Annotated in this window: 50 protein-coding genes, 1 tRNA gene and 1 pseudogene (1 of these 52 cut by a window edge); 27 read left to right on the top strand and 25 right to left on the bottom strand. The window is 69.0% G+C overall.

The genetic code is table 11. The features are described 5' to 3' along the window. From ACWEF2_RS27560 to ACWEF2_RS27550, 3 genes are all read left to right on the top strand, one after another. Window positions 1–555: the 3' portion of a HEAT repeat domain-containing protein gene (locus ACWEF2_RS27560; protein ID WP_453819243.1), read on the top strand. The gene continues 114 nt to the left of window position 1, outside the view; the window shows 555 of its 669 coding nt (coding positions 115–669); the start codon falls outside the window, past its left edge; its stop codon occupies window positions 553–555. A 6-nt stretch (window positions 556–561) separates the two neighbouring features. Next, window positions 562–1,566, top strand: coding sequence for a HEAT repeat domain-containing protein (locus tag ACWEF2_RS27555; protein WP_453819242.1), 1,005 nt, complete (start codon window positions 562–564; stop codon window positions 1,564–1,566). A 404-nt stretch (window positions 1,567–1,970) separates the two neighbouring features. Next, window positions 1,971–2,690, top strand: a complete 720-nt coding sequence (locus ACWEF2_RS27550; RefSeq protein WP_453819241.1) for a VOC family protein — start codon at window positions 1,971–1,973, stop codon at window positions 2,688–2,690. A gap of 303 nt (window positions 2,691–2,993) precedes the next feature. Here ACWEF2_RS27550 and ACWEF2_RS27545 read toward each other — a convergent pair whose 3' ends face one another. Then, on the bottom strand, window positions 2,994–4,421 hold the full coding sequence (locus ACWEF2_RS27545; RefSeq protein ID WP_453819240.1) for a short-chain fatty acyl-CoA regulator family protein: 1,428 nt from the start codon (window positions 4,419–4,421) through the stop codon (window positions 2,994–2,996). 170 nt (window positions 4,422–4,591) lie between these two features. On the opposite strand from ACWEF2_RS27545, the gene ACWEF2_RS27540 reads away from it, so the two are divergent. The 3 genes from ACWEF2_RS27540 to ACWEF2_RS27530 are packed head-to-tail and all read left to right on the top strand — an operon-like array spanning window position 4,592 to window position 8,162. Then, window positions 4,592–6,100, top strand: a complete 1,509-nt coding sequence (locus ACWEF2_RS27540; protein WP_453819239.1) for an MmgE/PrpD family protein — start codon at window positions 4,592–4,594, stop codon at window positions 6,098–6,100. Further along, complete coding sequence (prpB, locus tag ACWEF2_RS27535) at window positions 6,101–7,006, top strand: methylisocitrate lyase (protein ID WP_453819238.1); 906 nt, start codon at window positions 6,101–6,103, stop codon at window positions 7,004–7,006. It abuts the gene before it with no gap. Between the two features lie 13 nt (window positions 7,007–7,019). Continuing rightward, window positions 7,020–8,162, top strand: coding sequence for a bifunctional 2-methylcitrate synthase/citrate synthase (locus tag ACWEF2_RS27530; protein ID WP_453819237.1), 1,143 nt, complete (start codon window positions 7,020–7,022; stop codon window positions 8,160–8,162). Window positions 8,163–8,273: 111 nt separating this feature from the next. Here ACWEF2_RS27530 and ACWEF2_RS27525 read toward each other — a convergent pair whose 3' ends face one another. The 6 genes from ACWEF2_RS27525 to ACWEF2_RS27500 all read right to left on the bottom strand — a co-directional run bounded on the left by ACWEF2_RS27525 (window position 8,274) and on the right by ACWEF2_RS27500 (window position 15,898). Beyond that, window positions 8,274–9,290, bottom strand: coding sequence for an ABC transporter ATP-binding protein (locus ACWEF2_RS27525; protein WP_453819236.1), 1,017 nt, complete (start codon window positions 9,288–9,290; stop codon window positions 8,274–8,276). Next, complete coding sequence (locus ACWEF2_RS27520) at window positions 9,274–10,266, bottom strand: ABC transporter ATP-binding protein (protein ID WP_453819235.1); 993 nt, start codon at window positions 10,264–10,266, stop codon at window positions 9,274–9,276. Before ACWEF2_RS27520 ends, ACWEF2_RS27525 begins: the two co-directional genes overlap by 17 nt. Before the next feature lie 10 nt (window positions 10,267–10,276). Continuing rightward, window positions 10,277–11,221 (bottom strand): ABC transporter permease, encoded by a 945-nt coding sequence (locus tag ACWEF2_RS27515; protein ID WP_453819234.1) that lies wholly within the window; start codon window positions 11,219–11,221, stop codon window positions 10,277–10,279. Further along, the gene (locus tag ACWEF2_RS27510) at window positions 11,214–12,143 is read right to left on the bottom strand and encodes an ABC transporter permease (RefSeq protein ID WP_453819233.1); all 930 of its coding nucleotides are present in this window, start codon (window positions 12,141–12,143) and stop codon (window positions 11,214–11,216) included. Before ACWEF2_RS27510 ends, ACWEF2_RS27515 begins: the two co-directional genes overlap by 8 nt. Window positions 12,144–12,212: 69 nt before the next feature. After that, window positions 12,213–13,832 carry a peptide ABC transporter substrate-binding protein gene (locus tag ACWEF2_RS27505; protein WP_453819232.1) on the bottom strand — a complete coding sequence of 540 codons (1,620 nt, stop codon included), beginning with the start codon at window positions 13,830–13,832 and terminating at the stop codon, window positions 12,213–12,215. Next, window positions 13,829–15,898: a prolyl oligopeptidase family serine peptidase gene (locus ACWEF2_RS27500; RefSeq protein WP_453819231.1), complete on the bottom strand. Its 2,070-nt coding sequence runs from the start codon at window positions 15,896–15,898 to the stop codon at window positions 13,829–13,831. The genes ACWEF2_RS27505 and ACWEF2_RS27500 overlap by 4 nt, the downstream gene beginning before the upstream one ends. A gap of 121 nt (window positions 15,899–16,019) precedes the next feature. Between ACWEF2_RS27500 and ACWEF2_RS27495 the strand changes: the two genes are divergently transcribed. Next, the gene (locus ACWEF2_RS27495; protein ID WP_453819230.1) at window positions 16,020–16,520 is read left to right on the top strand and encodes a GbsR/MarR family transcriptional regulator; all 501 of its coding nucleotides are present in this window, start codon (window positions 16,020–16,022) and stop codon (window positions 16,518–16,520) included. Between the two features lie 360 nt (window positions 16,521–16,880). On the opposite strand, the gene ACWEF2_RS27490 is transcribed toward ACWEF2_RS27495, so the two are convergent. The 4 genes from ACWEF2_RS27490 to folE form a co-directional block, all read right to left on the bottom strand. After that, window positions 16,881–17,462, bottom strand: a complete 582-nt coding sequence (locus ACWEF2_RS27490; RefSeq protein ID WP_453819229.1) for a DUF5313 family protein — start codon at window positions 17,460–17,462, stop codon at window positions 16,881–16,883. Then, window positions 17,462–17,788, bottom strand: a complete 327-nt coding sequence (locus ACWEF2_RS27485; RefSeq protein ID WP_453819228.1) for a PadR family transcriptional regulator — start codon at window positions 17,786–17,788, stop codon at window positions 17,462–17,464. Before ACWEF2_RS27485 ends, ACWEF2_RS27490 begins: the two co-directional genes overlap by 1 nt. 399 nt (window positions 17,789–18,187) lie before the next feature. After that, window positions 18,188–18,550, bottom strand: a complete 363-nt coding sequence (locus tag ACWEF2_RS27480; protein WP_453819227.1) for an arsenate reductase family protein — start codon at window positions 18,548–18,550, stop codon at window positions 18,188–18,190. A 12-nt stretch (window positions 18,551–18,562) separates the two neighbouring features. Beyond that, on the bottom strand, window positions 18,563–19,183 hold the full coding sequence (gene folE, locus ACWEF2_RS27475; protein WP_453819226.1) for a GTP cyclohydrolase I FolE: 621 nt from the start codon (window positions 19,181–19,183) through the stop codon (window positions 18,563–18,565). 163 nt (window positions 19,184–19,346) lie between these two features. On the opposite strand from folE, the gene ACWEF2_RS27470 reads away from it, so the two are divergent. After that, window positions 19,347–20,069, top strand: a complete 723-nt coding sequence (locus ACWEF2_RS27470) for a helix-turn-helix transcriptional regulator (RefSeq protein ID WP_453819225.1) — start codon at window positions 19,347–19,349, stop codon at window positions 20,067–20,069. 4 nt (window positions 20,070–20,073) lie between these two features. Next, window positions 20,074–21,315 (top strand): NAD(P)/FAD-dependent oxidoreductase, encoded by a 1,242-nt coding sequence (locus ACWEF2_RS27465; RefSeq protein WP_453819224.1) that lies wholly within the window; start codon window positions 20,074–20,076, stop codon window positions 21,313–21,315. A gap of 124 nt (window positions 21,316–21,439) precedes the next feature. Here the strand turns inward: ACWEF2_RS27465 and ACWEF2_RS27460 are convergent, their stop codons facing one another. The 5 genes from ACWEF2_RS27460 to ACWEF2_RS27440 all read right to left on the bottom strand — a co-directional run bounded on the left by ACWEF2_RS27460 (window position 21,440) and on the right by ACWEF2_RS27440 (window position 30,060). Further along, window positions 21,440–22,219 (bottom strand): hypothetical protein, encoded by a 780-nt coding sequence (locus ACWEF2_RS27460; protein WP_453819223.1) that lies wholly within the window; start codon window positions 22,217–22,219, stop codon window positions 21,440–21,442. Between the two features lie 465 nt (window positions 22,220–22,684). Next, window positions 22,685–24,934 (bottom strand): family 2 encapsulin nanocompartment cargo protein terpene cyclase, encoded by a 2,250-nt coding sequence (locus tag ACWEF2_RS27455; protein WP_453819222.1) that lies wholly within the window; start codon window positions 24,932–24,934, stop codon window positions 22,685–22,687. Window positions 24,935–25,016: 82 nt separating this feature from the next. Further along, window positions 25,017–27,608, bottom strand: coding sequence for an outer membrane protein assembly factor BamB family protein (locus tag ACWEF2_RS27450; protein WP_453819221.1), 2,592 nt, complete (start codon window positions 27,606–27,608; stop codon window positions 25,017–25,019). Further along, window positions 27,599–28,435, bottom strand: a complete 837-nt coding sequence (locus ACWEF2_RS27445) for a hypothetical protein (RefSeq protein ID WP_453819220.1) — start codon at window positions 28,433–28,435, stop codon at window positions 27,599–27,601. The genes ACWEF2_RS27450 and ACWEF2_RS27445 overlap by 10 nt, the downstream gene beginning before the upstream one ends. Next, complete coding sequence (locus ACWEF2_RS27440; protein ID WP_453819219.1) at window positions 28,432–30,060, bottom strand: outer membrane protein assembly factor BamB family protein; 1,629 nt, start codon at window positions 30,058–30,060, stop codon at window positions 28,432–28,434. Before ACWEF2_RS27440 ends, ACWEF2_RS27445 begins: the two co-directional genes overlap by 4 nt. Before the next feature lie 392 nt (window positions 30,061–30,452). Here ACWEF2_RS27440 and ACWEF2_RS27435 point away from each other — a divergent pair, with 392 nt between their 5' ends. Next, window positions 30,453–31,352 (top strand): slipin family protein, encoded by a 900-nt coding sequence (locus ACWEF2_RS27435; RefSeq protein WP_453819218.1) that lies wholly within the window; start codon window positions 30,453–30,455, stop codon window positions 31,350–31,352. A 17-nt stretch (window positions 31,353–31,369) separates the two neighbouring features. Here ACWEF2_RS27435 and ACWEF2_RS27430 read toward each other — a convergent pair whose 3' ends face one another. Continuing rightward, window positions 31,370–33,229, bottom strand: coding sequence for an APC family permease (locus tag ACWEF2_RS27430; RefSeq protein ID WP_453819217.1), 1,860 nt, complete (start codon window positions 33,227–33,229; stop codon window positions 31,370–31,372). Between the two features lie 393 nt (window positions 33,230–33,622). Here ACWEF2_RS27430 and ACWEF2_RS27425 point away from each other — a divergent pair, with 393 nt between their 5' ends. The 4 genes from ACWEF2_RS27425 (at window position 33,623) to ACWEF2_RS27410 (ending at window position 38,746) form a co-directional block, all read left to right on the top strand. Beyond that, window positions 33,623–34,264, top strand: coding sequence for a class I SAM-dependent methyltransferase (locus ACWEF2_RS27425; protein WP_453819216.1), 642 nt, complete (start codon window positions 33,623–33,625; stop codon window positions 34,262–34,264). Between the two features lie 203 nt (window positions 34,265–34,467). Continuing rightward, entirely contained in the window at window positions 34,468–35,118 is a 651-nt protein-coding gene (locus ACWEF2_RS27420) for a class I SAM-dependent methyltransferase (RefSeq protein WP_453819215.1), read from the top strand. Window positions 35,119–36,058: 940 nt separating this feature from the next. Next, a complete protein-coding gene (locus ACWEF2_RS27415) occupies window positions 36,059–36,994 on the top strand; it encodes an isopeptide-forming domain-containing fimbrial protein (RefSeq protein WP_453819259.1) in 936 nt (311 codons plus the stop codon). Between the two features lie 186 nt (window positions 36,995–37,180). After that, the gene (locus tag ACWEF2_RS27410; RefSeq protein ID WP_453819214.1) at window positions 37,181–38,746 is read left to right on the top strand and encodes an NAD(P)-binding domain-containing protein; all 1,566 of its coding nucleotides are present in this window, start codon (window positions 37,181–37,183) and stop codon (window positions 38,744–38,746) included. 7 nt (window positions 38,747–38,753) lie between these two features. Here ACWEF2_RS27410 and ACWEF2_RS27405 read toward each other — a convergent pair whose 3' ends face one another. Both ACWEF2_RS27405 and ACWEF2_RS27400 read right to left on the bottom strand, forming a co-directional pair. After that, the gene (locus ACWEF2_RS27405) at window positions 38,754–39,416 is read right to left on the bottom strand and encodes a nitroreductase family protein (protein ID WP_453819213.1); all 663 of its coding nucleotides are present in this window, start codon (window positions 39,414–39,416) and stop codon (window positions 38,754–38,756) included. Beyond that, window positions 39,413–40,657 carry a carboxylate-amine ligase gene (locus tag ACWEF2_RS27400; RefSeq protein ID WP_453819212.1) on the bottom strand — a complete coding sequence of 415 codons (1,245 nt, stop codon included), beginning with the start codon at window positions 40,655–40,657 and terminating at the stop codon, window positions 39,413–39,415. The genes ACWEF2_RS27405 and ACWEF2_RS27400 overlap by 4 nt, the downstream gene beginning before the upstream one ends. 101 nt (window positions 40,658–40,758) lie before the next feature. Between ACWEF2_RS27400 and ACWEF2_RS27395 the strand changes: the two genes are divergently transcribed. Next, window positions 40,759–41,970, top strand: coding sequence for an RNA-guided endonuclease InsQ/TnpB family protein (locus tag ACWEF2_RS27395; RefSeq protein ID WP_453819211.1), 1,212 nt, complete (start codon window positions 40,759–40,761; stop codon window positions 41,968–41,970). A 141-nt stretch (window positions 41,971–42,111) separates the two neighbouring features. Here ACWEF2_RS27395 and ACWEF2_RS27390 read toward each other — a convergent pair whose 3' ends face one another. Then, window positions 42,112–43,242, bottom strand: coding sequence for a M20 family metallopeptidase (locus tag ACWEF2_RS27390; RefSeq protein WP_453819210.1), 1,131 nt, complete (start codon window positions 43,240–43,242; stop codon window positions 42,112–42,114). Window positions 43,243–43,622: 380 nt separating this feature from the next. Between ACWEF2_RS27390 and ACWEF2_RS27385 the strand changes: the two genes are divergently transcribed. The 4 genes from ACWEF2_RS27385 (at window position 43,623) to ACWEF2_RS27370 (ending at window position 47,703) form a co-directional block, all read left to right on the top strand. Next, entirely contained in the window at window positions 43,623–44,873 is a 1,251-nt protein-coding gene (locus ACWEF2_RS27385; RefSeq protein ID WP_453819209.1) for an MFS transporter, read from the top strand. Between the two features lie 251 nt (window positions 44,874–45,124). Continuing rightward, window positions 45,125–46,231: a ferritin-like domain-containing protein gene (locus ACWEF2_RS27380; protein ID WP_453819208.1), complete on the top strand. Its 1,107-nt coding sequence runs from the start codon at window positions 45,125–45,127 to the stop codon at window positions 46,229–46,231. Window positions 46,232–46,373: 142 nt separating this feature from the next. Next, window positions 46,374–47,066 carry an HAD family hydrolase gene (locus tag ACWEF2_RS27375; RefSeq protein ID WP_453819207.1) on the top strand — a complete coding sequence of 231 codons (693 nt, stop codon included), beginning with the start codon at window positions 46,374–46,376 and terminating at the stop codon, window positions 47,064–47,066. A gap of 106 nt (window positions 47,067–47,172) precedes the next feature. Further along, window positions 47,173–47,703, top strand: coding sequence for an NUDIX domain-containing protein (locus tag ACWEF2_RS27370; RefSeq protein ID WP_453819206.1), 531 nt, complete (start codon window positions 47,173–47,175; stop codon window positions 47,701–47,703). Window positions 47,704–48,004: 301 nt separating this feature from the next. On the opposite strand, the gene ACWEF2_RS27365 is transcribed toward ACWEF2_RS27370, so the two are convergent. Continuing rightward, window positions 48,005–49,081 carry a polysaccharide deacetylase family protein gene (locus ACWEF2_RS27365; RefSeq protein ID WP_453819205.1) on the bottom strand — a complete coding sequence of 359 codons (1,077 nt, stop codon included), beginning with the start codon at window positions 49,079–49,081 and terminating at the stop codon, window positions 48,005–48,007. A gap of 268 nt (window positions 49,082–49,349) precedes the next feature. Between ACWEF2_RS27365 and ACWEF2_RS27360 the strand changes: the two genes are divergently transcribed. From ACWEF2_RS27360 to ACWEF2_RS27345, 4 genes are all read left to right on the top strand, one after another. Then, entirely contained in the window at window positions 49,350–49,634 is a 285-nt protein-coding gene (locus tag ACWEF2_RS27360) for a GNAT family N-acetyltransferase (protein ID WP_453819204.1), read from the top strand. A gap of 443 nt (window positions 49,635–50,077) precedes the next feature. Beyond that, the gene (locus tag ACWEF2_RS27355; RefSeq protein ID WP_013130296.1) at window positions 50,078–50,197 is read left to right on the top strand and encodes a DLW-39 family protein; all 120 of its coding nucleotides are present in this window, start codon (window positions 50,078–50,080) and stop codon (window positions 50,195–50,197) included. Between the two features lie 29 nt (window positions 50,198–50,226). Continuing rightward, window positions 50,227–50,967, top strand: coding sequence for an HAD hydrolase-like protein (locus tag ACWEF2_RS27350; protein WP_453819203.1), 741 nt, complete (start codon window positions 50,227–50,229; stop codon window positions 50,965–50,967). Between the two features lie 633 nt (window positions 50,968–51,600). Next, window positions 51,601–51,673, top strand: a tRNA-Ala gene (locus tag ACWEF2_RS27345). Window positions 51,674–51,735: 62 nt separating this feature from the next. On the opposite strand, the gene ACWEF2_RS27340 is transcribed toward ACWEF2_RS27345, so the two are convergent. The 3 genes and pseudogenes from ACWEF2_RS27340 to ACWEF2_RS27330 all read right to left on the bottom strand — a co-directional run. Continuing rightward, a complete protein-coding gene (locus ACWEF2_RS27340; RefSeq protein ID WP_453819202.1) occupies window positions 51,736–52,311 on the bottom strand; it encodes a site-specific integrase in 576 nt (191 codons plus the stop codon). Beyond that, window positions 52,274–53,074, bottom strand: a complete 801-nt coding sequence (locus ACWEF2_RS27335; protein WP_453819201.1) for a tyrosine-type recombinase/integrase — start codon at window positions 53,072–53,074, stop codon at window positions 52,274–52,276. The genes ACWEF2_RS27340 and ACWEF2_RS27335 overlap by 38 nt, the downstream gene beginning before the upstream one ends. A gap of 73 nt (window positions 53,075–53,147) precedes the next feature. Next, window positions 53,148–53,360, bottom strand: a pseudogene (locus ACWEF2_RS27330) (transposase); the annotation flags it as partial. Window positions 53,361–53,629: 269 nt separating this feature from the next. Between ACWEF2_RS27330 and ACWEF2_RS27325 the strand changes: the two are divergent. From ACWEF2_RS27325 to ACWEF2_RS27310, 4 genes are all read left to right on the top strand, one after another. Then, a complete protein-coding gene (locus ACWEF2_RS27325) occupies window positions 53,630–54,172 on the top strand; it encodes a DUF6232 family protein (protein WP_453819200.1) in 543 nt (180 codons plus the stop codon). Continuing rightward, complete coding sequence (locus ACWEF2_RS27320) at window positions 54,172–54,513, top strand: hypothetical protein (RefSeq protein ID WP_453819199.1); 342 nt, start codon at window positions 54,172–54,174, stop codon at window positions 54,511–54,513. Before ACWEF2_RS27325 ends, ACWEF2_RS27320 begins: the two co-directional genes overlap by 1 nt. 262 nt (window positions 54,514–54,775) lie before the next feature. Beyond that, the gene (locus ACWEF2_RS27315) at window positions 54,776–55,108 is read left to right on the top strand and encodes a DUF6247 family protein (RefSeq protein WP_355599439.1); all 333 of its coding nucleotides are present in this window, start codon (window positions 54,776–54,778) and stop codon (window positions 55,106–55,108) included. Then, entirely contained in the window at window positions 55,109–55,354 is a 246-nt protein-coding gene (locus tag ACWEF2_RS27310) for a hypothetical protein (protein WP_355599438.1), read from the top strand. A 340-nt stretch (window positions 55,355–55,694) separates the two neighbouring features. Here ACWEF2_RS27310 and ACWEF2_RS27305 read toward each other — a convergent pair whose 3' ends face one another. Continuing rightward, window positions 55,695–56,084 carry a tyrosine-type recombinase/integrase gene (locus ACWEF2_RS27305; RefSeq protein WP_453819198.1) on the bottom strand — a complete coding sequence of 130 codons (390 nt, stop codon included), beginning with the start codon at window positions 56,082–56,084 and terminating at the stop codon, window positions 55,695–55,697. Window positions 56,085–56,302: the final 218 nt, after the last annotated feature.

Genomic DNA, 56,302 nt, shown 5'->3' with positions numbered 1-56,302 from the left:
CGGTTCGTCGACAAGCTCATCGAACGATGCGCGATCGAACCCGAGTTCTACGTGCGCGACATGCTGACGTGGGCGCTCACCCGCCACTCGGCATCAATGACGGTCCCGGAGCTTCTCAAGGAACTCCGCTCGGAGCGTGCGCAGGCACGGAGCCAGGCGTTGCACACGCTGTCCAAGATCGGGGATCGGCAGGCGTGGCCGGCGATCACACGGGCGCTTCTGTCCGACACCGACGACGAGGTGGCGCGGAGCGCTTGGCGGGCAGCGGTCGTGCTCGTGCCCGAAGGCGAAGAGCCCGAGTTGGCCGCAGTGTTGTCGACACAGCTCGGGCGCGGCGAACGTGAGATGCAGCTGAGCCTCAGCCGGGCGCTGATCGCGCTCGGTGAGGTGATTTCGCCGACTCTGCGCGCTGCCATGACGGATCTCGACCCTCGCGTGCGCGCGCACGCGATCGCCACGGAACGGCTGTTGCGCGACCCGGATGCCGGATTCGAGTTCGCGATCGAGGAGGCGAAGCGCGTCGTAGCCCTTGGCGGGACCAGCCGGGAGGGGTGACAGGCGGTGTTGATCGGTGAGGTGGCGCGACGGTCCGGGGTCAGCGCCCGCATGCTCAGGCATTACGACTCGCTCGGCCTGGTGCGGCCAACGGGTCGTACCGACGCCGGCTATCGAGAGTACTCCAGCGAGGACGTCCGGCGGATCTTCCATATCGAGAGCCTGCGGTCATTGGGGCTGTCGCTGCGTGAAGTCGGGCGCGCGCTCGATGATCCCGGCTTCACGCCCTCAGAGCTCGTCGACGACCTCATCCGCCAGACGCGAGAACGCATTGCGGATGAGACGGAGCTGCTCACGCGACTCAGCCGGGTCGATGCCGCGGAACCCGCCGGCTGGGAGGACGTCCTCCAGATCGTCGCACTCCTCCAGGCGCTGGGGTCAAAGAGCGCCGGCCAGCGGCAGCGCGCGGCCCTGTCCTCAGTCGAAGAGGTTCCGGTGCCGGTGGAAGCACTGGTCGAGGCGGTGCTGAGCGAGACGGACCCGAACGTCGCCGGAGCCCTTCGATGGGCGTTGGCGCAATTGGGCGATGGCGGATTGGCGCTGCTGGCGGAGGGCCTCGGCTCACCGGTGGCCGAGGTGCGGAAACGTGCCGTCCAGTCCATCGCTGAGATTCCGAACGGTAAGGCGACCGCACTGCTGCGGGACGCCCTCGCGAACCCCGACATCGTGGTCCGCAGGTATGCGGCTCTGGCGCTCGGGGCACGTGGAGGAGCCGACGTGGTCCCGACGCTCATCGATATGGTCGTCGAGGGGGCGAATGACGTCGATGCGGCCGATGCGCTGGGCGCGCTGGCGAGTCGTCCCACGTTGGCGGATCAGATCGCCACCGGGCTCGTTGATCGCCTCGCCCACGGCGCCGTTGAATCGTCTGCACGTCGACGGCTGACGCAGGCGCTCGCGGATATCCCGGGAATCACAGCGTCACGGGCCCTCGCAGATCTGTCACATGACGAAGACCGTGCCGTCGCGCTTACTGCGGCATACATTCTCGGGATACGCAACGCACGATAACGGATCTTTCCTGGGGTGCTGTGTGCGTGGGGCCCGGTTGTTGCCGGTCACCTCCGGCAGGGCCACGGCATCGCCGAGGACCCCGGTTGTACCGCGCTTCACCGCCGCGCGGTACAGCCGGGGTCCTCCCTCATTTCAACAACTCCGAAGATCGTGTCACCGCGTACTCCACCTTTGTGGTCAGGACACCCAGTGGCGTCGGCGGGGTGGAGCGAGGTTGTTCGGTGACGGCGGCGATGAGTCAACCGTCCGCTGTCCTGATCGCGGGTCGTGCGCCGGAAGCGCTGTCTTCTGATTTATATGCGTTGGCGCCGCAGTCCCCGAGCGGGCTAGCGTTGCCTTCGTCATGCGCCAGGAGGACGTGCCCTGTCTGCGCCTGTGCGTCAGCGGATTGGAGATCCGGGATGACTTCTCAGCTCGTCGCGCTCTGCTTCGGTGCGAACGACCCGCTCCGTCTCGCGCGTTTCTGGGCCGGCGTCCTGGGCTGGGAGATGGCCGACGACCCCCACGATGGCATCACGCTCCTGCCGAGCGATGACACCGGGTTCCGGATCCGATGTCTTCCGAACCGGGAGAAGAAGGCCGGACAGAACCAGATGCACTTCGATCTGACGAGCACGTCCCTTGAGGACCAGCAGCGGACGGTGGCGAGGTCGCTCGAACTCGGTGCGCGGCACATCGACGTCGGGCAACGCCCGGAGGAGGGTCATGTGGTGCTCGCCGACCCCGAGGGCAACGAGTTCTGCGTCATCGCGCCGGGCAACAACTTCCTCGCCGACTGCGGGTTCGTCGGAGCGCTCGCGTGCGACGGTTCGCAGGAGGTCGGGTACTTCTGGAGCGAAGCGCTGGGCTGGCCGTTGGTCTGGGACCAGAACCAGGAGACCGCCATCCGCTCGCCGCACGGCGGTCCGAAGATCACGTGGGGCGGTCCGCCGGTGGCGCCGAAGACAGGGAGGAACAGGCTGTACTTCGACCTCGCTCCATCTACGCACGGTGATCAGCAAGCGGAGGTCGACCGTCTCGTCTCCCTCGGGGCGACTCGAATCGACACCGGCCGGCGTGGGGGCGGTCGGGTGATGATGGCCGATCCCGATGGCAATGAGTTCTGTGTGCTGACCCCCTGACAGTGTGACCAGACCCGGGGGCGGCGCGCCACGGCTTGCCGATCCTGCCGTTGGAGTGCCGGTCGCTGTGGGTGGTGGTGAACTCGGACCTGTGGATGCCGCCGTCGCCGGTGGGGAGAGACCGAACACGGCTGAACCTCCTCGCCCGGAACTCCGTGTCCCCGGCGAGGGAGGCGTGGACGAGCTTGACCGCGACCCGAGCACCACCCGGGCCGGCCCCGGCGTACACGACCCCCACACCGCCCGCGCCTGTGCCTGTTCACGTCGTTTCCGCCTCACGTCGGCAACGGCCGCTCACCGCCGTCAACCGTCGGTGTCGGTCTCCCGCCTGAGGACCGGATAGGGAACGTAGGTGCGGCGGTTCTCGTCGATCGACAGCCGTCCCCCCGCCGGGGGCCGGGCCCGCTGCACGCAGTCGCGCCGCTCACAGATGCGGCAGCCGAGGCCGATGGGCACGGCGGCTTCCGGGTCGTCGAGCGCGATGCCCTCGGAGTAGACCAGGCGGTGAGCGTGGCGCAGCTCGCAGCCGAGGGCGACCGCGAACGCGGCACGCGGGGCCCGGTGGCCGTAGCCGCCGCGGGTGACGGTACGGGCGGCCCAGAAGTACTTCTTGCCGTCGGGCATCTCGGCGACCTGGGTGAGGATCCGTCCCGGAGCGGAGAACGCCTCGTACACCGTCCACAGCGGGCAGGTGCCGCCCAGGCGGGAGAAGTGGAAGTCGGTCGCCGACTGACGCTTGGAGATGTTGCCCGCCCGGTCCACCCGCAGGAAGGAGAACGGCACGCCGCGCAGCCCGGGCCGTTGCAGGGTGCTGAGCCGGTGGCAGATCGTCTCGAAGCCGACGCCGTAGCGGACCTGCAGCAGCTCGACGTCGTAGCGCAGTTCCTCGGCCGCCGCGTGGAAGCCGGTGTACGGCATGAGCAGCGCGCCGGCGTAGTAGCTGGTCAGTCCGATACGCGCCAGGGAGACCGCGGTGGCCGAGCTCAGTGTCGAGTCCTCGGCCAGTGCCGTCAGCAGGTCGCCGTGTTCGAGCACGGCGAGCTGGGCCGCCATCTGGAAGGCCCGCTGCCCGTCAGTCAGCCAGGGCGACAGAGACAGCAGCCCGGAGCCGGCGTCGAACCGGCGGGCGTCACCGGCCTGTGTCACACGGGGCGAGGCCCGCACCACTTTCACGCCGTGGTCGGACGCCAGCCGGGCGGAGATCGTCTCGGCGGCCCGGCCGGGCACCAGGCCGAACCGCTCGGCGGTTCGCTCCGCCGCCGCGTCGAGTTCGGCGAAGTGGTTGTGACGGCTGTAGAAGAAGTCCCTGACCTCGTCATGGGGGTCGGCGACCGGATAGCCGCCGGGGCTGCCGAGCGCCGCGACCTGCTCGGCGGCGTCACGGTAGCGCCGGTGCAGGGCGACCAGCGCCCGTGCCACACCGGGGTGGTCGCGGGTCACCTCCATCAGATCCTCGGCCGGCAGCGTCTGGCCGCACACCTCGTCCTGCAGGGCCTCACGCAGATCCGCGGCCAGCCGTTCCTCGCCGGCTGCGGAGAAGAACTCCGGGTCGACGCCGAAGACCTCGGTGATCCGCAGCAGCACCGGCACCGTCAGCGGGCGCTGGCTGTGCTCGATCTGGTTGAGGTAGCTGGCGGAGATCCCCAGTCTCCTGGCCAGTTCCACCTGGCTCAGGTCGTGCTCGCGGCGCAGGCGGCGCAGTCGGGCATGAGCGTAAACCTTATTCTCCACAGCCGGCCTCCCTTCGACGCCACTTGCGAAGATAGCATCCGCAAAATTTGCAACATTCGCATCTTCCCTGCTTTCGCATGTACATACTTCGCGAATTCCGGCCATCGACTTCGGTTCCCTCTCGGGTGATCCTGGTACGGCCCACGCCAAGACGCCCTCCAAGGAGCTCCGTGATCGACCACCACCTGCGGGTCCACTCCAGTGCCGACACCCCGCCCCGGACAGAGCAACTGGCCTGGAAGCTGGCCGAGATCTCCGAGGCCACCGGCGTGGTCGACGCCGACGTCGCGGCGATGGCGGTCAACCGGATCATCGACAACGCCGCGGTCGCCGTTGCCTCCCTGCGCCGTCGCCCCGTGGCCGTGGCACGGGCTCAGGCCCTGCCGCACACCGCCGTGCCGGGCGCCTCGGTGTTCGGGGCCGATCCCGGCGTGCGGGTCTCGCCGGAGTGGGCGGCCTGGGCCAACGGCACCGCCGTGCGGGAACTCGACTTCCACGACACCTTCCTGGCCGCCGACTACTCCCACCCCGGCGACAACATCCCGCCGCTGCTGGCCGTCGCCCAGCACACCGGCCGCGGCGGGGCCGACCTGCTGCGCGGCATCGTCGTGGCCTACGAGGTGCACGTCGCACTGGTAAAGGCCATCTGCCTGCACAAGCACCGCATCGACCACGTCGCGCACCTGAGCGCCGCGGCGGCCTGCGGGCTGGGGGCCCTGCTCGGTCTGCCGGTCGAGGTCACCTACCAGGCGGTCCAGCAGGCCGTGCACACCACGACCGCCACCCGCCAGTCCCGTAAGGGCGAGATCTCCAGTTGGAAGGCCTTCGCCCCCGCCTTCGCCGGCAAGGCCGCCGTCGAGGCGGTCGACCGGGCGATGCGCGGTGAGAACGCGCCCTCACCCGTCTACGAGGGCGAGGACGGCTTCGTCGCCTGGATGCTCGACGGCCCCGCCGCCGCCTACACCGTCTCGCTCCCGGAGTCCGGCGAGCCCTTGCGGGCGATCCTGCAGACCTACACCAAGGAGCACTCCGCCGAGTACCAGGCCCAGGCCGTCATCGACCTGGCCCGCAGGCTCCGCGACAAGATCGGCTCCTCGGCCGTGGAGAAGATCGTCCTGCACACCAGCCACCACACCCACCACGTGATCGGTTCAGGCTCCGGCGACCCGCAGAAGTACGATCCGGCCGCCAGCCGGGAGACGCTCGACCACTCGGTGCCCTACATCCTGGCCGTGGCCCTGCAGGACGGGACCTGGCACCACGAGCGTTCCTACGCGCCCGAGCGCGCCGGCCGCCCGGACACCGTGGAGCTGTGGCGCAGGATCAGCACGGTCGAGGACCCGGAGTGGACCCGCCGCTATCACGACCCCGATCCGAGCAGGAAGGCCTTCGGCGGGCGGGCCGTCATCACCCTGGCCGACGGCGCCGTCGTCGAGGACGAGCTGGCCGTCGCCGACGCCCACCCCCAAGGCGCCCGGCCGTTCGACCGCGACGGCTACACCGGCAAGTTCCGCACCCTCGCCGACGGCGTCGTCACCCCGGCCGGCCAGGACCGCTTCCTGGCCACCACCGAACGGCTGGCCGACCTCGCCGCCGCCGACCTCGCCGACCTGTTCCCCGCCGTCGACCACCTCGCCCTGCTCACGGCCGACGCGGCACTTCCGAAGGGCCTGTTCTAGATGCTGCACACCCGCGCCACCCCCGCCGCTCGGCGGCGGGCCCTACGCGAAGGACTGGCCTCGGGCCGTCTGCTGAGGATGCCGGGAGCGCTCAACCCCCTGTCGGCCATGCTCATCCAGGAGATCGGCTTCGACGGCGTCTACGTCTCCGGCGCTGTCATGTCGGCCGAGCTGGCACTGCCCGACATCGGCCTGACCAGCGTCACCGAGGTCGCCGAACGGGCCGGGCAGATCGCCCGCGTCACCGGCCTGCCCACCCTGGCCGACGCCGACACCGGCTTCGGCCAGGCGCTGAACGCGGCCCGCACCGTCCAGCTCCTGGAGGACGCGGGACTGGCCGGCTGCCACCTGGAAGACCAGGTCAACCCCAAACGCTGCGGACACCTGGACGGAAAGACGATCGCCCCGGCCGACGAGATGGTCCGAAGGATCAAGGCCGCAGTCGACGCCCGCCGCGACCCCGGCTTCGTACTGTGCGCCCGCACCGACGCCCGCACCGTCGAGGGCCTGGACGCCGCGATCCACCGCGCCCGGACCTACGTCGACGCGGGAGCCGACGTGATCTTCCCCGAGGCCCTGGCCGACGAACGGGAGTTCGAGGCATTCCGCGCCGCCGTGGACGTGCCGCTCATCGCCAACATGACGGAGTTCGGCAAGAGCCCGCTGCTGGACACGACCGCCCTCACCTCCCTCGGCTACAACATCGTGATCTACCCCGTCACCCTGCTGCGCCTCGCCATGGGCGCCGTGGAGAACGGCCTGCGCGCCATCGCCGCCGACGGCACCCAGGCCTCGCTCGTCGAGAACATGCAGACCCGCTCACGGCTGTACGAGCTGCTCGACTACTCCGGCTACACCACCTTCGACACCGACGTTCACTCCTTTTCACTCCCGCCGGGCGTCTGAGAGGAAGATCTGCATGAACCAGATCCACCGCGGCCTGGCCGGTGTCGTGGTCGACACCACCGGCATCTCCACCGTCGTGACCGAGACCAACTCCCTGACCTACCGCGGCTACCCCGTCCAGGACCTGGCCGCGTACCGCTCCTTCGAGGAAGTCGCCTACCTGCTGTGGTACGGCGAGCTTCCCGACCCCGCGCAGTCGCGCGACTTCCAGGCCCGCGAACGGGCCCTGCGCCCGCTGGACCGGGCCACCACAGAGATCGTCACCCGCCTCCCCGGCACCTGTCACCCCATGGACGTACTGCGTACCGCGGTCAGCTATCTCGGCACCCAGGACCCCACCGAAGACGACGGCACGCCGGCGGCCAACCGCGCCAAGTCGCTGGCTCTGCTGGCCAGGCTTCCCGCCGTCGTGGCCGCCGACCAGCGCCGCCGCCGCGGCCTGGACCCCATCCAGCCCGACCCGTCGCTGAGCCTGGCCGAGAACTTCTTCCACATGTGCTTCGGCGCCGTACCCGCACCGGAGGTCGTGCGCTGTTTTGAGATCTCCCTGATCCTCTACGCCGAGCACAGCTTCAACGCCTCGACCTTCACCGCCCGCGTCGTCACCTCAACCCTGTCCGACCTCTACAGCGCCGTCACCGCCGCCATCGGAGCCCTCAAGGGGCCGCTGCACGGCGGAGCCAACGAGGCCGTGATGCACATGCTGCAGGAGATCGGCGAGCCCGAGCAGGCCGAGGTCTGGCTGGATCGGGCGCTGGCCGGCAGAAGAAAGATCATGGGATTCGGGCACCGGGTCTACAAACACGGCGACTCCCGCGTTCCCATCATGCGCCAAGCCCTCGACGGGCTGATCGCCGTCAGCGACGACCCACAGGTGAAACGGCTCGCCCGGCTCCACTCCGCCCTCGAACAGGCCATGATCGACCGAAAGGGCATCCACCCGAACCTGGACTACCCCGCCGGACTCGCCTACCACCTCATGGGCTTCGACATCCCCGTCTTCACTCCCATTTTCGTCATGAGCCGCATCATCGGCTGGACCGCCCACATCGCCGAGCAGCTCCAGGCCAACGTGCTCATCCGGCCGCTCGGCACCTACACCGGGCCGGGCCAGCGGCCCCTGCCCCTCACCAGGCGGGCGGACTCTCCCGTGTGAGGCGATTCCTCGTCACCGGCATCGGCGCGGGTGATCCCGACCACTTCACCCTCCAGGCGGTCAAGATGATCGGCGAACGCCGCCGGCCCGCGTCATCAGGTCGGCAGAGGCTCAACGCGGATCCTCCCGGGTGGGTTGTGAGGTGTCACCGAGCCGTAGACACGCGGCTTCGTGGCCGTGGGAAACGGGATCGAGGACCGGGATCGTGGTCGCGCACTCGTCAATCGCGAGCCAGCAGCGGGTGCGGAAGGCGCAGCCGCTTGGCGGGTTCGCGGGACTTGGAACCTCCCCGGTCAGGACGATCCGCTCGCGTGTCTCACGGACGGCCGGGTCGGTGACCGGAGCCGAGGAGAGCAGGGCCCGGGTGTACGGGTGCTGCGGTCGCTCGTAGATCTCCTCGGTCGGACCCTGCTCGACGATCCGGCCCAGATACATGACGGCGACGCGATCGGCGATGCTGCGTACGACGGCGAGGTCGTGCGAGATGAAGACGTAGGACAGGCCGAGCCGCTCACGCAGGTCGCGGAAGAGCTCAAGGATCTGGCCCTGGACCGACACGTCGAGGGCCGACAGCGGCTCGTCGCAGACGAGGACCCGCGGGGTGACCGCGAGCGCTCTCGCGATGCAGATGCGCTGGCGTTGGCCGCCGGAGAACTCGTGCGGGTAGCGGTGGCGGTGCGAGTCGTTCAGACCGACCATCTCCAGCAGTTCGGTCACCCGCCTGGAGTGGTCGCGTGCCGGAACAAGGTCTGAATGGATCCGGAGCGGTTCGGTGAGGAGCTGCTCGACGGTCATCCTCGGGTTGAGGGCCGAGTACGGGTCCTGAAGGACGATCTGGATCTGCCGGCGGATCTGCCGATCGGTGCGACGGTTCTGTCCCCAGCTGAAGCCGTTCACCTCGATCGAACCGTCCGTCGTCGGCTCAAGATGGGTGAGCAGGGATGCGAGCGTGCTCTTGCCGCATCCGGACTCGCCGACGAGTGCGAGGCACTCCCCGCGGACGAGGTGCAGGTCGACACCGTCGACCGCCTTGATCGCGCCCTTCGCGCCGAGAAGCCCCGACTCCCGGATCGGGTAGTGCTTGACGAGACCGGTGCCTCGGACGAGGACGTCACTGGGCGAGGACATGCTGCACCTCCGTGATGCGCAGGCAGGCCGCCGCGCGGCCCGGCTCCAGGGACTCAAGTGCCGGCCGGGTGGCCGTGCAGTCGGCTGTCGCCAGCGGACAGCGCGGGGCGAAGAGACACCCCGTGGGACGGTCCGCCGGATCGGGCAGGCCGCCCGGGATCGGCCTGCGGGCACCGGGCTGCTCGATCCGCGGCACCGACGCGAGCAGCGCCCGGGTGTACGGGTGGTGGGGGCCGGCCAGCACCTCGCGGGCCGGCCCGGTCTCCATGACGGAGCCGGCGTACATGACGACGATGTGGTCGGCGATCTCCGCGGCGACGCCGATGTCGTGGGTGATGAAGACGAGCCCCGCGCCCGCGTCGGTGAGCACCCTGAACAGGTCGAGAATCCCCTTCTGGACCGTCACGTCGAGTGCGGTCGTCGGCTCGTCCGCGATGAGCAGCCTCGGCTCCAGCGTGATCGCCATCGCGATGACGATCCGCTGGCGCATCCCGCCCGAGATCTGGTGTGGGTAGCTGCGGGCTCGGCGCTCCGGATCCGGGATGGCGACCTGACGCATCAACTCGATCGCCCGCGCGCGTGCCTCCGCCTTGGAGAGCCCCTTGTGGACGCGGAACATCTCGGCGATCTGATCACCAACCCGCTGGACCGGGTTGAGGGCGCTCAGCGAGTCCTGGAAGACCATCGCCACGTCGCGGCCGCGGGCCGCGCGCATCGCGGCCGGGTCGGCGAGCAGGTCGACGCCGCCGAGCCGGATCGACCCGGCCGTCGTCCGCGCGGTCCCTTCGAGCAGGCCCATGACCGCCTTGGCCGTGACGCTCTTGCCCGAGCCCGACTCGCCGAGGACGACGACGCACTCTCCCGCTCGGGCGGTCAGGGACAGGTCCTGCACGGCCTGGACGGGCTCGCCGCGGCGGGCCCGGAACTCGACCGAGAGCCCCCGGATCTCAAGGAGCGGGGTCTCGGACGCTGGCATCGTCATCACGTCACCGGCTCTTCGGGTCGAGGATGTCGCGGACGGCGTCGCCGACGAGGACGAAGCTGAGGACCGTGACGCACAGGAACAAGGACGGGTAGATCAGCAGGCTCGGGTTGCTGTTGAAGTAGCTCTGCGCGGTGTTGAGCTGGACGCCCCACGAGATCGTGGGGGCCCGAAGGCCCACCCCGAGGTACGTCAGGCTCGCCTCGCCGGCGATGATCCCGCCGACCGTGAGGCTCGCGAGGACGAGGACCGGGGCGAAGGCGTTCGGCAGGATGTGCCGCACCATGATCCGCAGGTCCGACGCGCCGAGCGCCCGCGCGGCCTTGACGTAGTCGAGTTTCCTCGTCGCCAGGACGCTCGCGCGCATGACCCTGGTCATCGTCGGCCAGCAGAAGGCGGCCATCGTTCCCGACACCGCCCAGATGCCGTGCGAACCGAGCGCCGTGAGGATGACGATCGCCGCGAGCATGAAGGGGAAGCCGTAGAAGACGTCGATGCCGCGCCCGAGGATGGTGTCGATGATGCCGCCGTAGTAGCCGGCGACGAGACCGAGCGCCATCGCGACGAGCGTCGACGTCACCGTGACGACGACCGCGATCGTGATCGAGGGCCGTGCCCCGTAGATGACCTGGGCGTAGAGGTCGCACCCTTGGATGTCGAACCCGAAGGGGTGACCCTCCCCGGCCGGCAGGCCGCTCCGGTTGAGATCGCAGGCGAGCGGGTCGCCGTGACCGAAGAACCCCGCGATCGGACCCGGGAACGCCGCGATGACGGCGAGGAGCAGGACGAGGGTCCCGGGCACGGCGAACCGCGGCCGGGTCACGAGGTCCAGGAGCATCTGCCGGGTCGGGGACACCGACCCGCGGGACGGACGGCCGGACCCCGCACCCGCCGGAGGGCCCGGCTCCGGGGTACGTTCGGAGGCCATCGTCGTGGTCGGGTCACTCATAGCGGATCCTTGGGTCGAGCACGCCGTAGATGACGTCCACGACGAGGTTGGCGGCGAGGAAGATCAGGACGAGCAGGGTCGAGATCCCGACGACGACAGGCCCGTTCTGCTGCTTGATGCCCTCGAAGATCTGGAAGCCGAGGCCGGGGATGTTGAAGATCCCCTCAATGATGACGGCCCCGCCGAGCAGGCCCCCGAGGTCGATCGCGAGGTAGGTGACGACGGGGATGAGAGAGTTGCGCATCGCGTGGTTGACGATGACCCGCCGCCGCGGCAGCCCCTTGGCGATCGCCGTCCGGATGAAGTCGGCCGACAGCGTCTCGACGAGGCTCGTCCGCATGAGCCGGGCCGTCGTGGCGAGACCGAGGATGCCGAGGACGAGCGCGGGGAGTATGTACGAGGTCGGCCAGCCCTCCTCGGTGCCGGCGACGGGGAACCAGCCGAGGTTGATCCCGAACAGGATCTGAGCCGTGTAGCCGATGACGAAGATCGGGACCGCGAAGGCGAGGATCGTCCCGCCGAGGACGGCGTAGTCGACCGGCCGGCCCTTGCGCAGACCCGCCCACAGCCCGAGCGGGATGCCGACCACGATCTCCAGGGCGAAGGCCGTCAGCCCGAGCTTGGCCGTGGTCGGCCAGCTCTCCGCGATGATCGCCGACACCGAGCGGCCGGTGAAGTCCTCCCCGAGATCACCCTGGAGCAGCCCGCCCATGTACTTGAGGTACTGCACCGGCAGGCTGTCGTTGAGGTGGTAGCGCTCTCGCAGCGCCGCTTCCACCGACGCCGACATGACGTGCTGGCCACCGGTCAGCGCCTGGATCGGGTCGCCGGGCAGGGCGAAGACGACGAGGAAGATGAGGAACGTCGCGCCGAGCGCGACCGAGAGCGCGAGCAGCACTCTGAGCAGGATGTATCGGGTCATGTGATTCCCTACGGTGGGGCCGCGCCGGGCGCCTGTCGCCCCACCGTCTCCGGTAGTGGGATCAGATCGTCAGTTCGAGGCGACGGTGACCTGGGTGAGGTCGCCGAGGCCGTTGACGCCGACCTGAACGTCCTGCACCTTCTTCGTCCAGACAGCGGTGTAACGACCGAAGTAGAGCGGAGCGATCGGCGTGTCCTTCCACATCTCCTTCTCCGCCTCGGCGTAGATCGGGAGGCCGTTCTCAAGGGAGGACGCGTCCGCCTTCGAGACGAGGTCCTCGACGACGGGGTTGGAGTACTCCGTCTCGTTGGCGATCCCGGCCTTCGTCACGAGCGGGGAGATGAAGTTGCCGATGTGCGGGAAGTAGGCGCCCCAGTAGTAGAGGAACGGTCCTTCGGCCTTCTTGCCCTTGACCGTCTCGGTCAGCTGGGCGTAGGGCAGGGTCTCGAAGGAGATGTCGGTGATCCCGAGGTTCGCCCGCAGCTGGTTGGCGACGGCCTGGAGGGTCTGGTCGTTCGTCCCGTACTGGCTCGCGTAAAGCTTGAGCGGGCCGCTCCAGCCGCCGGCCTGCGCGAGGCGCTCCTTGGCCTTGGCCGGGTCGTAGACACACGCGGTGCAGGTGTCCGCGGTCGCGCCGACGGCCGAGGAGGGGGCGATGCTGCGGGCCGGGTCGCCCGAGCCCTTGAGGATCGACTTGGTCAGCGCGTCCCTGTCGATCGCCATGGAGATCGCCTCGCGGACCCGAACGTCCTTGAACCGCTTGTCCCACGAGGGGAACGCGAAGTAGTTGAGGTTCGGGATCGTCGCGACCGCGAGGCGGTCCTTGAGCCGGGTCTCGGCGTCGGAGAGCCGGTCGGGCGGCACCGGGTAGACGATGTCGGTGTTGCCGGCGAGCAGGTCGTTGTAGGCCGTGGCGTAGGACGTGTACGGCTTGAAGACGATCGAGTCCGCCTTGCCCGCCGGGCCTCCGTAGTTCTCGTTGCGCACCACGGTCAGCGGCTTGTTCGCCTCGTACTTGCCCTGCACCTTGTAGGGGCCGTTGCCGACGGGGGCGGCGTCGAAGCCCTTCGGGTCGTCGAAGGCGGCCTTGGGCAGCGGCGCGAAGTTGTAGCTCGCGATGACATAGGGGAACAGGCCGTACGGCTTGGTCAGCGTCACCTCAAGCGTGTTCTCGTCGACGACCTTGACGCCGGAGAGCTCCTTGGTCTTCGGCTTGCCCGACGCCGGGTTGAGCGCGTCGTAGCCCTTGAAGAGGGCGAAGTTCGAGTTCTGCACCCAGGCGTTGGGGCCGAACGCGGTCGCGTTCCACGCGTCCGCGAAGTTCTGCGCCGTGATCGGGTCTCCGTTGGAGAACTTCTGCCCCGGCTTCAGCTTGATCGTCCACACCTTCTGGTCCGAGGACGTGACCGACTCGGCGGCGCCGGGGCGGATCTCCCCCGACTTGGCGTCGATCTTCAGAGGGCCGGTGAACAACATGGACCCGGTATAGAAGGACCACGTGTTGCCGGGGGTCAGGTGTGTCGGGTCGGTTCCCGCGACCGAGAAGGTGCCCCCCGAGGCACCCGTGGTCGCGCCACCGCTGCTCTTGGGGGCGGTGGTGGATCCGCCGTCCCCGCAGGACGCGAGGAGAAGCGCCGCCAGGGTCGCACCGACGGTGAGACCTAGCCGGGGTATGGCCGTACGAGTCATGCTGGTTCCTTGTCGTTGTTCCAGATGCTGAGGTCCGCGGGCATCGGTAGCGCCAGCGCGGCGGCGGCGAAGGCCAGGACGGCCGTCCGCTCGTCGATCCGTTCGGCCAGGGTGCGGCCGGCTGCGTGTCCGGCGTTGTGCGCGACGCGCATGAGTACCTCGCCGCTCCCGGACTGGGCGTCCTGCAGGGCGGCGGTGAACTTGTACGAGTGCGGGCCGGGTGGGACGCGATCATCCCGATCCGCGGTCAGTACGAGAGTGGGGGAGTACGCCGTGTCCTCGACGATGCGGTGCAGCGGCGAGTGCGCCTCCAACGCCGACCGCTCCTCCGGGACGTTCACGTCGCCGAACTCGCACACCCACGCGTGACCGACGGTGAACAGGTGGAAGCGGAGCAGGTCGAAGACGCCGACCTCGGGGATCGCGGCGCCGAGCAGGTCCGGTCGCTGGGTCAGGACCGTGCCGACCATGAGGCCGCCGTTGGACATTCCGTTGAGGGCGACCTGCCGAGGCTCCGACCAGCCCTGCCGCTCGAACCACTCGGCACATGCGATGAGGTCGTCGATCCCCCTCTGCTTGTTGGTCTTCTGGGCCGCGACGTGCCACTCCTCGCCGTACTCGCCACCGCCGCGGATACCCGCGTAGGCGAGGACGCCGCCGGCGTCGAGCCAGGCCCGGTGCCAGCCGGCGTAGCCGGTCGTGAGGAAGGGGACCGAGTATCCGCCGTACACCGAGAGGAAGACCTTCGCGGTCCCCTGCGGGCGTGGGCCGGCCGGGCGGATGATCCGCATCGGGACCTGTGTGCCGTCGGCACTCGTGACGTGGACCGTCTCGACGACGACGTCGCCGCGCGAGGGCAGGGCACTGTGGTGGAGGACGCTTGACTCCCCTGTGGTCACGTTGTGACGCAGGATGCCGGTGCCCGGCTCGGAGTCGCAGCGCTCGACGTGAAGGTAGACCGCCTGCTCGTCCTCGGCGACCGACAGGTCTCGGACGGTGGCCTGCTCCGGGATGGGCACCTCGCGGCCGGGGCCCCCGTCGAGCGGGGTGACCGTGACCTGGCTACCCCGCTCGGTGTGCCGGACGGTTACCACCCAGTCCGGGCCCAGCTCGGCGGAGCCCAGGTCGATCGACCTCGCGGACTCGTCCACGATCACGCGCTCGCTCCCGTCGCGCCGGTCGATCGCCACGACGCGGCCGTTCACGGCCTCGCGGAGGTCGTGGCAGATCAGCTCGTCGCCGACCATCCCGAGGAAGTGGATCGGTCCAAGGCCGTCGACGACCGTCCGCCACGGCTCGTCCGATCCGACCGGACGGACGAGAAGACGGGCCGGCACGACCCCGATCTGCTCCTGGACGACGAGCCAGCGCCCGTCCCGGGAGACATGGGGCAGGGCCCAGTCCGCGCCGGCCGACTCATGGATCACCTCGTCGTCCGTCTGCGCGGTGCCGAAGCGGTGGAGCTTGATTCGCGGGGCGAGGTTGAGCGAGAGGAGGTCCTCGCCGGCGCCGGGATCGGCGAAGGCGGGGTAGGCGAGAGCGTCGCCGCCGAGCCAGCCGAAACGTGGCCACTTGATGCCGGTCAGGACATCCGGCAGGTCCGCGCCCGTTCGGGTGTCCCGGAAGCGAACCGTCAGCCAGTCGGCGCCGCCTCTGGCCGTCCCCCAGGCCAGGATGGTGCCGTCGGGTGAGAGGGAGTATGCCGCGATGGCCGCGGTCGGATCACCAAGCGAGGTGGACGCGACGATGCGGCGCTCCCCACGGGCGTCGGTGATCCACAGTGACGGGCGCTCGTCCCCGGCCTCCTGGCGGGAGTCGACCATGACCCCTTGGCGGACCTGCGGTATCCAGCGGGCGGGAACCGTGAGGAGCTGTCGGAGCCGGGCCTTGAGCGGGGCCGACCCGGGCATCGAATCGAGACGCTTCCTGCAGTGCTCGTCCTGCTCACGAGCCCAGGCGACCACGGCGGGCGTGTGCTGAGCCTCCAGCCACTCGTAGCGTGACACGTGGTCGCCCTCAGGGTGCGCGACGGGCCGCTCAAGTACGCGGCCGCCGGATTCGTCCATGGATCCTCCTTGGTTGCGCATCAGTATTGTTATCACTGAGATTTCGGTCAATACCGAAATCTCGGAAAGACGGTAGCATTTGAGAACTTGGCGACCAGGGGAAGGAGGGACGGAGGACCAGATGGCCACGGAACGTGACGACGCCGCCGCTCGCGACTTCGTCGAAGAACTCGGGCTGCTCGTCGAAAGCGCGGGCTGGATGCCGCGGATCGCCGGCCGCACCCTCGGATGGCTCCTGCTCGCACCCGAACCACAGAGCCAGGCCGACCTGCGCGAGGCCCTTCAAGCGAGCGGAGCGGCGATCTCTACTGCGGCTCGACTGCTCATCGCACAGGGGTTGGTGCAGAAGGTGTCCATACCTGGCCGCCGGCAGACGTACATGAAGGTCCCGCCGGACATCTGGTACATCATGGAGAGCGAGGGGCTACGGACGGTGCGGCGCTATCGGGCCCTCGCCGAGGGTGCCCTGGCAGTGCTTGGTGAGGGTGACTCCGCCGCCGAGGAGAACCTCGCCCGCATGAGTTCGTACTTCGGCATCGTCGAGAAGCGGATCCAAGCGGTCCTCGCCCAACTCGACGAACAGCTTGTGAGCCGGCCCGACGGGAGCCGGGAGACCCTCTAACCCTCCAGCCGCAGGGCGCGATCCTCACGTTCCGTATTCGGCGTGCCGTCGGCAGCGGCCGAGCGGAGCGCGGGCCCGGTGTCGCCGCCGCCGGTGTGACAGGCCCAGAAGGTCGGTGGTGATGAGCGGGACGCCGCCGGTCAGGCGTGTGAACAGGCGCCGGACCTTACCGAGGGCCAGGCGCGTCGGCCGGAGGCCGATGGGCGGCGGTCCTGTTCGGCCGCGGTCGCCACGGTGAGGAGGGCGTGGGCCGGCACGGCCAGGTCCGCTTTGAGTTGATCCCTATGGACCCGCTCACGTTGCCCGGCGCAGGACGGCTCAACACGAGTGTGGTCCTGGTGGAAGGTGGCGTCGAGCGCGTTATCGGCCTGGCCATCCCATTCTCCGGACATGGTCCGGCCGGGGCGCATAAACCTCGTCGTCGGGGTGGAGGCCCGGTGGACGTGGAACGTAAGAGGTGCCGTCGGGGTGGAACTCGTGCTTGGCGAGAAATAAACGTCTACGCCGATCCTTAGCTGTAAGGGAGAGCAGGTAGGTAAGTGTGATCACCCCCGGCAGAACCCAATACGGCATAGGCAACCGAACCAACACTGAATACAGATCCCAGAGCAGCACGTTGAAGATGAACCGGCGCTCCAGGAAGAACCGCCCTTGGATGTCGTCTCTGGCCCACCAGCGATATCGCCAGGGCAGTCGAGAGCCGAGCATCCGGTAGAGCAGCCAGCGCCACAGGGGCGGGTGCTCTCGCAGTCGCAGGACGAGCCCGCCGCGGAGTACGTCCAGGCGGTCGCGCAACGTCGGACTGCTCTGCCCCGGTTCGGCCAGATCCATCAGGGTGCCCAGGAGCTCGGCGCCGCGGAACTCCCGGAAACGGGGCGGATAGGCCAGACGCATCAGCGATCGGCAGCGGCGCTCGTATGCAGAGGTGACGTCGGAGGTCATCACATCCCCATTCCGGGCTGGAGGTTCAGACGGCGTTGGGCGGTGGCGGCCAGACGCGCCAGGCGGGAGGTCTCCTCGGCCAGCACCCGACGTCCGTGGTCGGTGAGGTCGTAGTAACGGCGGTGGCGGCCGGAGACGACCTCCTCCTTGACCACGATCACCAGTCCGTCGCCCGCCAGCCGGTCCAGGGCGCCGTAGAGGGTGCCCGCGCCGAGCCGTACGCGCTCTTCGGACAGCTCCCGAATCGCTTTGATCACCCCGTATCCGTGTAGCGGGCCTGGGGACAGGGCCAGCAGGATCAGGTAGCTCTGCTCGCGTAGCGCCATATCTGATATATATCAGCATTCGTACTATTGCTTCAAGGGCGGTGGGCGCTCCGCCCCGCCGGGCGCCCACCGCCCCGGTGCGCGCCGCCGCTCGGGCACCCCGCTGCCACGCAGGTCGGCCGGGCTCCTGCCGTGTCGCCTTGAGATCACGGCTCAACACTCGGGGGCGGGATGAGACGGAGCCTGCGGTAGGTGAATCTCATCGCCTTGCGATTCGGCTCCATGATCGAGTCAAGCGGGAGAACGCGTTATATCTGAAGGCGGTGGAAAGTGCTCTTCCTGCCGGGAACCGCGTGACCGTCAGCGAGCACCCCGTGCCTCCCCGGCGGGCCGATGCCGACGTCACCGTACTCGCGGCAGGGCCCGCCGACCGCCGGTTCGGTCGGAAGGGGGCATTTCTCACCGGCGTGGCAGTAGCGAGCGGACGGCCTCCTCGGTCCGGGCGACGACGGCCGGTCCGTCTTCGGCGGTGATGATGGGGCGCTGGATGAGGATCGGATGGGCGGCCAGTGCCCGGATCCAGCGGTCACGGCTCGCGGGGTCGCGGGGCCAGTCGGCCAGGCCCAGTTCGGCGGCCGAGGTCTCGCCGGTCCGGGTGATGTCCCAGGGTTCGAGGCCCAGCCTGGTCAGCACGTCGCGGATCTCCCGCTCGTCGGGCGGGTCGTCCAGGTAACGGCGGACGGTGTAGGCGGCGTTCTCGGCGTCCAGAACGGAGAGCGCGGAACGGCATTTGGAGCAGTCGGGGTTGATCCAGATCTCCATGTGGTCTTCCCTTCACGGGTTGGAGCGGCGGGTGAGGGCGAAGAACTCGCTGCGGGAACGCGCGTCGTCGCGGAGCGTGCCCAGCAGGGTGGAGGTGACGGTGCAGGACCCGGGGGCCTGGACGCCGCGCAGGGTCATGCAGGTGTGGTCGGCTTCGATGACGACACCGACGCCTTTGGGATCCAGCTGGTCCTCCAGCCAGTCGGCGATCTGTTTGGTGAGGCGTTCCTGCACCTGGGGCCGGCAGGCGAAGTACTCCACGATCCGGGCGAGTTTCGACAGGCCCACGATGCGCCGGCCGGGCAGGTAGCCGACGTGGGCGATGCCCACGAAGGGCAGCAGGTGGTGCTCGCATACCGACCGGACGGGGATGGCGCGGACCAGGACGAGCTCGTCGTACTCCTCGTCGTTGGGGAAGGTGGTCAGCTCGAAGGGGCGCGGGCTGAACAGCTCGGCGTAGGCGCGGGCCATCCGGCGGGGCGTTCCGCGCAGGCTCTCGGTGTCGGTGGGAATACCGAGAGCGTGCAGGAACAGCTCGGCGGCGTGTTCGGCCGCGACCAGGTTCACCCCGTTGCCGGGGTGGACCACTCGCACGGCGGTGCGGGCCGAAGGGTGGGCGTGGTGCTGGCTCACGTCGACAGCCTTTCGGTGTGGGGCGACCGGACTGGACATGCCCTACCTCCTATTTCGCCAACAAGTGTTAGTCATACTCACCTGACACGTCAATGACCCTTGAAAAATGAGTGAGTTCTTCTATTTAACCAATGAGAGTAGGTGTTACCCTGACGGGGTGACCATGGAGGAGCCCACCCGTGCGGCCGTCGCCGTGCTCAGCGACGATCTGCGGCGGCGCATGTACGACTTCGTCCGGCGGTCGGACCGTCCGGTGACCCGGGACGAGGCCGCCGAAAGCGTCGGGATCTCCCGGAAGCTCGCGGCCTTCCACTTGGACAAGCTGGTCGCCGTGGGGCTGCTGTCAGCCGCGTACGCCCAGCCGGGCGGACCGCACCGGGTGGGCCGTATGCCCAAGGTGTACGAGCCCACCGATCTCGACCTTCAGATCAGCATCCCCCGGCGTGAACACGGCCTGCTCGCCGACATCCTGCTCGACTCCGTCCGCGGCCGGCGGCCTGAGGAGAGCGGGCGGGAGGCCGCGCTACGCGTGGCCCGAGACCGGGGCCGTGAACTCGGCGAGGCCGAGCGCGACGAGACGAAGCCGGGACGGCTGGGCGCCGAGCGCGCCCTCACCCTCGCCGGTCGGACGCTGGAACGCCACGGCTTCGAACCCGCGCGTGTCACCCCGACCCTGGTGCGACTGCGGAACTGCCCGTTCCACCCGCTGGCGGCCAAGGACCCCGACCTGGTCTGCGCGATCAACCATGCCTTTCTCGCCGGATTCCTCGACGGCCTCGGTGCCACCACCCTCAACGCCGCCCTGGTTCCCCGGCCGGGCGCGTGCTGCGTCGAACTCGGCGCGGCCGTACCGCCCCCGCCCACCACGAACCTGACAGGAGCATGACGTCATGTCCGGACCCACCACATTCGTGATCGCCGGCGGCGGCCTCGCCGCGGCCAAAGCCGCCGAGACCCTGCGCGAGCAGGGCGCCGACGGCCGGATCCTGTTGATCGGCGACGAACCTGATCTGCCGTACGAGCGACCGGCGCTCTCCAAGGACTATCTGCAGGGAAAGTCGGCGAGAGAGAAGATCTTCGTCCATGACGGCGCCTGGTACCGCGATCACGCCATCGAGTTTCGCTCGGGCACCGCGGTGACCGGCATCGACCGCGGTGGCCGCCGGGTCACCCTGTCCGACGGCGAACAGGTCGGCTACGACAGGCTGCTGCTGGCCACCGGCGCCACGCCCCGCCGCCTGCCCGTCCCGGGCGCGGATCTGGACGGCGTGCTGTACCTGCGCACCGTGCGGGAGAGCGAGCGCATCCGCGACACCCTGGCCACGGCCTCCCGGGTCGCGATCATCGGTGCCGGCTGGATCGGCCTGGAGGTCGCCGCCGCGGCCCGGGCCGCCGGGGTGTCGGTGACGGTCCTGGAGGTCGAGCGGCAACCGCTGCTCGCGGTGCTCGGCTCCCGGATCGCGTCCGTCTTCGCCGACCTGCACCGCGGTCACGGCGTTGACCTGCGGCTGGGAGCGCGGGCCGCCGAGATCGTCGGCGAGCACGGGAAGGTGAGCGGAGTACGGCTGGCAGACGGCGCCCACCTCGACGTGGACGCCGTCATCGTCGGCATCGGCGCGATCCCCAACACCGATCTCGCGGCCGCCGCCGGGCTGAAGGTCGACAACGGCGTACTGGTCGACGCCGGCCTGCGCACCTCGGACCCCGACGTCTTCGCCGCCGGTGACGTCGCCAGCGCCTACCACCCGTTGCTGGGCACCCACATCCGTGTCGAGCACTGGGCCAACGCCCTCAACCAGCCCGCCGTCGCGGCCCGCGGCATGCTCGGACAGGAGGCCGTCTACGACCGGCTGCCCTACTTCTACACCGACCAGTACGACCTCGGCATGGAGTACAGCGGCTACACCCTGCCCGGCCACAACGACGACGTCGTCGTCCGGGGCGATCTCGGCTCCCGCCGGTTCATCGCGTTCTGGATCAAGGATGGCAGGGTGGCTGCCGGCATGAACGTCAACACGTGGGACGTCACAGACCAGATCCAGGACCTGATCCGTTCGGGCCTCCCCGTCGACCGCGACAGGCTCGCCGACCCCGGCGTCCCGCTGCCCCAGGCCGTGCTCCAGAGCGGCTGATGATCGTCTCCGGGCGGCCGTGGGTGCCGGAGCCGCTCTCCGCATGGGAGAACAGAGCGGTTGATTCGGGACCCGCGGTCCGATTTCCCGGGGGTGGGGAAGGCGGGTGGGCTGCCGGCGGGGGTCAGCCCACCTTGGCCACCTGGTGGGCGGGCGGGATCTTGACCACTACCCTGGATCCCCAGCCGCTGTAGTAGGTGTTGGCCTCGGCGCCGCCGCCGAGCACACCGCCGGTGCTGTCCTTGGGGCGCACCCACTTTGTGAACAGCCGTGCGATCTGGCCCCTGCCGTTCAGCCAGATCCACCAGGAGATCCTGACGTCGGACTTTCCGAACGCCTCCCGGCAGGCGAGTGACACCGCGCACAGTGATTTCGTGGTGACGACGCCGGAGTAGCGTGTGGTGAGGACGCCCTGGACGATCTGGCCTGGGGTGGCGGTTCTCCTGGTGGTCAGGACCCTGTGCAGGGTCGCGGGCTCGAAGATGTCGACGCTCTGCTCGGAGAGCTGGTACGGCTTGAGCCTCAGGGACGAACTGCGGGCCCAGGTCTTCCCCGCCGGAAGCATCTCCGACCACACTCCGCCCGCACCGTAGGTGACGTCGCCGACGACGCGGAACGTGAACCTCTTGCCACCGGCGGCGACCCGGGTGACCTCGCCCGCGATGGGTCTCCCCATCCCGAACCCCAGGACGCCCCTTACCTGGAACTTACTCGTCGGCTTGTTCGGATCGTCGCCCGTCCAGACCTTCGACGTTTCCGCGATGGATACTCCGTGCCCTGGGACCAGCAGCCTCCCCAGCACCGCCGTAGGGCCGATCATTGTGGTCAGGGTCGCCTGCGGCGGGGAGGTGAGCGTTGCCAGCGACGCGACCGCCGTGACCAAAAAGGCAGGTGAGAACGCCATTTGTGACACCTTCCATGGAGAGAGTGGACAGAGCGAACCCTGGGAGTTCTCGCTGAACACCGCGACCCGCCGTCACAGATCAACGGGCTGTGACCGCCGGTTAACGTGAGCAAAGAGGGGCTGACTGTGGCTGTTTACCACCGGCCCGAAACATAGGTTAACCATCCGAAGCGCCACGATCTATGCAATTCGGAAATTGGCCACTGTCCATGATTTATGCCCCGTTCCATTATTTATTCGCTCCGGAGAAAACGCTTCCGCCCGGATTGATTGACAAGGAAGAGGCTTTGGGTCGCACTCTGCCGGCTCCGGTGGCTTCGCCGGTTCCGCCACTCCCAACTGCGAAAACGCCCCGAAGCGGTTAAGCTTCGGGGCGTTTGGTATTGACGTTAGATGAAAGATGGTTTTTGTTCTATTTAGGGCATTTGCCCATCTTGGTGATCCGCTCCGCGGGTGGAGCCGTGATCACACCCTCCGCCCCCCGGCCGATGTCGCGATCCGCACCGCCGAAGTACCCAGACCGGTGGGCAGGAACGAGAAATCCCGCGGCGTACCCGAGGCCCGGGTACGCCGGAGTTCGGCCTCGGTGTAGCGCACGCACTTGCGATGCCACTCCAGGATTCCCGACATCCACTCCTTGAGGTCGTCGGCGTGGCGGGTGAGAATCACGCGGACCGCCTCGTCCAGGGCGAAGTCGTCGAACAGCGCCGGCAGGTCGTTGGCGACGATGTGCTCGAACTGCCGCATCCGCGCCGTCATCAGGTCGGCCACGACGTCCCTGGCCTTCCACCGGTCCACGCCCAGGAAGTTCTCCACGACCAGGACGAGGTTGTGCAACTCCCCCTCGAACTCGATCTCCTTCTGGTAGGAGAACAGGTCGTTGGTGAAACAGGCGTAGTCCTGAGCCGCGGTGTCCAGCTCGCGGATGACCCGGGTCTGGTAGATCTCCGCGGGGATCACATCCGAGTGCGCGAGCCGGGCCAGGCTCATCGTCATGTCCGACCCGAACGTCTTGCGGCGCATCTCGATGTAGTCGATCGGATCGGGAACGCGGTGCTGGGCCTGGTTGGTCAGTTCCCACACCCAGCTGGAGGTCATGTCCTCGACCGCCTTGCGGAACTGGCACCGGGCGGCCATCGTCATCGGCTCCGCGGTGCGCCGCCACAGGTCCGCCAGGCCCCGCTCGATCGGATTGGCCGGCTCCGGGGTGGCCGTCCCGGCGTCCAGCGGCATGAACGCCGACAGCCGTTCGTTGCAGAGCTTCGCCGCCACGAGGTCGCGGGTCGCCCCGAACACCACGGGGAAGTAGTCGTCACCGTACGTTCCCCAGGCCAGCCAGTCCGAGGAGAGGTTGAGCTGCTCGGGGCTCGCGTCGGCGTGGATCATCGCGGCGCAGTGCGCGAAGTCGAAGCCGACGAAGCGCCGCTCGTCCCACACCGCGCCGGCCTCCACCCCGGGCACCGAGTCGAACATGCCCATCTCCCGCGTCCAGCCGACCGCGTAGTGTCGTGCGGCCTCCAGATGGGGGCTGGTACGGATCGGGTAGGGCATGTGGAAATCCGGTAGCGGCAGGTGCCCCACCGGCTGGAACGGCAGGTGGGAATGGCTCTGGGACCTGCGCCGCAGACCCAGCCTGGCCGGGGAGAGTGCCGGGCCGGCCGCCGAGGTGCCCAGGCCGGTCGGACCGCCCAGCACGCCGGTGGCGCCCAGGACGGCGCCGTCGTTCATGTAACGGCTGGACCTCGCGTGCCACTCGTGTCCACCGGCCTGCCAGTCCTGCAGGCCCTTGACGTAGGCGGCCACCCCGGCCTGCTCGTGGGCGGGCACCGCGTGCTCGGCCAGCAGGGCCGGAACCTCGATCAGCGTCGTGTTCTCGAACTGCTGCAGCCGGGAGGTCAGCAGGTCGTTGACCAGCTCGGCGGCCTCCTGCGTCGCGCAGTCGAAGAACCGCTCGAAGACCAGCACCGCGTTGGAGTTCTCCCCCTCCTCCTGGACCTCCCGCTGATAGGAGAACAGGTCGTTGCGCAGGTGTACCGCGTCCGAGAAGGTGTCCGACAGGACCCGCATCGGCCTCGCCCCGGCGAGGCCGTCGGGGATCTCCGCGTGGACGGCGTACTCGACGAGGTTCGCCGACCAGGGGGCGCCGCCGACCCTCCGCCGCATCTGCACGTACTCGATCGGGTTGGCGATCCGGCCGCGGTCGATGTTGTCCAGCTCCCACATCGACTCGACCATCAGGTTGTGCGTGCTGGTGATGAAGCGCTGCCGCCACCCGGGTGACATCGCCGGAACCGTACGCTCCCACAGGTCCTTCAACCCCGCCTCGGCCGCGTTCGTCGGCCGCGGCGGCGTTTCCCCGTCCGCGGTCATGAACAGTTCGAGGTGGTCGAGGTAGGCCTTTGCCCCCGGCAGGTCGCGGGAATACTTGAAGTGCTCAAGGAAATGGTCGTCGAAGAAGAACACCCAGACGTACCAGTCGGTGATCAGGTCCAGGGTGGAACCGTCGCAGTCCGGATGGGTGTAGGCGCACATCAGCGCGTAGTCCATCCTCGCCAGCGCCGCGTCGTCCCAGACCACGCCGCCTCCGGGCTTGGGGGCGTCGAGCATGCCCATCCGCCGGGCCCAGGCCGCACTGTGCTCACGGGAGCGTTCCAGATGGGGATTGAGCCTGGCCGGATACGGTGTGTAGAAGTCGGGCAGTGCGAAAGCCTGCATGAGCGCGCCTACTTTCTTGAACCGACCGTTATATTTTACTTACGGTAATGAGGTTGGCACTTAAGGTACTGCACCGCGAGGTTCAGCCGGGCGATATTCCCTGAACGTCCTTCCACCGCCGAGGGCGCCGCGGAAAGGGTTTCCACAATGACATCGGCGCGGTCGAAACCCGTGTCTGAGACGCCGCCTCATCCCGGGTACGCCGCGGCCCCGGTGTTGAGAGCGCTGAGGGGCTGAGAACGAGGTCGAGGTCGTCACCGCTCAGGGCGGGGTCGTTCATCTCGACAAGCCTCCTGTGCCCCCGGCCCAGGAAGTCGACGATCTGAGCCTGTGACACGTTGGCGCCGGTGTCCACCCAGGCGATGAGGTGGGTCTCGTCATACCAGCCGATCAGGTCGTCCGGGTCGAGGGGGACCCGTCCGATCACGGTCCCGTTCTTCAGGTCCGCGACGCACACGTGGTCGGGCGTCCTGTCGCAGCGGGTGACGAGCGATCGCCTCGACGGCGATACCGAGTCGTTGGAGAGGTCGATCGGCCTGCCCCGCAGCCCGGGCAGTTCCCTCCTGGAGCGGCCGTCGAGGGTGAAGGCCGTCAGCCAGACGTTTTTCCCGTCGTCCTCGTTCTCGTCGTCCTCTTCCTCGCTCTCGTCCGACTGTGATGCGAGAACCTCGTCCGGGCCGCTCCCCCAGATAAATCGCCCGTCGATCGAGACCCGGCTCCCGACCCTGGAGACCGTCACCCTTCTCCGGACCAGGTCGACGACGACGAATCCGACCGCCTTGTTGTTCTCCCCCTCGTTGCGGTAGACGGTCAGCAGGAGCCGCCCGCCGTCGGTGGACCAGACGGCGTCGGTCACTCCAAGGGGGGCCTTGACCGTGGGGACGGTGAGGGTTCTCCGTGAGACGCGGTCGGTGATCCAGACCGGATCACGGCCGCGCCGTGGATAGTCGTCCGACACCCTGGCACTCCAGCGCCCATCGGGAGAGACCGTGCCCGGAGCACCGTCCACCCTGGCGAAGCCGTCCGCGACGCGCCGGTATGTCATGTCGCCGTTGAGGGTGAAGGCGCCCAGCCGTACGGGGTCGGACCGCCGTTCGGCGACCACCACGGGTGTTCCGGGAACCGAGGTCAAGGTGGCGTACTCCTCCGGCGGGACCGGCAGCCGGGGCCACGGCGTCCCCTCCGTGTTCGCCAGCCTGCCGGCCAGCGCGCGGGTGACGGCGACCAGCCGGTCGCGGAGTCTCTCGTCGCCGGTGGTGACCTCCAGGAGCAACGCGCCGACTCTGACGGTGATCTCCTTCGGTGGAACCTGGTCCATGACGGCCTGGTCCCCCGTCTCCTCCAGGGGGACGCCCCCCGCCGCCGCGGAACTCCCCTCGAACAGCTGAGCCGCGTCCGCCGCGTGCCGGGACACCATCCTGACGGATACCGAGAGCGTCGCGCCGTCGGAGTCGGCGAACGTGCACCGCAGGCTGTCCGGCCTGTCCTGCCGGCCGGGCTGCGCGACGAGGGGGGCGGGGAGCGGCAGGGCACACGCGTCGGGCCAGGTGTTCACGGGGGCGGCGTCCCAGCGTCCCAGCCGCGCGTCTCCGAGCCGGGAGACCCTGAGCAGGGGCACACCGCCCGACCGCAAGAGCGCGCTCGTGTAAACCTGCTCGTCTCTCCCCGTGAGCAACTGCCCGGACATCGGACCCGAGACGGGGCCGGAGGCCGCGCCGTTCACCGGGTCGATCCGGTCGAACCGCAGCGGCGCCGTCGAGGTCGTCGCCAGGACGGCCGATGTGGTGGCGGACAGTGCGAGGTAGGCGGGTCGCGTTTCCCGTGTCCACAGTGAGGTCCCCGAAGCGAGATCGATCCCCTCGACCACGGGGTGGGTCCCTCTGTAGGAGAGCACCACGCGGTCACCGGATCTGATCATGAGACAGCCGGCCCAGCAGTCCCGCCTCTCGGCGACCGAGCGCCCTTCCCCGTCGAACACCGAGATGCCCATGTCATGCAATATGCCGACAAGCCCTGGCTGCACGATCAGATCGAGCCCCTGTGCGGTGCGCAGGTTCCGTCGCGCGTGCGGCTCGCCGGTGTCGGCGTCGAGAAAGAGGGCATGGCCGGCTTTTCCGTCGCGGAGCACGACCACCGCCTGTTCTCCGGTGCTTCCCGAGGCGACGAGGGAACAGCCGCCGCAGATCGGCCGGCTCCACAGCGTCGCGCCGCTGCCGGGCGCGAGACCGGTCAGCCGTTTGACGGACGGATCCCAGGCGACAACCACACGGGTCGGGGCGGCCGAACGACGCCACCTTCCCGCCTCCGACATGTTGTCCCTGCGCCAGCGGATCCGGCCCGTCGCCACGTCCAAGGCCGCGATGAAGTCGAGGCCCGTCGTGGGCAGGTGTCTGTGATAGGCCCCGACGACCACCGTCTCCGTGGACGTCCAGTCGTCGACGTTTCCCACAGGCTCCCAGTTGCGCCAGCGCGGACGTCCGGTCAGCGCGTCGAAAGCGCTGAAACCGTGTGCGCTCCTCACCACGATCCGGCCGGACATCACCTGTGCGGCGCCGGGGTCCGGGGCGGGCACCTCCAGCGCCCAGATCGGTCGCAGCCTCCCACCCCGTTCGTCGTGGTCGGCGACCATTGTGCACAGGAGCAGGCAGAGCGCCATCACCAGTCTCAGCCGCATCTGCCCCTCTTACTGATCTTCCTGAACACCATCTCCACGCCGTTCGGGTCGGCGAAGGCCATGCCGTACCTCTTGGCCCGTCCGGAGAGGCGGAACGGCTGGCCGTCGGCCTGGCGCGCGTAGGTCCGCTGGATGGCCGAGTCGCCGCCGTAGTCGTAGAGCACCTCGACGTCCCACTCGTGCGAGGCCCGGGTGGCCTTGACGGTGAGCTCCACGGTGAGCCGCTCATCCTGCTTGAGGTCGACGCTGGTCTTCAGGAACTGGCTTCTGCCCGCGGGCGGCCGGAAGGTGTCGAGATCGGCCTTGACGAGGTACAGGGGGGATTCCCCCTGCGGCGGCGGGAAGACGATGCAGGTGCCCGACCGTCGTTTCGCCGTGGAGAGGACGCGCGGGCGTACGTCGATGACTCTGACCGGTTTGCTCCGCAGCCCCTCCACGATGACGGTGACCGTCATCGTCTTCACCCGCGCCGCCTTGTGCCGCCGGAACATGTCGGCCAGCTCCCTGTTGCTGGGGTAGTTCAGCAGGAGGGCGTGGTCGCGTCCTGAGGTCAGCCTGTCGTCCATGGCGATGATGTCGTTCGGCCAGATGGACGACTCGGCGACCACCCGGACCGGGGAGGAGCCGCGCAGATCCTGGACGGTGTCCGCGGTCCACGGCCAGGCGCCGGTGATCGTGGCTGCGATGAGGGCGGTGAATCCGGCGCCGAACGCGCCGACCAGCCATGTGCCGAGCCGGCGAACCGCGGGGGCCTGGCTGTCCTGTGCGTCCTGCGTGTCCTGCTCTTCCGGCTGCGTGCGCTGTCCGGACGGGGTGCTCGTGGTCATCTCCGCCCCCCTCCGAGCGTCCGGGAGACGTCTCCGACCAGGCGACGTGCGAGCGCCGGCTCTCCTTCGGCGAACACCTGGAGTACGGCGGGCCCGACCCGGAACGTGATGGCGTCCCGCACCCCGGTGTCGACAAACGCCTGGTCGGCGAGGTCCGGAACCCTCCTTAGGGACCGTGATTCGACGAGCGTGCTCAGGAGCCTCCCGGCCTGGTCCCCGTCCGGGAACACCCACAGCACGTCGAGTCCGATGGTCGGCCCGTCACGCCCCACCGGTTCGGCGTGACACCGGACCGGCCTGCGCAGGCCGAGGACGACGGGGATCGCGTGCGCCGTGCCGGCGTAGCGGACGCCGTTGACGACCTGGGGCAGGAGCGCGCACGCATCCGGCCATGAAGCGGCCGGCACGCCACCGCGGGCGGCCTCTCCGGGGGTGAGGCCCGGCACGTGCCGGATCGCGTACACCGCCAGTGTGGATTTGTCCACATTGAGGGAGAGGTCGAGGACAAACAGGCCGGACCCGAGGTGGAGGGGCGTGCCCGCGAGTGGGAGGGGGCCGATGACCTGCGGTGTGTCGCCTGCTCGATCGACCGCGTACAGGATGGAGGCGCGAGGACCGCCGTCCAGGGGCGAGTCGAAGTACAGCCGCTCCGCGCCGACCACCATGTTCGCGCTGGGATAGACGGCCTTCAGCCGGCCGGTGCGCCAGTCGATCAACTCGATCTCGGATTCGTCGGTGAAACCTGTGCCGTTGACTCTGACGACGCCGAGGACGCCGGCGCCGACCATCACGTCCTCGCCCTCGACTCCGGTTCTCCGGTACAGCTCGTGGCCGCCGGTGTCCAGAAGGGTGAACGAGGTGTCGTCGCCGACCTTGATGACGTCGTCCCATACGGTCACCTCCTCCGGATTCCCCGTGCGCGGGGTGTGGGTCCAGTGAACCCGGCCTGTCGAGGGGTCAAGGGCCCAGAGCGCGGGCGGCCGTTCACCACAGGTGACGAGGAGGACCAGAAGTCGTTCGCCCGACCCGGCCGCGTCGGTGTCGCAGCCGCGCAGGGGAGCCGACCGCCATCTGAGGACGCCGGTGTTCGCGTCCAGAGCCCGGACCTCGCCGCGGTTCGGCAGGAACAGGAAGGCCAGGTCCGCGGAGGTTCCCAGCAGGTCGAAGTAGTTGATCTCGGCGGCGAGATCCGATCTCAGGTTCCACAGGTGGGTGCCGGTCCTGGCGTCGAAGGTGTGGACGGTGACGCGCTCGGTCTCGTCCTCGGTCTCGTCGTATGTCGTGGTGTACGCCACACTGACGGCGTCGCCGCTCGACGCCCAGCTCGCCGGCTCCTCGTTCTCGTCGAAGTAGTCGGCGCCCCAGGACCAGAGTCTCGCCCCGCTGTGCGCGTCACGGGCTTCCAGCGTCCGGCCGTGCGCGAGGATCAGCGTGTCACCCGTCAGATAGGTGTCGATTATCTCCTCGCCCAGCTTCTCCTGCCAGAGCGGGACGAGGGTCGGCTGGGTGTTGACGACCTCGGCCGGTGTGACGGGGATCCGCCCCTCGGAGCCGCTCAGGCAGAGCACAAGCCCCAGGCAGGCGGTGAGGAACCGTGGTGCCGTGACGCGTCTGGCCGAGGTCATCACCCCTTCAGGGGAAGCTCGATCCTAAAATCATTATGATCTATCTGTTCCGCTTTACTCCAGGAAATTTGAATATCACGCCAGGGAGGCGCGGGGGCGGCGAGCGCGTGGGAGTGTGCCGCCCGGTCGGTTAGCCGCCCCCGGCGGGTCCCCTCAGCCGCGCACATCGCTCACCGGTGGGCCACGGCGGGATCGACGGAGGCCCTCGGTGTTTCCCCGCCGGATCGCCCCGCCGTCTCCCCGCGCTCCACGGCACCGTACGGCGGCCGATGGACGCCGGCACTCGCCGTCGGCCGTTCCGGCGGGTCTTGACGCTCTTCCTACACCCCAGGTCGCCGCGCCGCGCCCATGGCCGCGGGCCCGGTTCTAGCCTCGATGTGGAAGGGGTGGACATGTTTGCCTATGTCATGTTCGGAGTGCTCGCGGTCGTCGCCGGCTGGGGTGTGCTCGGTGGAATCAAGGTGGTCAACCAGGTCGAGCGGGGGGTCGTCTTCCGCTTCGGCAGAGCCCGGCCGCAGGTGCGCCAGCCGGGACTCGCGGTCCTCATCCCCCTCGTCGACCGGATGAGGAAGGTCAACGTCCAGATCGTCACCATGCCGGTGCCCACCCAGGAGGGCATCACCCGTGACAACGTCTCGGTGCGGGTCGACGCGGTCGTCTACTTCAGGGTCCAGGATCCGATGAGGGCCACGATCGAGGTGCAGGACCACCTCTTCGCGGTCGAGCAGGTCGCGCAGACCTCGCTGCGTTCGATCATCGGCAAGAGTGAGCTGGACGACCTGCTCTCCAACCGTGAGGAGTTGCACCGGGGCCTGGAAATCATGATCGACAGCCCCGCCCTCGGCTGGGGCGTCCACATCGACCGGGTGGAGATCAAAGACGTCCAGCTCCCCGAGACGATGAAGCGCTCCATGTCCCGGCAGGCCGAGGCCGAACGGGAACGCCGCGCCCGCGTGATCACCGCCGACGGTGAGTTCCAGGCCGCGCAGAAGCTCGCCGACGCCTCGGCCATCATGTCCGACACGCCGGGGGCCCTGCAGCTGCGACTCCTCCAGACCGTGGTGGAGGTCGCCGCGGAGAAGAACTCCACCCTGGTCATGCCCTTCCCCGTCGAGCTCCTGCGCTTCTTCGACCGCGCCACGCGGTCCCCCGCCGGATCCGAGGCGGCCACGACCGCGCCCGCCCCCTCCGGGGCCGGAGCCACCGCGCCGGAACTGCCGGAACTGTCTCCCCCCGACGACCTCCGGCGGCTCCTGCGCCCCCGGGACGCCGCGGAACAGACGGACACCTGACGGCCCGGAGCGCGGGGTCAAGGGGTCGGCCGCTCCCGGTGGCCGGTACGGGTGGCCCCGGCCGTACCCGCTCCGACGCGGAAGCGCATGCGGCACACCACCGTGTCGGTACGGCGGCGCAGCGCCCCGGCCAGTACGGCGCCCCGCTGGTTCTGCAGCATGCGCTGCCAGGCGTGCTCCGGCTCGACCTCGGCGATGAGCACGAACACGTGCGTCTCGGGGACGCGCCCGAGATAGTCGATGAGGGGTTCGGCCAGCCGCCGGTGGGCGTCGAAGAGCCGTACCAGCTCGACCTCGGGGTGCCAGCGCTCCCAGTCCTCGACGAAGTGGCGGGTCTCCCGCTCGTCCTCGGAGTGGGTGACGTTGACCGCCACCACCCGGTCGCCGAGCGACAGCGCCGCGGCCAGCGCGTCGCGGGTGAGCCGGTTGACCGCGTGCACCGGAACCACCACCAGGGACCGGTGCGGCCGGGGCGGTGCGGGGGTCCTGCCGAGCTCCAGGCGCTCGCCGATGCGGGTGTAGGCGCGGTTGACCCACTGCATGGCCAGCACCGTCACGGGGAGCGTGACCACGATCAGCCAGCCTCCCTCGGTGAACTTGGAGGCCGTGACGACGACGGCGGCGACGAGGGTCAGCAGCGCGCCGAAGCCGTTGAGCGCCGCGCGCCACCGCCAGCCGGTGGGCCTGTCGGTGACCCAGTGCCTGACCATGCCGGCCTGGGAGAGGGTGAAGCCCACGAAGACGCCGATCGCGAAGAGCGGCACCAGCAGGTTCATGTCGCCCCGCGCCGCGACCAGCAGCAGAGCCGAGGTGAGGGTCAGGAACGCGATGCCGTACCGGTGCACGTGCCGGTCGGCGCGGAGCGCGAACACGTGCGGCAGGTTGTTGTCCCTGGCCAGGAGCTGGGCCAGTACCGGCAGACCGCCGAAGGAGGTGTTGGCGGCCAGTCCGAGCAGTATCACGGTGGAGAACTGCACCAGGTAGAACAGCGGTCCGTCGCCGAGTGCGGCCTGGGTGACCTGGGCGAGCACGGTCACGCCCTCGACGGGGGCGATGGCGAACTTGCCGATCAGCGCGGCGATGCCGATCAGCATGATCGCGAGCAGCGCGCCGAGCGCGACCTCCGCCTGCTGCGCGCGTCTGATCCGCGGTCTTCTGAACGAGGGCACCGCGTTGGCGATGGCCTCCACGCCGGTCAGTGAGGCGCAGCCGTTGGCGAACGCCTTGAGCAGCAGGAGGACGCCGACCGTCTGCAGGCTCTGCGCCTGCGCTCCGTGTTCGGCGACGGTCACGGGTTCGGTGCGGATCAGACCGGCCACGATCACCAGGAGGATGGCGCCGATGTAGATCGCCGTGGGGGCGATGAACGCGCGGGCGCTGTGCGCGATGCCCCTGAGGTTGATCCCGGTGATCAGAGCCAGCACCGTCAGGCAGATCCAGACGGTGTACGGCAGGAGCCCGGGGAGGGCCGAGGTGAGCGCCGCGACCCCGGCGGACACCGACACCGCCACGTTGAGCACGTAGTCGACGATCAGGCTCGCCCCGGCGACCAGGCCGGCCCGGCGCCCCAGGTAGGTCTTGGCCACGCCGTACGCGCCGCCGCCCTCGGGGAAGGCGGCGATGACCTGCCGGTAGGACAGGGTCAGTACGGCGAGCAGCGCCGCGATGGTCAGCGTGACCGGGATGGTGAATCCGAGGCCGGTGCCACCCGCGAGGGCGAGGACCAGCACGATGGCCTCGGGACCGTACGCCACCGAGGCCATGGCGTCGAGTGAGAGCGCGGCCAGGCCGCCGATCACGGTCAGCCGGTGCCTGTCACCGGTGACGGAGGGCTCCTTGGCCGCCGGTGCCGCGGCAGGAGTCTTAACTGCGGACATCAGTCCTCCTGTGAGGGATACCTCCTCATCGTCACTCTGGGAGGCACTCCTCCTGTGGTTCCATACACCCCCTTGACGGGAAAAGGCGTCATCTCAACGTATTTAGGACGTCTGTCGCAGGATGGGGGGCGGCGGCCTCCGAGAGCGCTCACCCACCGGCGGCTACCGGGCCCGAGTCCGCCCGACGGCGACCCGATGGCTCTCATCGGGCTCGTTCCCCGGCCCGGGGGCTGACACGGCTCCCCGCGTGCTGACACGATTCCTTCCTGGGAATGTGCCCGGTGCGTCAGGGAAGCGCGGTGATTGGCGGATATCCCGTAGGGGAGTCGTCAAGATGCTCCACGCCGTCGCCCCGAGTGGCGATAGTCGAAATACACCCACTAAGGATTGCTGATGATCACTTTGAATGACGATCAGCCGCCCGATACCTGGTCGGACCTTGGGCCGGGCATGGAGCAGTTCCACCACCCCCGCCCCGTCTCCCGCGGCCGACGCCCCACCCCCGCCAGAGAGTCCCTGATGGCCGGGCTGTCCGGCGCGGTGGTCGAGATCGGGGCCGGCGACGGAGTGAAGTTCAGGTTCTATCCCGCCGAGGTCCATGAGATCACCGCGGTGGAGTCCCACCCGATCCTGTGCGACACCGCCCGCCAGGGCTGTCAGGGGGCGCGCGTCCCGGTCCGCGTGGTGACCGGCACACCCGGCGCCCTCCCCATCCCGGACGGATCCGCGGACGCGGTGGTCTGCTCGCTCACGCTCTGCTCCGTCCCGCGGCCGGACGAAGCGCTCCGGGAGATCATGCGCGTGCTCAGGCGCGGCGGGGAGTTCCGCTTCTACGAGCACATACGCTCGGCCAACCCCCTCATGGCACTGGCCCAGCGGCTGGTCAGCCCCATCTGGTCCCGGGCCGCCGGCGGCTGCCATCCGGCCCGGGACACGGTGCGCTCCATCGTCGCGGCCGGTTTCGTCCTCGACAGGATCGACCGATCCGACTTCGACCGCATCCCCCACGTGCTGGGCGCGGCGCACCGTCCCTGACCGGGCGGATCCGGCACCACCTCACGGCCCCCGGCCGCTGCCGAACACGAGACTCCCGAACACGAGACTCCTGGGCACGAGGCGGTGGCGCGGGTGGAACGCGGGTACGGAGAACCTCGTCGGCCGCCAAATCCTGCCGACCGGCAGCCGCCGTCTCGGCGGGCCGGTGGATCCGGTGGACCGGCGGCGCGGAGGGAGGGACCATGCCGGAGACCCGCGTCAACCATCCGATTTTCGCCCGGTTCTACGCCCGGATCAGCCAGACGATGGAACACCGGGGGCTGGCCGAGCGGCGTCAGGAACTGCTGGCCGGACTGTCCGGCCAGGTGATCGAGGTGGGGGCCGGAAACGGCCTGAACTTCGCCCACTACCCGCCCACCGTCACCCGGGTGCTCGCGGTGGAGCCCGAACCCCGGCTGCGCCGGCTCGCGCGGACGGCCGCGGGCGAGGCCCCGGTCCCGGTCGAGGTGGTCGACGGTCTCGCCGACCGGCTCCCGGCCGAGGACGAGACCTTCGACGGCGCGGTGGCCTCGCTGGTGCTGTGCTCGCTGCCCGACCCCGACTCGGCGCTGCGGGAGATGTACCGGGTGCTCAGACCCTGCGGGCGGCTGTGCTTCCTGGAGCACGTCCGTGCCGAATCGGCCGGAATGGTCCGGGTACAACGACTGCTGGACGTCACGGTCTGGCCGCGTCTGGCCGGTGGCTGTCACACCGGCCGCGACAGTGTCGCGGCCATCGAGCGGGCCGGGTTCACCGTGGATCGGCTGGAGAGGTTCATGTTTCCCCGGGCTCGCACCCCGGCCTCCTTCTTCGTTCTCGGCGCCGCGTCACGCCCGCCGGCCGGTGACCGCTAGGACGGTGACCGCGCGGCGCGTCCGGCACCGGGTTTCCGCAAAATTCGTAGATGCCGCCGGAACCCCCCGAACGCATCCGTACGGCTCACGCCCGGCCAGGCCCATACCGGGGCCGAATTCGGTCGAGATCTTCTCTGGAGCCTGTCCAGGCAGGTCAACGTCCCGCCAAGCGTTGGCACTGCCCCGTCCGTCCGTGCACGTGTCGCGTGTCCCGGGCCGGGCGGTCAGGCGACTCTGCCCACCAGTGCCGGTGCCGGTTTCTCGCGGCCTGGTGAATGGGGGCAGCTCGCTGCCGGAGGAGAGGAAATCGATCATGAAGCACATCCGACGGATGTGTTACCCGGTTGCCGCACTGGCGATGGTGGCCGGACCGCTGACCCTGTTCGGCGTGGCTCCGGCCGACGCCGCACAGGCCGATCCGGCTCGGACGGCGCTGCGCGCCGGACCGGACCCGGCTTCGTGCCCGGAACGGGTGGCGCTGGTCAACGGCGGCTTCGAACGGCCGACCGTCACCGGTGGCGCCGTCAACTTCTTTCCCGACGCCTCGCAGCCGGGCCCGAACTCGGTGCCCGGCTGGCTGACGACCGCCAGCGACCACATGATCGAGCTCTGGAACGGCCCGCCCAACCCGACCAGCACCCCGCCCGCCGAGGGCAGGCAGTTCGCCGAGCTGAACGCGAACGAGGTCTCGACCCTCTACCAGGACCACCCGACCACCCCGGGGGCAAGGCTGTACTGGCGGCTGTCGCACCGTGGACGGCTGGGCGTCGACACGATGGCCCTGGACATCGGCGCCCCCGGCTCGCCCGTACAGCAGCAGGTCATGTCCGACGGCACCACCGCCTGGGGCACCTACAGCGGCGTCTACACCGTACCCGCCGATCAGACCGTCACCAGGTTCGGCTTCCGCTCCATCTCGGCGGCCGGCGGGAACCGGGGCATCGGCAACTTCCTGGACGGCGTCTTCTTCGGCACCGCGCCCTGCGTCGTCGTCACCAAGGACGCGATCCCCGACGGCCCCGTCGATGTCGGGGACGTGGTCACCTACCGGCTGACCGCGAAGAACAAGGGGGGTGGAGCGGCGGAGAACGTACGGCTCACCGACGCCATCCCGGACGGAACCACCTACCTGCCCGGCTCGCTCCGGGTCGTGGACGGCCCCAACACCGGGATCAAGACCGATCGGCCGGGCGACGACCAGGCGGAATTCGTCTCCCGGGGAAACCGGGTCTCCTTCACGCTGGGCAACGGCGCCATCGGTTCGGCGCCCGGCAGCCTGCCCAACACCGCCGCCCTTCCGGACGGCACCACGGTGGAGTTCCGGGTCAGGGTCGACCGGGCCGCCGCGGGCAAGCAGGTCGTCAACCAGGGCACCGTCACCTACGACAACCTGCTCGGCCCCACCCCTGATCCGCTGGTCTCGACCTCCGGTGAGGCGGTCACCAGGGTCAACCCCGCCGTCGACCTGAGCGTGGTCAAGTCCGCCGACCTGACCAGGACCACCGTCGGCCAGACGGTCACCTACCGTCTCGCCGTGCGCAACGCGGGCCCCAACGACGCCCACGGGGTCACCGTCAAGGACGCGCTGCCGGCCGGTCTCTCCCTCGTCTCGGCGACGCCCTCGGCCGGTGACTACGACCCGGCCACCGGGACATGGACGGTGGGCGGACTCGCCAAGGGCGCCACGGCCACCTTGACGATCCGCGCCAAGGCCACCGGGGCCGGGAAGAAGACCAACACCGCCACGGTCAGCGGTGACGAGAAGGACCTCGACCCGGCCAACGACACCGACAGTGTCAGGATCTGCGTCGACCCCGCGCCCACGTGCTCGAAGTGCACCCCCACCTGGTGCGCGACCTGCACACCGAGGACGTAGCGGCGAACCGGGGAATGATCTCCGACCGGCGGCCGGTCCGGAACCACGGGGTTCCGGGCCGGTCGGCCGGTTCCGCCGGGCGCCCGGCGAAGTCGCGGGTCACGATCCGGTCACCACCCGGCACCGGCCGGTGATTTCCCGTCCACCATGGTCGGAGAGATCACATGCGTCGGTGTGGGGGAGATCATGTCCGAAGCCGGGAGTTCCGGGTTAGCCGTCGGCGCGGAGGAGGAGCACCGGTATGTCATCGTCGGTGCGGGTCCGGCCGGTCTGCAGCTGAGTTACCTCCTGCAGCGGGCGGGCGCCGACTACGTGACGCTGGAACGCGAGGCCGCACCGGCGAACTTCTTCCGGCACTACCCGCGTCACCGCAGGCTGATCTCCCTCAACAAGGTGCACACGGTGAGCGCCGATCCGGAGATCCGGCTCCGCTGGGACTGGAACTCTCTGCTCAACGACTCACCCGACCTGCTGTTTCCCAAGTACAGCGCCGACTACTTCCCGAACGCCGACGACCTCGTCCGCTATCTCGCCGACTTCCAGCGGCTGCACGGCCTCGCGGTGCGGTACGGCACGGCGGCGGAGCGCGTCGAGCGGATCGACGGCGGGTTCCTCGTGCACACCGCCGGCGCCACGCTGCGCTGCCGGTGCGTCATCGTGGCGACCGGCTGGGGCGCGCCGTACGTGCCGCCGATTCCCGGGATCGAGCACGCCGTCGGCTACGAGGAGATGCGGGTCGACCCGGCGGCGTTCGCCGGGCAGCGGGTACTCGTCGTCGGCAAGGGCAACTCGGCGTTCGAGACCGCGAGCGCGATCCTCGGCCATGCGGCCATGGTGCACCTGGCGAGCCGCCGCCCGCTCCGGCTGGCCTGGAACACCAAGCACCCCGGCGACGTGCGCGGCCAGTACGGCGCGATCCTGGACAGCTACCAGTTCAAAACGCTGCACGCGGTGCTCGACTGCACGGTCGACGAGATCCGTCCCGTGGGAGATCGCTTCGAGGTCCGCATCTCCTACACCCACGCCGACGGCGAGCAGGCGGTGCTGGAGTACGACTCGGTCATCCGGTGCACCGGTTTCCGGATGGACACCTCGGTCTTCGACCCGGCGTGCCGCCCGGAGACGGTACGCGACGGGAGGATACCGGCGCTCCGCCCCGACTGGCAGTCGGCCAACGTGGACGACCTCTACTTCGCCGGCACCATCGCCCAGGCACGCGACTTCCGCCGGGCGTCGTCGGCCTTCATCGACGGGTTCCGTTACAACCTGCGCACGCTGAGCACCCTGCTGCGCGAGCGGTACGACGGCGTCCCCCTGGCGTACGACACGGTGCCGGCGGATCCGCGGAGACTGACGTCGCTGGTGCTGGACCGGGTGAACTGGAGCTCGGCGCTCTGGACCCAGTTCGAGTACCTCTGTGACGTGCTGGCGTTCGACGAGGCGACCGGGCAGGTGCGGCACTACCCGGACCTGCCCGAGGACTACGCGGTGTCCCGCTTCCGGGACGCGCCGCACTACTACACGGTCACACTGCGCTGGGGCCGCGCGGATCACGCGGACGTCTTCGCCGTGGAACGGCATCCGGTGCCGGAGCGGGCCGAGGAGAGCGCCTTCATCCACCCGGTCGTCCGGCGCTACCGCGGCACCGAGCTCGTCGCCGAACAGCACCTGCTTGAGGACCTGCTCGCCGAGTGGCGCCGCCCCGACCGGCACGTCGAGCCCCTGCTGGCCTTCTTCGAGAAACACCGGTGAGCCGGTCTCAGCAGCGGACCATCACCTCGGCGAGGGGCTTGCGGGCCAGGTCGGGCACGCGGGCGTCGGCCGCCGGATAACCGACCGGCATCACCAGGTACGGACGTTCCTCCGCGGGCCGTTCGCAGACCTCGTTGAGGAAGCGCATCGGGCTCGGCGTGTGGGTCAGTGTGGCCAGGCCCGCGTGGTGCAGCGCGGCGATCAGCAGCCCGACCGCGATGCCCACCGACTCTTTGACGTAGTACGGCTTGGGACTGCGCGGTCCCTGGTGCACCTCGAAGACCACGATCACCACGGGCGCGGCCTCCAGGAACGGCTTGCGCCAGTCGGTGCCGATGGGGGCGATCGTGTCGAGCCACTCGGCGGAGGCGCGACGGGAGTAGAACTCCCGCTCCTCGGCCTCGGCGGCCAGACGCAACCGCCTCCTGCGGGCCGGGCTCGTCACGACGACGAACCGCCAGGGCTGCAGGTTCGCCCCGCTCGGCGCGCTCGCGGCGGCCAGGACGGCCGTCTCGATCACCGCCTCCGGCACGGGGTCGGGCGAGAACTCCCGCACCGACCTCCGCGTCACCATCCGGCCGGCGAACGATCCCACCGCGCGGGTCATCTCCGCCGGTGACATCCGGCGAGGGTTCAGCGGAATCGTCGGGTGCTGCGCGGTCTCGGTCAACGAACGCCTCCCAGTCCGTGCGGCGTTCCTCCAGCATGACCCGCGGGCTGTGGCGATGTCCTTACGTTGGTGTGCTCTCCTTGGCGCGGAGGCCGGAGGCCGGACGCCGCACCCGGTGCCGTCCGCGCGACCAGGTGGTCCACGACGTCGGTGAGCCGGCCGTTCCGGGCGGCGGCCCGGCGCTGTCGTGCCGCCCCGTCCCCGACCTCGATCAGCCGGCGCAGCCAGCCGGTGACGCGATCGAGGTCGCCGTACTCCTCCAGCGCGGGCCCGGCCGTACGGAGCAGGCGTTCCGCCAGTTCGGCTGCGGGCACCGGGAGCCCGGTGCGCACGTCCACGCCGTGCCCGCCCAGCCCGTCGCGGGCGGCCCGCCAGTAGGCGACGCGCATCAGCTCGGCCGAGACGACCGGGCCCGGGTCGCCCCGGTCCACCGCGGGGAGCGAGGCCGCCACCAGGGCGCGGACCAGCGCGGCGAGCAGCGCCGACTCCTCGGCGGTGATCGGCACGTCGGTCACCCGGATCTCCAGCGTGGGCTGGTGCGCCGACGGCCGGATGTCCCAGAAGACGGTGCCCGTGTCGACCAGCGCGCCGGCCTCCTGGAGGGTCGCGACGAACTCGTCGTAATGCGCGGCGGAGGTGAAGTAGGGCGGCGGTCCCGCCACCGGCCAGCGGTTCCAGACCAGGGTGCGCCAGCCGGCGTAGCCGGTGTCCCGCTCGGCCCAGTACGGCGAGTTCGCCGCGAGCGCGATCAGCGTCGGCAGGTGGGGGCGGAGGTGGTTGCTCACCATCAGCGCCCGTTCCCGCTCCGGCAGCTCCACGTGCACATGCAGGGCGCAGATGCTCAGCTCGTCGTGGAGTCCCCGGAAGGTCGCCGTACCGAGGTCCTGGCGGGGCCCCTCGGTGATCGGCGAGGGGACCGTCCGGCCCAGTACGGGCGTGCCGCTGGCCATGATCCGCGACCCCTCGGCCTCGGCGGCGGCGGCGAGCTCGGCACGCCCCTCCACCAGTTGCGCGTGCAGCTCCGCGAGCGTACGGCAGGGCTCGGTCCGCGTCTCCAGCTGGAGCTTGGTGATCTCCCCGCAGACCCGTGCGCCAAGCCGGTCGCCGGCCTGGCGCAGCACCTCCCCGGCCCGGGGCACCGCGAACCTGGTCACCGGATCCACGACCAGGAACTCCTCCTCCACCCCGAACCGGAGGCCGGATCCGGCCCGTCCGTCCGGCGGTGAACCATCGCCGCTCATCAGTTCTCCTTGAGCGTGGAAACCTGGCCCTTCAGGGCCGGGAGGAAACGCGGCGCGGTGCCGCGCTTATCGAATGGGGCGAGTTCTGATAAAATTCGAACATGCGTACGGCGTACAAGGTGCGGGCCTACCCCACCCCCGAACAGGCGGCCCTGCTGAGCCGCACGTTCGGCTGCGTACGCGTGGTGTGGAACCGGACCCTGGCCTGGCGGCACGCCCGCTACCACGGCGAGCGGGTCACGACGAGCTTCACCCAGGCCAACGCCTACCTCACGGCGATGAAGGCGACCGATGAACTGGCGTTCCTGAACGAGGTGTCGTCGGTTCCGCTGCAGCAGGCCGTCCGCCACCAACAGGTCGCCTTCACCGGTTTCTTCGCCGGACGCGCCAGGTATCCGCGCTACAAGTCCCGCACCGGACGCCAGAGCGCCGAGTACACCCGCTCGGCCTTCCGCTACCGCGACGGGCGGTTGTTCCTGGCGAAGACGGCCGCCCCGCTCGCCTTCACCTGGTCCTGGCCCGGCATCGACCCGGCCACGATCAACCCGACCACGGTCACCGTCTCGCGTGACCCGTGCGGGCGCTGGTACGTCTCCTTTGCCGCGGATGTCGAAGACCCTGAGCAGGCTCCGGCGACCGGCGCCGCGGTGGGTGTGGACGTCGGCGTGAGGGACTTCGCCGTCACCTCCGACGGCGAGAAGATCGCCAACCCGCGCCACCTGGCCAAACGGGAACGCAACCTGGCCCGCTATCAGCGGCGCATGGCCCGCAGGCGGCGCGGCTCGAACAACCGGGCCAAGGCCAAGGCGAAGGTCGCCCGCGCGCACCGCAAGGTCCGCGCCTCCCGCACCGACTTTTTGCACCGCATCTCGGCGCGGCTGGTCCGCGACCACGACGTGATCGTGATCGAGGACCTGGCCGTGAAGAACATGGTCCGCAACCGGAGCCTGGCCAAAGCGATCTCCGACTGCGGGTGGGGCACCTTCCGCCGCATGCTGGAGTACAAGGCGGCGAAACACGGTCGCCATCTGATTGTGATCGACCGCTGGTATCCCAGCTCGAAAACCTGCTCGGCGTGCGGGCACCTGCTCGCCCGGCTCTCGCTCGGCACTCGGACGTGGCAGTGCCCGTCCTGCGGCACCCGGCACGACCGGGACGTCAACGCCGCGAAGAACATCTTGGCGGCAGGTCTTGCCGTGTCTGCCTGTGGAGGTGACGTCAGACACTCCGGGTCCTCCCGGGTGCGGTCGCCGGTGAAGCAGGAACCCCAGCCTGCGAGGGCTGGAATCCCCGTCCTTCAGGGCGGGGAGTAGTCAACGCCGTGCTCACCTTCGCGACACCCCCAACGGCCGCGGGACACACGGCTGATCACAGAGTATTTGGGGCTGTCGCGCGCCGTGCGGCTTCGGGGCAGAAGCATGCCGCGCGGTGTCGTGCGAGGGGGTGGGCTCCGGTCAGGAAGGTGTCGCCAGCAGTCGCTCGACGAGCGCCGCCAGCAGCGCGGCCCGGTCCGGCATCGTCCGCACCTCGACGTACTCGCCTCGGGCGTGCGCGCCGCCGCCGACGGCGCCCAGCCCGTCCAGGGTCGGTACGCCGAGCGCCCCGGTGAAGTTGCCGTCCGACCCGCCGGGGGCGTGCGCGCCGTCCGGCGGGGGCAGGCCGATGTCCTTCGCCGCCTCCTGCGCCATCGCGAGCAGCGGCAGCGCCACCGCCGGTGTCAGCGGATAACGGTTGACTCCCCCGTCGACGGTCAGCGTGGCCTCCGGAAGCCGGGGGGCCAACCGGTGGATCATCCGGTCCACCCGGTCGAGTTCCTCCCGGGTCCACGCCCGGACGTCGACGGAGAGGGCGGCCGTCTCCGGCACGGTGTTCGTCGTGGTGCCGGCCGTGAGCACCGTCGGGGTCACGGTCGTGCCGTCCGGCACGGCCGCGAGTGCTCGCACGGCGAGTATCTGGTGGGCGATCTCGACGGTGGCGTTGACGCCCCGCTCCGGTTCGACTCCGGCGTGGGCGGCCCTGCCGTGAACCGTGAGCCGGTAGACCGACCCGCCCTTGCGCGCCACCTTCAGCGCGCCGTTCGGAGCGCCGGCCTCGCAGACCAGCACCGCTCCCGAGCGGCGGGCCTCGCGCTCGATCAGGGGGCGTGAGGTGATCGAGCCGCTCTCCTCGTCGCAGGTGAGCAGCATCCCGACCCGGGAGGTGTCCGCCATCAGGCCCAGCGCGGCCAGCATCTGCACGATGCCGGCCTTCATGTCGCACACCCCTGGGCCGGTCGCGGTCTCCCCCTCGACGGTGAACGGCCACTGCCGGATCGTGCCCGCCGGCCACACCGTGTCGAAGTGCCCCAGCAACAGCACCCTCTGGTCGGGTGCCGGCCAGAGCAGGTGGGGCAACCCGTCCCGGACGACCCGCCGGGCCGGCCGGCCGAGTACGGCCTCACCCCAGCCGGCCACCAGGTCGGCGCAGGCCGTCAGGTGGTGGGCCGAGCCGGGGGGCGACTCGCACGACACCAGTTCGCCGAGCCGGTCCACCATCGCCGCGGCGTCCTCCCGTGCCGCCCAGCGCAGGGCACTCAGCTGTTTCACCGGGCTTCTCCGCCCGGCCGGGCCCCTCCGGGGCCTCCGAGCCGGCAGGGGAACCGTTCGGGCGTGGGAAGGAATCCCCCGCTCCGGGAAGGAGATGTGGAGAATCCGGTTCGCCCGGCTGTCAAGACCAGCATCGCCGCTCCCTCGAAGGTGGGGGTCGATTCGCCAAGTATCAGATATTTCGCCCTTCACACCTTCTTCTGTATTGCCCAACTCGCGGTGACCCGGGGCCGTCACAGGGGTGCGGTGGCCGTACGGAGATGCCGGGGCCGGCGTGGTGAAAACGAGAGCGAGGGGATCGGGGGGAAATATTCATGCGACATAACGCCCGTAGAGCGGCAGGATAGGCGTTGTTTCGACGCTTTTTAGGGAGCCAGCAGGTGCACAGCTACCGGCGCGATCTCGGCATGCTCCGAGATAGGCGTTTCGCCCTGCTGTTCGTCGCCCGGACGGTCTCCACGCTGGGCGGTTCCTTCGCCCCGGTGGCCCTCGCCTTCGGCGTTCTCGCGCTGCCCGGCGCGACGGCCACCACGCTGTCGGTGGTCCTGGCCGCGGAGGCGCTGCCGATGGTGGCGTTCATGCTCGTGGGCGGGGTGATCGCCGACCGGCTGCCACGGCACCGGGTGATGATGGCCGGTGAGACGCTCAACGCGGTGGCCTTCTTCTGCCTCGCCGCGATGCTGCTCACCGGATGGACCCCGCTCCCCGCGATGGTGACGGCGGCGGCGCTCACCGGCATCGCGATGGCCGTCCTCTTCCCCGCCCTGACCGGCATCATCCCCGACGTCGTGCCCGCCGACCGGCTGCAGACCGCCAACGCCCTCCTGGGACTGGGCGCCAACAGCTCACGTGTCGCCGGGCTCGTGCTGAGCGGCGCCACGGTCGTCCTGGTCGGCGGCGGCTGGGCGCTGGTGGTGAGCGGCGCCATGTTCGCCGTGGCGGCCGTGCTCATCGCCGCACTGCGTCTCACTCCGGCGGAGCGTTCCGCGCAGACGAGGCACTCGGTCCTCGCCGACCTGCGCGGTGGCTGGCGTGAGTTCATCTCCAGGCAGTGGCTCTGGGTGGTGGTCGCCCAGTTCTCGGTGCTGGTGATGGCCATACAGGCAGCCCACGGCGTGCTCGGACCGCTGGTGGCCAAGGAGCATCTGGGCGGGGCACCCGCCTGGTCGGCGGTCCTGGCGGGCGAGGCGGTCGGCATGATCGGCGGCGTCCTCGTCGCGCTACGGCTGCGGCCCCGCCGTCCGATCCTGGTCTGCACGCTCCTCACCGTGCCCACGGCGCTGCCCTACCTGCTGCTCGGCCTGGCGGCTCCGCTCTGGACGATCGTCGTCGGCGCGGTCGTGATGGGCGTCTGCTTCGACATCTTCAGCGTGCTGTGGAACACCACGATGCAGCGTGAGGTCCCCGCCGAGTCCCTGTCGCGGGTCAGCTCCTACGACGCCCTCGGCTCGCTGATGTTCGGCCCGATCGGCCTGCTGGTGGCGGGGCCGGTGGCGATCGTCGTCGGCCCGAGGCCCGCGCTGCTCGGATGCGCCGCGGTCGTCGTCCTGTCCGCGCTCGCCGCCCTCCTGTCTCCCGGGGTGCGCCGGCTGCGGGCCCCGGAACCCGCCGGGGAGGCCGTCGCGCACTGACCTCTCGGCGCCGCCGTGCCGTGCTCTGACGGGGCGGACGGGACACGAGGGACGGCCTGGCGCCGGTCCGCCTCGCCGTACCGGCCGGGTCCCGGGCGACGCACCCGAGCCGCCGAGCGGCCGGATCCGGCTGTGCCTGTCCCCCCGTGCTCGGTGTCGTGCCCGCCGTTGACACCCCCTGGAGCGCGTGAAACCGTACGTACGGTGTACGTCCTCCTGTGCCCTCAAGCGTGCCTCTGAAGGGAGTCATCGTGTCGACTCACCGGCTCTACAGCACCCCCGTCGCCGAAGACAGCTGGGATGTGCCGATGGCCGGCGACGCCCGTTTCACCTGGGAGTACGACGACGGCAGGGAGAAGCTGCTGGCGCTCTACCAGAAGGGCAAGGACAAGCAGTGGGACTCGGTCAAGCGCATCGACTGGGACCTGGAGGTCGACCCCCACGACGCGCTCGGCATCCCCGACCAGTCAATGGCCGTCTACGGCACCCGGCACTGGGACATGTTCAGCGAACGGCAGCGCCAAGAGGTCAGGATGCACTCGGCGTCCTGGCAGTTCTCCCAGTTCATGCACGGTGAGCAGGGGGCCATGATCACCGGTGCCAGGATCGTCGAGACGGTGCCGGATCTGGACGCCAAGCTCTACGCGGCGACCCAGACCATGGACGAGGCGCGACACGTCGAGATCTTCTCCCGCTTCCTGCACGAGAAGATCGGAATGGTCTACCCGATCAATCCCAAGCTGCAGGAGCTGCTCGGCGAGACGCTCACCGACTCGCGCTGGGACATGCCCTACCTCGGCATGCAGGTCCTCATCGAGGGCCTCGCGCTGGCCGCCTTCGGCGTCATCCGTGACGTCACCACCAAACCGCTGCCCCGGCAGATCCTGACCTACGTCATGCAGGACGAGGCGCGGCACGTCGCCTTCGGCCGGCTGGCCCTGCGCGACTACTACGCGCAGCTCTCCTCGGCCGAGCTGCGCGAGCGTGAGGACTTCGTCATCGAGGGCTGCTACCTGATGCGCGACCGCCTCCGCGGGGTCGAGATCTGGGAGAACTTCGGACTCGCTCCCCGGGACATCCAGGAGATGCTCAGGGACTCGCCGTACATCAGGACGTTCCAGAGCCTGCTCTTCAGCCGCATCGTCCCGTGCGTCAAGGACATCGGCCTGTGGAGCGACCGCATCCGGCAGGCCTACGACGACATGGGCGTGCTGGAGATGTCCAAGGGCGACCTCGAAGCCCTGATGACGCAGGACGAGGAGTCCGCCGACCGGCTCGACGTCGAACGTTTCGCCGCCGAGGAGGTTCAGCGCCGCGAGGAGGTCGACAAGGTGATCACCGAGGCCGCCTCCTCCTGAGGGACGGTCTCGCCCCGGCGGACGACCTCCCCGCGAGACCTCGATAAGATGATCTTGACCTGCCGGGGGCGGGCGTGAGGCTCGCGGCCGGTATTCGGTAAACTTCGCCGGCTGTCGCGGAGGTGTTCACGGAGGTGCCGGCATGCGGTTGACCGAGCAGGTGCTCATCTTCGACGCCGACGACACGCTCTGGGAGAACAACATCCTCTTCGAGCGGGTCATCGCCGACTTCCTCGACTGGGTGGAGCATCCCACCTTCGACCGGGTCGAGATCCGCGCCATCCTCGACGACATCGAGGCGGCCAACGCGGTCTCCCACGGATACGGCGGCAAGGTGTTCCTGCGCAGTCTCGCCGAGTGCCTGGAACGGCTCTACGAGCGGCCGGCGACCACGCGGGAGCGACGCCGGATCGACGAACTGGCCGTGACGCTGATCGAGCGCCGCGTGGAGCTGGTCCCCGGTGTCGCCGAGACGCTCGCGGACCTTGGCACCCGGCACGAGCTGCTCCTGCTCACCAAGGGCGATCAGGACGAGCAGCGGCGCAAGCTGGACGCCTCCCGGCTCGCGCACCACTTCAGCGGCATCCACATCGTGCCGGAGAAGGGCGTCGACGCCTACCTTCGGCTGGTCGAGCGGCACGACCTGACGCCCATGACCACCTGGATGATCGGTAACTCGCCGAAGTCGGACATCCTTCCCGCCCGGCAGGCGGGGATGAACGCCGTCTTCATCCCGCACGCCCACACCTGGGTGCTCGAACAGAGCGAGCTCGATCCGGGTGACGAGCGGGTGCTGCGGCTGGGGGCGTTCCCCGAACTGCTTGACCACTTCTGATCCGGACGTCCCTGACCGGGCCCCTGGGCCGGGCAGCCGCGGATCGGACGTCTGTGGATCGGACGTCTCCGAGCCGGATCGCTGCCGAGCGTGAGAAAGGTTCCGTGTGACCACTGATCGATCTCCGATCCCGAACACCTCCGGCCAACGGCCGGAAGCCACCGCCGGACGGGCACGGAGGACACCCGCCGTCTCATGCGTGTTCGTCTGCCATGACGGTCACGGCCGGATACTGCTGGCCCGGCGAGGCGGGGGCGCGAGGGACGAGCCCGGAACCTGGGACTGCGGCGCCGGGGCGCTGGAGTACGGCGAGTCGTTCGAGACGGCGGTCGCCCGGGAGGTCCGCGAGGAGTACTCGGCCCGCGCACTGAGGATCGAGACGATCGGTGTCCGCAACATTCTGCGGGAGGAGCCCGTCTCGCACTGGGTCGCGGTGATCTTCGCGGTCGAGGTGGACCCCGCCGAGGTCGCGATCGGTGAGCCCCACAAGTTCGACGAACTGGGCTGGTTCGAGCCGGACGGGCCGCCGGGTCCGCCGCACTCACAGCTCTCGGAGACCCTCGTGCTCTTCGGCACCTGGCAGGAGCGCGGGTCGCATGGGCACGGGTCGCCGGCCGGGAACGGCACGTCCGCCTGACGACACCCCCGCCGGCTCCCGTGGCGGTGGGCCGCCAGGAGCGGACCTCGCCACCTCGGAGCGGCACCCCTCAGAGGAGACACAGATCTCCGGCGGCCCGGGACGCCGAAGGCGGGGGCGGCCTCCTTGACGACCTCCGGCTCTCGACCGGGCGTTCGCGACCTCCGCCGAGAAACGGCGCGTCAGGCCCCGGAGGTGTCGGAGGCACCGAAGGTTTCGGAGATCTCGGAGACCGCTGTCCTGGAGCCCCCCGGTGGTCCTGGAGGCTCTGAAGGCGCTGGAAGCCGGTACGGCCTGGAAGTCAGTACGGCAGAGCGCGATCGGTGAACCGCTTCGTCATGAAGGGTGTCTTGAACTTCGGGAAGGCGACCGTCTTCACATCCCCGTCGGAGGTGTAGCGCTCGTCGCTGTGCGCCTGCAGCCAGTCGAGCCAGGCGATGGAACAGAACTTCGCGCAGTCGCCGGTCTTGTCCATCGATCGGATACGCGGGATGCCGACCGGATCGAACTTCTTGTTGAACGGCGACTCCGCGGGGGTGTACCCGGCCAGGAAGACCCCGCCGTAGTCGTAGGAGACGTCCCCTGAGGAACCCTTGAGACCCCAGTCCTTCTGGTTGGGCTGGTTGCCGTACGGCAGCGCCAGCGTCACCGGGCCCGAGTTGATCAGGTTGGTGATGAGCTTGTGACCGGCGGCGACCTCCGAGGCCACCTGGTTCTGTGGCTTTCCGCGCAGGCTCTTGTGGTCACGGGTGTGGTTGCCGATGTCGAACCCCTTGTCCCGGAGCCACATCAGCATCTGCGCCCCCTCCTCGGGGGTCGCCTTCCCGAACATGTCGCGCGTCACGTAGAACGTGCCCACCGCCCGGAAGCCCGGATGCTGCTTGGCGACGTCCTGAAGGATGGCGACGGCGGTGTCCGCCTTGGGGGCGCCCGTCCCGTCCAGATCGAACTGGGACGGAGACGAGTCGTCGAAGGTGAGGACGACCGGATGCCGTCCGGCGGGGATGTCGATGTGCCCGCCGACGTACTCGGCGGCCGTGATGGGGACGTAACCCTCCCTGGCCAGCCGTTCCAGCTCGGTGCGGAACTGCTTGGGGGTGCGGTCGTCCTGGGTCGCCGGCTTCTCCACCACCCGGTGGTACATCAGGACGGGGATCTGGCCCAGCTCATTGGCGTGGGCCTGCGCGGCGGCCGCCGTCTTGGCCTTGAGCAGGGCGGCCTTCTTCGCCTCGGCCGAGGCCGCGGACGCCTTGGCGGCTGCGGCGACCGCGGCGGGATCCTTGTCCTGCGTCTCACTCTGCCCCGGCATGCACCCGGCCAGTGCGGCTCCCGTCGCCGCGGTCACCACGACGACACTGATCACCCTGAGACGGCCCATCGAATCCCCCCGAGCGCGCTGACGATACGCTGGTGATCCCCCGCGGACCCGCCGCTTGATCCCCGCGTGATCCCTGTATGAGGCAAAGGCTTCGTAGTACGGCTCTCGCCCGGTCCCCGCACCGGGTATCCGGAGGTGGCCGGTCAGGGGCGGGCGGGGCGGCGCGGGTGGCCTTGGACACCCGGGGGCGGCTCTCCGGGAATGAACGGCGCCGGGAATCGGCTGATCGATGCGCCGCCGTCCGGCGGCCCGACGAAGGAGGACCCCTGTGCACGTCGACGTCAAACTCTCGTCCACCGGCGATCTCTTCGAGGCGGAGGTGGACGGCAGGCAGGCGGGACGGCTGGAGTTCATCCGGCGGGACGGTGTCATCACCTATACCCATACCGAGGTGAACGCGGAGTTCGAGGGCAAGGGAGTGGGCGCGGTGCTCGTCCGCACGGCGCTGGACGCGGCTCGCGTCGAGGGGGTGCGGGTGGTGCCGTTCTGCCCGTTTGTGAAGGGGTGGATCAGGCGGCACCCCGAGTACGCCGACCTCGTCGCGGACGCCTGACCGACATCCTTGTCTCCCGGCTCGGCCGCGGCGAAGGCGCAAGCCTCATCTGAGGCGTTTCGGCTATTTTGTGCCATTTGACCGGTTCGGCCTTCCGCGTAATCGCGCCGAAACCGGTATAAGAGCTGGTCGTGCCGGTATCGGAGCCTCCGTGACACCGATCTTCGCCGACCTGGGCCTCTGTGACGCGCGCGGCCTTTCGTTCCTGGGGTTATCGTGAAACCGAGATGACGTCGGAACCGGGCTCGTCGCAGATCGCGGCTGTTCGGGCGGAGGCCGTACGGCATCATTGATGACAATCACCCGGTTAGTGGAGATTTGCCATGCTGGCTTGTCGCCCGAACCGGATCATGGCCCGGTCCCTTGCTAGGCTGCAGAGAAACGTTGGAACCGGGCGTTGTCTCACCCCGGCAGGTGAGACCGTCAAGAAGTGGGGTCACACCGTGAAGAAGCTGCTCGTTCTGGCGCTTGTCGCTCTTGGGGGACTGCTGATCTGGCGTAAGGTGCAGGCGGATCGCGCCGAGCTTGATCTGTGGACTGAGGCTACCGGCAGCGAGAACTGAACAACGCGGCTACCGATTCGGGTGCTTTCATGGTCCTTGCCCAAGATGGGGAAGTAACACCCATCAGGCTTGCCTGTCTGGATCTGGCGGGCACCACGGTCGGTGATATCGCCATGATCGAACGGGCGTTCGCCGAAGCGATCGCCACGCAGGGCATCGTGCCCGGGACCGGTGCGTACGCACGCGCCATGGTGCACGTGCACCGGTCCCGGGGCTGTCCGACGATCGAGGTCTTCCGGGGCATCTTCCCCGACAACGAGGCCCAGGCCCAGGCGGCCAACCTGACCTTCGAACGCTCTTACGAGGGCGCCGTCCGGCGTTCCGGCCTAATCCCGACACCCGGCACCATCGAGGTGCTGGACAGCCTCCGTGACGCCGACGTCAAGATCTGTCTCATCACCGGGTTCAGCCGGAGCGCGCTCAGTCGAGTGCTGACCGCTCTGAGCTGGTCCGACAGGATCGATCTGGCACTGTCCCCGGAAGACGCCGGCCGAGGCCGTCCGATGCCCGACATGGTGCTGACCGCGGTCCTGCGTCTCGGTATCCAAGACGTCCGCCAGGTCGCGGTCGCCGGAGACTCCGAGAGCGCCATGCTCTGCGGCCGGCGTTCAGGAGCGTCGGCGGTCGCCGGAATCCTGACCGGAGTCCACAGCAGGGAACGCCTCCTCAAGGGTGGTGCCACCCACATCCTGGACTCCATCACGGACCTGCCGGCCCTGGTGCTCGGCGGGCGGTCCACCGAAACCCCCGTGGGCGCCTCCGCCCGCTGAACACGCCGACAAGAACGCTCTTGTCTCCATCCGGTAAGCGGGCCGGCACGGGCACCCGCCGAGACGGTCACCCCTGACCTGCCATCGGCGACCTGACCCTCGGCAGGTCACCTTCCGCGCTCGACGCCACCCACCGAGCCCGTTCACCCCGGCACGCGGATCCCCGGCACGCGGGTTCTTGGCACGCGGGTTCTTGGCCGCCTCCCGGGGCCGCGTCCTGGCCTCTCAACGCCTTCCCCGTGCTGTTCTCCTGCCCCCGATCGCTCTCCCCGTACGGCTCCGCCCGCGGTCCACGGCGAGGGCCGGTGTCATGACGATGAGCGCGCCCGCGGCAACGAACAAGATCACTACAACACGTTCTCCCGCCCGGAGCCCCCGGGACTTGAGAGGGATCAGGTCGGCAAGCCAACCTGCTTTACCCCTTTAAATCCCGAAATTTCACCCCCCAAACAAGCGCCCAAAATGACAACAAGAGACCCAACCCAATCCGAGCCACCCCCTCTCGCCCACCACCTGAGCACCCCACCCCCAGCGGAGAGCCCAAGTGGCGCGGAAGCCGGTCCTGTTGCTACGGTGTACGACTGAAGCACGTCGCGGACACGGATTTCTCACGCAGGTCAGCGACTTGATCTCGGGGCCTTAGCTCAGTTGGCAGAGCGCCTGCTTTGCAAGCAGGAAGTCAGGAGTTCGAATCTCCTAGGCTCCACCGACTCCCCGAAACGAAAAAGCCCAGGTCAGACGTAACCGCCGTCGCCTGGGTTTTGATCTTCATTCAGCCCTGTTTCGCGTCCGTGCCCGTTGCGTGCCCGATCCCTCGCCGAGTGACCCACGGGCGAGGTCGTCGAGCTTGCGCGCCACCTCCCGCTGACGCTCGCCGGTGGAGTGCTGATAGATCATCGCCGCCCGTGTACTGGCGTGCCCCATGCGCTCCATCAGCTCCCGGATCGACGCCCCGGCATTCGCCGCGAGGGTGTTGCCGGTGTGCTGCAGATCGTGGAAATGGATCTTCGGAAGGTCCGCTTCCTGGAGTGCCCGAGCCCAGACGCGCCGGTTGAAGTTGGTGTTCCGCAGCGCCCCGTCATCCGGCCCCGCGAAGACCAGCCCCTTGTCACCGACCTGAGTGAAGTCCCTCACGTGCGCCCGCAAATCCTCAATGATCAACTCGGGGATCACCACGGTCCGCTTCCCCGCGTTCGACTTCAGATCGGCGAAGACGAGCCCCTTGCCGGTGATCTGCATCAACTGGCGTTCGACGCGCACGGTTCCGGTGTTCAGGTCGAGGTCCCGGCGCTGGAGGCCCGCCAGCTCACCCCAGCGCAGACCGCCGAACGTCGCCAGCAGCACCAGCGCCCCGGTAACGTGCCTCGACGACGTCGGCGAGCCGGTAGACCTCGGCGACCGTGAGAATCGGACGCTCCGGTGACCTTTCCTGACCGGCGCCCTTGATCCGGCACGGGTTGCGCTTGATGAGCTGATCGTCCACGGCGGTGGTGAGCATCGCCTTAAGTAGCCGGTACGCCTTGGCCACGGTGACCTCACTCACCCCGGAGTCCAGCAGCCTCTTCCGCCACCGCCGAACGTGCGGGTCCTTGATCTCGCTCAGCGCCTTACCCCCGAGGGCCGGGACGAGGTGGACGCGGAAGAGGTAGCCGTACAGCTCGACCGTGCGCGGACGCAGGTTCGGCCGCTCGTCGATCCAGCTCCGGCCGTACTCCCCCAACGTGATCTTCCCGGCGTCCGGGTCGATCCACTCGTCGTCGAGGATCTCCGCTTCCTTCTTGGTCAGCCAGACCTCGGCGTCGCGCTTGGTCGCGAAGGTTTCCGGGGCCGCCCTGTCGATGTCGTCCGGCCCCTTGTAGCGAGCCTGGAACCGGCCCGAGGGCAGTTGCCGAACACGCCCGAAGCGCCTCTTCGGCTTGCTCTTGGACGGACGCCGAGGTTCGTCAGGCGTGGTGAGTGAGCAGCACTCGGCGCTGCGTGGTGGCCGAGGCCGGCCGAGTGTGCCACTCGTAGTAGCCCGAGCGCGACACCCCAGCCAGGCGCACATCTTGGCGATCTTGTGGTGCGCCTTCTCTGCATCGATCAGCTCGAACTTGGCGAGCGTCATCGACTCTCGGCCGCAAAGAAGGCCGCTGCTTTTTCAAGAACGTCAGCTTCTCGCGCGAATCGGCGTTTTCTCGCTCGAGCTCGCGGATCCGGGCCTGCTCCGGCCCGGAGACCGGTGGCTCGTCTTGGCCGTGTACGATCCGACGCCGGTGCACCCAACTGCCCAGGGTGCTGGTGTTGATCCCGAACTCGCGGGCCACCGCCGCGACCGTCCGCTCGCCTCCCAGCACCATGCGGACGGCTTCGTCCTTGAACTCGGGCGAGAACTGCTTACGGCGCCTCGTCACGTACCTACCTCTTCCAGATTTCTGTCGGCTTATGTAGCTGACTGTCCGGAATCTGTTAGGCGCCTCAACGCCTGTTTCCGGCTTCCGGCGATTCCTCCTCAAAAGTCTGTAATGTGGGTATTGGTGTTCAAAGAATCCTAGTCGCCCGAACTATTTCGCTGAGATAACCTCACGGAAGTCGTTAACTCCCATAATTCCATTCGGCTCTGGCCTCGTCGGAGTACTGATCCGCTAAAGTGCAATTCCGGTTTCCCTGCGATGGGGGCGAGATGACGGTCTGGCACGGAGCGGTCCAGGTACGGATCGAAGCGGGTGTCTTATGGGTCGGCAGTGACGCATACCCCCTGCGTAATATCTCGCACGTGGGCTGCCGCGGCCTGCCTCCTGCGAGGAGGGACAGCAATGTGGCCCGCAATCGGCTCGACTCCCAGATCAAGTCCACCGCGATCACTGGTAGTATCCTCTCCGTCATCACGATGGGCGGCCTCCTCTTCCCCACCGCCGCCCTCCTGATATGGATGGTCTGGCGCCGGAACAAACTGCCGGATCTGCCGGATCTTCATCTTCCGGCCCTGCACGGGTTGATCATTAGCACCGCTGGCACTCAGCGGGACGCCGTCTGGAGCACTGCGAAGGACGAGATCGACTATCTCATCCGGGAGATCACTGCGGCGATCGGTAATCCCGATAACGCACAAACGGTCATCTACGTGGAGCATGCCGTCTCCGGCGACGTCATTCATCAATGGGGGGCGAACAGCGTCGGCAAGGCCAATCACTTCGGTTCCGGCAACATCTCGGCAGGTTGGTAATGAGCAACGAGCATATCCAGCAGATCGGTGCGGGAAGCATCGGTAAGGCGATCCACAAGGGTAGGGGCGACATCGTGGCAGGAGGTAAGACGGTCGGCACGGCAGGCCCCAAATCCGAGATCGACGACCTTCTCGCGGCGATCGACGAACTACGCCGGCACCTCGACGACGTGAGCCGTACGGAGCTCGACGCGGCGGTCCGGGAGATCCGGCCGGACAGCACCAGAGCGGAGCTGGAGGGCCCGCTCGCGCGGATCGCCGGTATCGCCGTCCTCCTCGGGACTGTTGGAGGCCCCGTGATCAGCGCCGTCCAGACACTCCTCACCACCCTTTCCGGTTGAGTCGCCTCCTGCGCCTCCGCCCGCGAGAATCTGCTCCACCAGAAAGTTCGCCACCTCCACGACCTGCTTCTCCACCGACGGCCCGGTTGCTGGCGTTCTATTCGCGTCCTCGGCTGGCCTCCTCGTCATGATTACGTGGCTGACGTGGTGCGGGCGTGATCACAGTGTGTTGGTTTCATCTTTTGTGCAGGCGTGCGACTGGATTTCTGAACCGTCCTGGCGAGAGTCTGTAGGCTCTATGAGCAAGGAGAGGAGGCTCAGCATGACCGCGCAGCCGCAGGAGTTCGTGCCGTCCCCTTCGCCGATGCCCGAGAAGAACCTACGGGCCATCCGCGCCGCCCTGGTGGTGTCGCAGGACCGCGAGGCGTTCGACGTGGGGCTTAAGGCAGTGCTCGACGAAGTTCGCGTGAGCTTGGACCTCGGTGCGCTGAACACCTTCGTCCACCGCTGGTGGATCTCCGCTTGCGACTCGGTGAGAGACCCGGAAGGGCGCCGCCGAATGTATGCCAAGGCCGAGCAGGTTCTTGCCGGTGGGCGGATTTCGCCGGGAAGGTCGTGGCGTGAGGTGCTCGGCGACCGTGGGGTCGACCTGTAGGTGTACCAGGTCACACTTGATCCCCTCGCCGAAGAGCAGATCGCCGCGATCCCTGTGGAAGCGCTGCGTCCCCTCGCCGAACTGCTCGCACTGCTGGAGATCGCGCCATGGAGCGGCCAGTCGTACAGTCCGGCCAAACCCAAGGCCAACATGCTCACACATGCGTTCGGCGAGCGGGGGCTCGCGACGTACGTTGTCTTGGACGAGCAGCGCGAGGTGTATCTCATTCGCATCGAGTGGCCGTGATCTTACGTATGTGCGGCATGTCGTTTCGCAGATCCTCATGCTCAAGAGGCCAGTGTTCCACGTTCGGCTCGTGAATCCGTAGTGGGAGCCGATGGGGACCTCCGGTGCTGCCGCAGAGACGAGCGGGGTACCGGAAGAGTCCTGTGTACAGCAGCGGATACAGCAACACCGCCTCACGCGGTCCACGTCACCGGCCCGCATCTGTCACGTAATCAGGGTCAGGAGCCCTCTACGTCGTGACCGGCTCCCGTTTGCAAGCAGGAAGTCAGGAGTTCGAATCTCCTAGGCTCCACCAGCCCAAACGCCTCCCCCTCGATCCCGATTCGGATCCCCCGGGCCATTAGCTCACTCCGACCGGCATGCCCGCGCCGCCGTCGTCCCCCTCGCCCGGTTCCTTCCTCCGCTCGGCCTCAACACGGGCGCTCAGCGCGTCGGCGATCCTCTGATCGGCGTCCCGCGTGGCGTGCTGGTAGATCAGCGCGGCCCGGTCGCTGTCGTGCCCCATCCGCGCCTTCAGGTCGGCCAGGCTCGCCCCCGACTGCGCTGCCAGCGTGTTGCCGGTGTGCCGCAGGTCGTGAAAGTGCAGGCCCTTGACGCCCATCTCCTTGAGCGCGTCCGGCCACTTGGCCTCACGCCGGAAGTTGCCGCCCCGCAGGAACCCGCCCCGCTTGCCGAGAAACACGAAGGCGTCCGGCTCGTCGCCCACGAAGGGCGAAAGATCAGCTTGCATAGCCGCTCTACCTGCACAGACCAAGAGTGCGGCGGTGAGAACCGGCTCAGAACCCCCGGCACGGGGTCACTGGCCGCAACCGGGGTCCCCCTCCAGAAACCCCGCCTCACCGCCGCACTCGCTCTAGGGCCTGTACGGAGTTGAGATCAGAGGGATTGCCTGCGGTACGGCCGGCGGTCCTGGTAGGTCATCGGGCATGGCGCGTGGAGATCTCACCG

It is taken from the genome of Streptosporangium sp. NPDC004631 (genome assembly GCF_053601935.1).
Note: the sequence above shows the minus strand (reverse complement) of the source record. Positions and strands in the feature narration are given on the sequence as shown.

Bases quoted from the DNA above. Each gene is read 5' to 3' on its own strand.
- ACWEF2_RS27550 (WP_453819241.1), top strand. From the start codon at position 1,971: ATGACTTCTCAGCTCGTCGCGCTCTGCTTCGGTGCGAACGACCCGCTC.
- prpB (WP_453819238.1), top strand. From the start codon at position 6,101: ATGCTGCACACCCGCGCCACCCCCGCCGCTCGGCGGCGGGCCCTACGC.
- ACWEF2_RS27530 (WP_453819237.1), top strand. From the start codon at position 7,020: ATGAACCAGATCCACCGCGGCCTGGCCGGTGTCGTGGTCGACACCACC.
- ACWEF2_RS27525 (WP_453819236.1), bottom strand. From the start codon at position 9,290: ATGTCCTCGCCCAGTGACGTCCTCGTCCGAGGCACCGGTCTCGTCAAG.
- ACWEF2_RS27520 (WP_453819235.1), bottom strand. From the start codon at position 10,266: ATGCCAGCGTCCGAGACCCCGCTCCTTGAGATCCGGGGGCTCTCGGTC.
- ACWEF2_RS27515 (WP_453819234.1), bottom strand. From the start codon at position 11,221: ATGAGTGACCCGACCACGACGATGGCCTCCGAACGTACCCCGGAGCCG.
- ACWEF2_RS27510 (WP_453819233.1), bottom strand. From the start codon at position 12,143: ATGACCCGATACATCCTGCTCAGAGTGCTGCTCGCGCTCTCGGTCGCG.
- ACWEF2_RS27505 (WP_453819232.1), bottom strand. From the start codon at position 13,832: ATGACTCGTACGGCCATACCCCGGCTAGGTCTCACCGTCGGTGCGACC.
- ACWEF2_RS27500 (WP_453819231.1), bottom strand. From the start codon at position 15,898: ATGGACGAATCCGGCGGCCGCGTACTTGAGCGGCCCGTCGCGCACCCT.
- ACWEF2_RS27495 (WP_453819230.1), top strand. From the start codon at position 16,020: ATGGCCACGGAACGTGACGACGCCGCCGCTCGCGACTTCGTCGAAGAA.
- ACWEF2_RS27490 (WP_453819229.1), bottom strand. From the start codon at position 17,462: ATGACCTCCGACGTCACCTCTGCATACGAGCGCCGCTGCCGATCGCTG.
- ACWEF2_RS27485 (WP_453819228.1), bottom strand. From the start codon at position 17,788: ATGGCGCTACGCGAGCAGAGCTACCTGATCCTGCTGGCCCTGTCCCCA.
- ACWEF2_RS27480 (WP_453819227.1), bottom strand. From the start codon at position 18,550: ATGGAGATCTGGATCAACCCCGACTGCTCCAAATGCCGTTCCGCGCTC.
- ACWEF2_RS27470 (WP_453819225.1), top strand. From the start codon at position 19,347: ATGGAGGAGCCCACCCGTGCGGCCGTCGCCGTGCTCAGCGACGATCTG.
- ACWEF2_RS27465 (WP_453819224.1), top strand. From the start codon at position 20,074: ATGTCCGGACCCACCACATTCGTGATCGCCGGCGGCGGCCTCGCCGCG.
- ACWEF2_RS27460 (WP_453819223.1), bottom strand. From the start codon at position 22,219: ATGGCGTTCTCACCTGCCTTTTTGGTCACGGCGGTCGCGTCGCTGGCA.
- ACWEF2_RS27455 (WP_453819222.1), bottom strand. From the start codon at position 24,934: ATGCAGGCTTTCGCACTGCCCGACTTCTACACACCGTATCCGGCCAGG.
- ACWEF2_RS27450 (WP_453819221.1), bottom strand. From the start codon at position 27,608: ATGCGGCTGAGACTGGTGATGGCGCTCTGCCTGCTCCTGTGCACAATG.
- ACWEF2_RS27445 (WP_453819220.1), bottom strand. From the start codon at position 28,435: ATGACCACGAGCACCCCGTCCGGACAGCGCACGCAGCCGGAAGAGCAG.
- ACWEF2_RS27440 (WP_453819219.1), bottom strand. From the start codon at position 30,060: ATGACCTCGGCCAGACGCGTCACGGCACCACGGTTCCTCACCGCCTGC.
- ACWEF2_RS27435 (WP_453819218.1), top strand. From the start codon at position 30,453: ATGTTTGCCTATGTCATGTTCGGAGTGCTCGCGGTCGTCGCCGGCTGG.
- ACWEF2_RS27430 (WP_453819217.1), bottom strand. From the start codon at position 33,229: ATGTCCGCAGTTAAGACTCCTGCCGCGGCACCGGCGGCCAAGGAGCCC.
- ACWEF2_RS27425 (WP_453819216.1), top strand. From the start codon at position 33,623: ATGATCACTTTGAATGACGATCAGCCGCCCGATACCTGGTCGGACCTT.
- ACWEF2_RS27420 (WP_453819215.1), top strand. From the start codon at position 34,468: ATGCCGGAGACCCGCGTCAACCATCCGATTTTCGCCCGGTTCTACGCC.
- ACWEF2_RS27410 (WP_453819214.1), top strand. From the start codon at position 37,181: ATGTCCGAAGCCGGGAGTTCCGGGTTAGCCGTCGGCGCGGAGGAGGAG.
- ACWEF2_RS27400 (WP_453819212.1), bottom strand. From the start codon at position 40,657: ATGAGCGGCGATGGTTCACCGCCGGACGGACGGGCCGGATCCGGCCTC.
- ACWEF2_RS27395 (WP_453819211.1), top strand. From the start codon at position 40,759: ATGCGTACGGCGTACAAGGTGCGGGCCTACCCCACCCCCGAACAGGCG.
- ACWEF2_RS27375 (WP_453819207.1), top strand. From the start codon at position 46,374: ATGCGGTTGACCGAGCAGGTGCTCATCTTCGACGCCGACGACACGCTC.
- ACWEF2_RS27365 (WP_453819205.1), bottom strand. From the start codon at position 49,081: ATGGGCCGTCTCAGGGTGATCAGTGTCGTCGTGGTGACCGCGGCGACG.
- ACWEF2_RS27350 (WP_453819203.1), top strand. From the start codon at position 50,227: ATGGTCCTTGCCCAAGATGGGGAAGTAACACCCATCAGGCTTGCCTGT.
- ACWEF2_RS27335 (WP_453819201.1), bottom strand. From the start codon at position 53,074: ATGACGCTCGCCAAGTTCGAGCTGATCGATGCAGAGAAGGCGCACCAC.
- ACWEF2_RS27325 (WP_453819200.1), top strand. From the start codon at position 53,630: ATGACGGTCTGGCACGGAGCGGTCCAGGTACGGATCGAAGCGGGTGTC.
- ACWEF2_RS27320 (WP_453819199.1), top strand. From the start codon at position 54,172: ATGAGCAACGAGCATATCCAGCAGATCGGTGCGGGAAGCATCGGTAAG.
- ACWEF2_RS27315 (WP_355599439.1), top strand. From the start codon at position 54,776: ATGACCGCGCAGCCGCAGGAGTTCGTGCCGTCCCCTTCGCCGATGCCC.
- ACWEF2_RS27305 (WP_453819198.1), bottom strand. From the start codon at position 56,084: ATGCAAGCTGATCTTTCGCCCTTCGTGGGCGACGAGCCGGACGCCTTC.